The sequence below is a fragment of the Streptomyces sp. NPDC059740 genome (assembly GCF_042733155.1).
Taxonomy (GTDB): Bacteria; Actinomycetota; Actinomycetes; order Streptomycetales; family Streptomycetaceae; genus Streptomyces.
Window position 1 is genome coordinate 256313 of record NZ_JBHWGP010000003.1, and the last position, 56960, is coordinate 313272.

47 protein-coding genes, 1 pseudogene and 1 riboswitch (1 of these 49 cut by a window edge) are annotated in these 56960 nt (G+C 73.4%); of the genes and pseudogenes, 15 read left to right on the forward strand and 33 right to left on the reverse strand.

Translation table 11 applies throughout. From position 1 onward, the window contains the following. Positions 1-90: 90 nt before the first annotated feature. Positions 91-1704 (reverse strand): APC family permease, encoded by a 1614-nt coding sequence (locus tag ACFV3R_RS05835; protein ID WP_385576090.1) that lies wholly within the window; start codon positions 1702-1704, stop codon positions 91-93. 538 nt (positions 1705-2242) lie between these two features. Continuing rightward, positions 2243-3370 (reverse strand): tRNA 2-thiouridine(34) synthase MnmA, encoded by a 1128-nt coding sequence (gene mnmA / locus ACFV3R_RS05840; protein ID WP_385576093.1) that lies wholly within the window; start codon positions 3368-3370, stop codon positions 2243-2245. A 439-nt stretch (positions 3371-3809) separates the two neighbouring features. Here mnmA and ACFV3R_RS05845 point away from each other — a divergent pair, with 439 nt between their 5' ends. Continuing rightward, positions 3810-4457, forward strand: coding sequence for an N-acetylmuramoyl-L-alanine amidase (locus ACFV3R_RS05845; protein WP_385576458.1), 648 nt, complete (start codon positions 3810-3812; stop codon positions 4455-4457). 21 nt (positions 4458-4478) lie between these two features. On the opposite strand, the gene ACFV3R_RS05850 is transcribed toward ACFV3R_RS05845, so the two are convergent. Further along, positions 4479-5648 carry a cysteine desulfurase family protein gene (locus tag ACFV3R_RS05850; RefSeq protein WP_385576096.1) on the reverse strand — a complete coding sequence of 390 codons (1170 nt, stop codon included), beginning with the start codon at positions 5646-5648 and terminating at the stop codon, positions 4479-4481. Positions 5649-5766: 118 nt separating this feature from the next. On the opposite strand from ACFV3R_RS05850, the gene ACFV3R_RS05855 reads away from it, so the two are divergent. Beyond that, the gene (locus ACFV3R_RS05855; RefSeq protein ID WP_385576099.1) at positions 5767-6615 is read left to right on the forward strand and encodes an alpha/beta fold hydrolase; all 849 of its coding nucleotides are present in this window, start codon (positions 5767-5769) and stop codon (positions 6613-6615) included. A 92-nt stretch (positions 6616-6707) separates the two neighbouring features. On the opposite strand, the gene ACFV3R_RS05860 is transcribed toward ACFV3R_RS05855, so the two are convergent. From ACFV3R_RS05860 to ACFV3R_RS05895, 8 genes are all read right to left on the reverse strand, one after another. Next, positions 6708-7553 (reverse strand): thioesterase family protein, encoded by an 846-nt coding sequence (locus ACFV3R_RS05860; protein ID WP_385576102.1) that lies wholly within the window; start codon positions 7551-7553, stop codon positions 6708-6710. Positions 7554-7749: 196 nt separating this feature from the next. Further along, positions 7750-8955: an ABC transporter ATP-binding protein gene (locus ACFV3R_RS05865; RefSeq protein ID WP_385576105.1), complete on the reverse strand. Its 1206-nt coding sequence runs from the start codon at positions 8953-8955 to the stop codon at positions 7750-7752. Further along, complete coding sequence (locus tag ACFV3R_RS05870; RefSeq protein WP_385576461.1) at positions 8952-10064, reverse strand: ABC transporter ATP-binding protein; 1113 nt, start codon at positions 10062-10064, stop codon at positions 8952-8954. Before ACFV3R_RS05870 ends, ACFV3R_RS05865 begins: the two co-directional genes overlap by 4 nt. An 11-nt stretch (positions 10065-10075) precedes the next feature. Next, entirely contained in the window at positions 10076-11086 is a 1011-nt protein-coding gene (locus ACFV3R_RS05875; protein ID WP_385576108.1) for an ABC transporter permease, read from the reverse strand. A 99-nt stretch (positions 11087-11185) separates the two neighbouring features. Then, positions 11186-12928 (reverse strand): ABC transporter substrate-binding protein, encoded by a 1743-nt coding sequence (locus ACFV3R_RS05880; RefSeq protein WP_385576111.1) that lies wholly within the window; start codon positions 12926-12928, stop codon positions 11186-11188. An 83-nt stretch (positions 12929-13011) separates the two neighbouring features. Beyond that, on the reverse strand, positions 13012-14010 hold the full coding sequence (locus ACFV3R_RS05885; RefSeq protein ID WP_385576114.1) for an ABC transporter permease: 999 nt from the start codon (positions 14008-14010) through the stop codon (positions 13012-13014). Between the two features lie 441 nt (positions 14011-14451). After that, positions 14452-15225, reverse strand: coding sequence for an enhanced serine sensitivity protein SseB C-terminal domain-containing protein (locus tag ACFV3R_RS05890; protein ID WP_385576117.1), 774 nt, complete (start codon positions 15223-15225; stop codon positions 14452-14454). A gap of 202 nt (positions 15226-15427) precedes the next feature. Continuing rightward, the gene (locus ACFV3R_RS05895) at positions 15428-16204 is read right to left on the reverse strand and encodes an enhanced serine sensitivity protein SseB (RefSeq protein ID WP_385576120.1); all 777 of its coding nucleotides are present in this window, start codon (positions 16202-16204) and stop codon (positions 15428-15430) included. Positions 16205-16409: 205 nt separating this feature from the next. On the opposite strand from ACFV3R_RS05895, the gene ACFV3R_RS05900 reads away from it, so the two are divergent. Next, positions 16410-17309, forward strand: a complete 900-nt coding sequence (locus ACFV3R_RS05900; protein WP_385576123.1) for a hypothetical protein — start codon at positions 16410-16412, stop codon at positions 17307-17309. 108 nt (positions 17310-17417) lie between these two features. Here the strand turns inward: ACFV3R_RS05900 and ACFV3R_RS05905 are convergent, their stop codons facing one another. Continuing rightward, on the reverse strand, positions 17418-18125 hold the full coding sequence (locus ACFV3R_RS05905; protein ID WP_385576126.1) for an AAA family ATPase: 708 nt from the start codon (positions 18123-18125) through the stop codon (positions 17418-17420). 201 nt (positions 18126-18326) lie between these two features. Then, positions 18327-18423, forward strand: a riboswitch (glycine riboswitch). A 183-nt stretch (positions 18424-18606) separates the two neighbouring features. On the opposite strand from ACFV3R_RS05905, the gene gcvT reads away from it, so the two are divergent. From gcvT to ACFV3R_RS05940, 7 genes and pseudogenes are all read left to right on the forward strand, one after another. Beyond that, positions 18607-19737, forward strand: coding sequence for a glycine cleavage system aminomethyltransferase GcvT (gene gcvT / locus ACFV3R_RS05910; protein WP_385576129.1), 1131 nt, complete (start codon positions 18607-18609; stop codon positions 19735-19737). A 132-nt stretch (positions 19738-19869) separates the two neighbouring features. Then, a complete protein-coding gene (gene gcvH / locus ACFV3R_RS05915; RefSeq protein ID WP_385576132.1) occupies positions 19870-20247 on the forward strand; it encodes a glycine cleavage system protein GcvH in 378 nt (125 codons plus the stop codon). Positions 20248-20347: 100 nt separating this feature from the next. Continuing rightward, positions 20348-21607, forward strand: a complete 1260-nt coding sequence (gene glyA, locus ACFV3R_RS05920; protein ID WP_385576135.1) for a serine hydroxymethyltransferase — start codon at positions 20348-20350, stop codon at positions 21605-21607. 281 nt (positions 21608-21888) lie between these two features. Then, entirely contained in the window at positions 21889-23286 is a 1398-nt protein-coding gene (locus ACFV3R_RS05925) for an L-serine ammonia-lyase (protein WP_385576138.1), read from the forward strand. A gap of 253 nt (positions 23287-23539) precedes the next feature. Beyond that, positions 23540-23812, forward strand: coding sequence for a hypothetical protein (locus tag ACFV3R_RS05930; RefSeq protein ID WP_030809790.1), 273 nt, complete (start codon positions 23540-23542; stop codon positions 23810-23812). After that, positions 23809-24202, forward strand: a pseudogene (locus ACFV3R_RS05935) (type II toxin-antitoxin system VapC family toxin). The gene ACFV3R_RS05930 and the pseudogene ACFV3R_RS05935 overlap by 4 nt, the downstream one beginning before the upstream one ends. Beyond that, positions 24199-24543: a PIN domain-containing protein gene (locus ACFV3R_RS05940; protein WP_385576464.1), complete on the forward strand. Its 345-nt coding sequence runs from the start codon at positions 24199-24201 to the stop codon at positions 24541-24543. The pseudogene ACFV3R_RS05935 and the gene ACFV3R_RS05940 overlap by 4 nt, the downstream one beginning before the upstream one ends. A 67-nt stretch (positions 24544-24610) precedes the next feature. On the opposite strand, the gene ACFV3R_RS05945 is transcribed toward ACFV3R_RS05940, so the two are convergent. From ACFV3R_RS05945 to ACFV3R_RS05960, 4 genes are all read right to left on the reverse strand, one after another. Then, positions 24611-27247, reverse strand: coding sequence for a DUF6493 family protein (locus ACFV3R_RS05945; RefSeq protein ID WP_385576142.1), 2637 nt, complete (start codon positions 27245-27247; stop codon positions 24611-24613). Further along, positions 27244-28683, reverse strand: a complete 1440-nt coding sequence (locus ACFV3R_RS05950) for an SWIM zinc finger family protein (protein WP_385576145.1) — start codon at positions 28681-28683, stop codon at positions 27244-27246. The genes ACFV3R_RS05945 and ACFV3R_RS05950 overlap by 4 nt, the downstream gene beginning before the upstream one ends. Before the next feature lie 153 nt (positions 28684-28836). Next, entirely contained in the window at positions 28837-29100 is a 264-nt protein-coding gene (locus tag ACFV3R_RS05955) for a DUF397 domain-containing protein (RefSeq protein WP_385576148.1), read from the reverse strand. Beyond that, on the reverse strand, positions 29097-29987 hold the full coding sequence (locus tag ACFV3R_RS05960; RefSeq protein WP_385576151.1) for a helix-turn-helix domain-containing protein: 891 nt from the start codon (positions 29985-29987) through the stop codon (positions 29097-29099). The genes ACFV3R_RS05955 and ACFV3R_RS05960 overlap by 4 nt, the downstream gene beginning before the upstream one ends. Before the next feature lie 148 nt (positions 29988-30135). Between ACFV3R_RS05960 and ACFV3R_RS05965 the strand changes: the two genes are divergently transcribed. Continuing rightward, on the forward strand, positions 30136-30588 hold the full coding sequence (locus ACFV3R_RS05965) for an ATP-binding protein (RefSeq protein ID WP_385576154.1): 453 nt from the start codon (positions 30136-30138) through the stop codon (positions 30586-30588). A gap of 34 nt (positions 30589-30622) precedes the next feature. Here ACFV3R_RS05965 and ACFV3R_RS05970 read toward each other — a convergent pair whose 3' ends face one another. The 10 genes from ACFV3R_RS05970 to ACFV3R_RS06015 all read right to left on the reverse strand — a co-directional run bounded on the left by ACFV3R_RS05970 (position 30623) and on the right by ACFV3R_RS06015 (position 44782). Beyond that, positions 30623-31450 carry a MarR family transcriptional regulator gene (locus tag ACFV3R_RS05970; RefSeq protein WP_385576157.1) on the reverse strand — a complete coding sequence of 276 codons (828 nt, stop codon included), beginning with the start codon at positions 31448-31450 and terminating at the stop codon, positions 30623-30625. A gap of 54 nt (positions 31451-31504) precedes the next feature. Next, complete coding sequence (gene narI / locus ACFV3R_RS05975) at positions 31505-32242, reverse strand: respiratory nitrate reductase subunit gamma (RefSeq protein ID WP_385576160.1); 738 nt, start codon at positions 32240-32242, stop codon at positions 31505-31507. Further along, entirely contained in the window at positions 32239-32868 is a 630-nt protein-coding gene (gene narJ, locus ACFV3R_RS05980) for a nitrate reductase molybdenum cofactor assembly chaperone (protein WP_385576163.1), read from the reverse strand. Before narJ ends, narI begins: the two co-directional genes overlap by 4 nt. Next, complete coding sequence (gene narH / locus ACFV3R_RS05985) at positions 32865-34460, reverse strand: nitrate reductase subunit beta (protein WP_385576166.1); 1596 nt, start codon at positions 34458-34460, stop codon at positions 32865-32867. Before narH ends, narJ begins: the two co-directional genes overlap by 4 nt. Next, positions 34460-38053, reverse strand: a complete 3594-nt coding sequence (locus ACFV3R_RS05990; protein ID WP_385576467.1) for a nitrate reductase subunit alpha — start codon at positions 38051-38053, stop codon at positions 34460-34462. The genes narH and ACFV3R_RS05990 overlap by 1 nt, the downstream gene beginning before the upstream one ends. Positions 38054-38929: 876 nt before the next feature. Further along, positions 38930-39604, reverse strand: a complete 675-nt coding sequence (locus ACFV3R_RS05995) for a hypothetical protein (RefSeq protein ID WP_385576470.1) — start codon at positions 39602-39604, stop codon at positions 38930-38932. Between the two features lie 381 nt (positions 39605-39985). Beyond that, positions 39986-40570, reverse strand: coding sequence for a hypothetical protein (locus tag ACFV3R_RS06000; RefSeq protein WP_385576169.1), 585 nt, complete (start codon positions 40568-40570; stop codon positions 39986-39988). Positions 40571-40688: 118 nt separating this feature from the next. Continuing rightward, the gene (locus tag ACFV3R_RS06005; RefSeq protein ID WP_385576172.1) at positions 40689-42245 is read right to left on the reverse strand and encodes a hypothetical protein; all 1557 of its coding nucleotides are present in this window, start codon (positions 42243-42245) and stop codon (positions 40689-40691) included. Continuing rightward, the gene (locus ACFV3R_RS06010; protein ID WP_385576175.1) at positions 42239-43363 is read right to left on the reverse strand and encodes a hypothetical protein; all 1125 of its coding nucleotides are present in this window, start codon (positions 43361-43363) and stop codon (positions 42239-42241) included. The genes ACFV3R_RS06005 and ACFV3R_RS06010 overlap by 7 nt, the downstream gene beginning before the upstream one ends. A gap of 111 nt (positions 43364-43474) precedes the next feature. After that, positions 43475-44782, reverse strand: coding sequence for an MFS transporter (locus ACFV3R_RS06015; protein ID WP_385576178.1), 1308 nt, complete (start codon positions 44780-44782; stop codon positions 43475-43477). Positions 44783-44931: 149 nt separating this feature from the next. Between ACFV3R_RS06015 and ACFV3R_RS06020 the strand changes: the two genes are divergently transcribed. Next, on the forward strand, positions 44932-45612 hold the full coding sequence (locus tag ACFV3R_RS06020) for a GntR family transcriptional regulator (protein ID WP_385576181.1): 681 nt from the start codon (positions 44932-44934) through the stop codon (positions 45610-45612). A gap of 253 nt (positions 45613-45865) precedes the next feature. Here the strand turns inward: ACFV3R_RS06020 and ACFV3R_RS06025 are convergent, their stop codons facing one another. Beyond that, positions 45866-46132 (reverse strand): hypothetical protein, encoded by a 267-nt coding sequence (locus ACFV3R_RS06025; RefSeq protein ID WP_385576184.1) that lies wholly within the window; start codon positions 46130-46132, stop codon positions 45866-45868. A gap of 722 nt (positions 46133-46854) precedes the next feature. On the opposite strand from ACFV3R_RS06025, the gene ACFV3R_RS06030 reads away from it, so the two are divergent. Continuing rightward, entirely contained in the window at positions 46855-47406 is a 552-nt protein-coding gene (locus tag ACFV3R_RS06030) for a glycoside hydrolase family 25 protein (protein WP_385576187.1), read from the forward strand. A gap of 153 nt (positions 47407-47559) precedes the next feature. Here ACFV3R_RS06030 and ACFV3R_RS06035 read toward each other — a convergent pair whose 3' ends face one another. Both ACFV3R_RS06035 and ACFV3R_RS06040 read right to left on the reverse strand, forming a co-directional pair. Further along, on the reverse strand, positions 47560-47889 hold the full coding sequence (locus ACFV3R_RS06035) for a winged helix-turn-helix domain-containing protein (protein ID WP_385576190.1): 330 nt from the start codon (positions 47887-47889) through the stop codon (positions 47560-47562). After that, positions 47876-48421: a hypothetical protein gene (locus tag ACFV3R_RS06040; RefSeq protein ID WP_385576193.1), complete on the reverse strand. Its 546-nt coding sequence runs from the start codon at positions 48419-48421 to the stop codon at positions 47876-47878. The genes ACFV3R_RS06035 and ACFV3R_RS06040 overlap by 14 nt, the downstream gene beginning before the upstream one ends. Before the next feature lie 471 nt (positions 48422-48892). Between ACFV3R_RS06040 and ACFV3R_RS06045 the strand changes: the two genes are divergently transcribed. Beyond that, positions 48893-49255 carry a hypothetical protein gene (locus ACFV3R_RS06045; RefSeq protein WP_385576196.1) on the forward strand — a complete coding sequence of 121 codons (363 nt, stop codon included), beginning with the start codon at positions 48893-48895 and terminating at the stop codon, positions 49253-49255. 430 nt (positions 49256-49685) lie between these two features. On the opposite strand, the gene ACFV3R_RS06050 is transcribed toward ACFV3R_RS06045, so the two are convergent. The 4 genes from ACFV3R_RS06050 to ACFV3R_RS06065 form a co-directional block, all read right to left on the reverse strand. Then, positions 49686-50111, reverse strand: coding sequence for an ATP-binding protein (locus tag ACFV3R_RS06050; RefSeq protein ID WP_385576473.1), 426 nt, complete (start codon positions 50109-50111; stop codon positions 49686-49688). A 407-nt stretch (positions 50112-50518) separates the two neighbouring features. Then, a complete protein-coding gene (locus tag ACFV3R_RS06055; RefSeq protein WP_385576199.1) occupies positions 50519-51286 on the reverse strand; it encodes an enoyl-CoA hydratase/isomerase family protein in 768 nt (255 codons plus the stop codon). Between the two features lie 167 nt (positions 51287-51453). Further along, entirely contained in the window at positions 51454-52731 is a 1278-nt protein-coding gene (locus ACFV3R_RS06060; RefSeq protein WP_385576202.1) for an Ig-like domain-containing protein, read from the reverse strand. Between the two features lie 469 nt (positions 52732-53200). Beyond that, on the reverse strand, positions 53201-54373 hold the full coding sequence (locus ACFV3R_RS06065) for an Ig-like domain-containing protein (protein ID WP_385576205.1): 1173 nt from the start codon (positions 54371-54373) through the stop codon (positions 53201-53203). Positions 54374-54726: 353 nt separating this feature from the next. Between ACFV3R_RS06065 and glgX the strand changes: the two genes are divergently transcribed. After that, a protein-coding gene (glgX, locus tag ACFV3R_RS06070; RefSeq protein ID WP_385576208.1) for a glycogen debranching protein GlgX crosses the window boundary here: on the forward strand, positions 54727-56960 show its 5' portion. It continues 88 nt past the right edge of the window; the window shows 2234 of its 2322 coding nt (coding positions 1-2234); its start codon is at positions 54727-54729; the stop codon falls past the right edge of the window.

Here is a 56960-nt window from a genome sequence, read left to right on the forward strand (position 1 = left end):
GGGGTCGCGGGGGGTGTGGGTTGCTACTGCGGCGGGGTGGGGTGCTTACTGGCCCCCGCACCCGGCCGCGTGACTGCTGCGACGCGGGGGTCAGGCCACCGTGCCGCCCAGTTCGCGCTCCTCCACGGCGGCCTCCTCGCGGGCCTCCTCGATGTGGACGAGCACCTGGCTCTCGGGCAGTCGCACCCGCAGGGCGAGCAGGTAGACGACGGCCGCCAGGACGAGCTGGACGACGAAGCCCCAGCCGAGGCCGATCCAGCCCAGACCGCCGTCGTAGTCACCGATCCAGCTGGTGAAGGCGAGGCCCGCCAGCCAGGGCACCAGCCAGGTCGCGCCGGCCTTCCACTCCATCTTGGGGGCGCGGCCCTTGTCGAGCATCTGGAAGACCGCGAGCAGCACCAGGCCGAGGAGGATGGTGACGAACAGCTTCCAGTTGGTCTTCCAACCGGCCCAGTAGACGATGAGGTTGGCGGAGTACAGGGCGAGGAAGGGGATGATGTCGCCGCCCGGCACCCGGAAGACCCTGGGGTGGTTCGGGATCTGCCGGCGCATCGCGGCCAGCACCACCGGGCCGGCTCCGAAGGAGAGCACGGTTGCCGAGGTGATGAAGCCGACCAGCTGCTGCCAGCTGGGGAAGGGCAGGAAGACGATCAGGCCCATGACGAAGGTGACGATGAGGCTGACCAGGGGCGCACCGCGGCTGGTGGTCTTGGTCAGTCCCTCGGGGGCGTTGCGGTTGCGGCCCATGGCGTAGGAGATGCGGGCCGTGACCGTGGTGTAGATCAGTCCGGTGTCGGCGGGCGAGATGACCGCGTCCACGTACAGGGTGTAGGCGAGCCAGCTCATGCCGAGCGCGCCGGCGATGGCCGCCAGCGGGCCGAAGTCGTTGTCGAAGGCGAGGTTGAGCCAGCCGTGCGAGGAGGACAGGTCGTGGCCGGGGACGGCGCCGACGAAGGCGATCTCCAGGAGGATGTAGATGACGCCGGTCAGCAGCACCGAACCGATGATCGCGAACGGGACGTTGCGCTTGGGGTCACTGGTCTCGCCGGCGAGTTCCACGCCCTGGCGGAAGCCGAGGAAGGAGAAGGTGATGCCGGCGGTCGAGATGGCGGTGAAGATGCCCTTCGCACCGCCGGGGGCGAACCCGCCGAACTCCTTGGCGCTGAAGTTGCTGCCGTGGAAGGCGGTCACGGCGAACGCCACGATGACCACCAGGATCACCAGCAGCTTCCACCACACCAGCACGTTGTTGACGCGGGCGAACCAGCGGATGCCGTAGTAGTTCAGCGCCACGAAGAAGGCCATCGCCAGCACCGCGACGACGTATCCCAGACCGGTGAGGGTGTAGGCCGCGTTGGCCGGGTGGAAGTCGGTGAAGTGCGCCCACTTGGTGGCGTACTGGAGGGCGCCCTCCACCTCGATGGGCGCCACGGTCGCGGCGGCGATCCAGGTGATCCAGCCCATCGTGTAGCTGGCGAAGGAGCCGAAGGAGAGGTGGGGGAACCGCACCACGCCGCCCGACAGCGGGAACATGGTGCCCAGTTCGGCGAAGCAGAGCCCGATGAGCAGGATCATGACGGAGGCGAGCGCCCACGAGAAGATCGAGGAGGGGCCCGCGAGCCTGGCAGCGTTGAGTGCGCCGAAGAGCCATCCGGAGCCGATGATCGACCCCACCCCCGCGAACAGGAGGCTGATACGCCCCATGTCCCTTCGCAGCGTGGGTCGTTCAGGACTTCTTTCGTCCGGGGTAAGGGATATCTCGGTCATGCCATCGACCACCCGTTCGTCGCATAGGTGTGTGGACCTGCGTCGGTGTGCGCCTGGCGGGGTCGCCGCCAGGCGACGGCTCCGCGGACGGATCGGTGGCCCCGCGACCGGTGCCGGGTTCAGGCCCGGCGAGTCGCCCGGGCGGGCCGATCTGCCCGATGTCACACGCTGTGGCGTGCAATCTAGGGCGACGATCACACCGCAGGTAGCCGTGCGGCACACATGTGATCACCCCGTGACCTGCCGGCGTTCGGGCGGGGCGGGACGGTCACCGTGGGTCTTCACCCGACGACCGTGGGCGGGGGCGGCGGGACCGGGGCGGGAGGGGCGCGTGTGCGGGCAGTCACCGCCTGTGCCCGGGGCCGCGGACCGCGAGGGCGTCCGCGGCTGCTCGGGCGGCGCGCGCCTGCTGCCGCGCGGTCGGCGGCGTCCTGTGGGCTGAGCGCCGGCCGGCGCCCCCGGGGCCGGCCGGCGCTCAGACCCGGGCGGGCGCCCGCTCGGTGGTGGCGATGGTCGCCGAGCCGACCACGCGGGTGCCGTCGTAGAGCACGACGGCCTGGCCGGGCGCGACGCCGCGGACCGGCTCGCGGAAGGTGACGCGCACCTCGCCGTCGACCAGTTCCGCGGTGACCGGCGTCTCCTCACCGTGCGCGCGGAGCTGCGCGGTGTAGTCGGCGGGGCCCTGGCGGAGCCGGTCGGGGGCGGTACCGCACCAGCGCGGGCGGATGGCGGTGAGCGCCGTCACGTCCAGTGAGGTGGCGGGGCCGACGGTGACGGTGTTGTCGACGGGCGAGATGTCCAGCACGTAGCGGGGCTTGCCGTCGGGGGCGGGGGTGCCGATGCGCAGGCCCTTGCGCTGGCCGACGGTGAAGGCGTACGCGCCCTCGTGGGTGCCCAGGACGGTGCCGGACTCGTCGACGATGTCGCCCTCGGCGGTGCCCAGGCGCTGGGCCAGGAAGCCCTGGGTGTCGCCGTCGGCGATGAAGCAGATGTCGTGGCTGTCGGGCTTCTTGGCGACGAACAGGCCCCGGCGGGCCGCCTCCTCGCGGATCTCGGCCTTGGTGGTGGCGGTGTCACCGAGGGGGAACATGGCGTGGGCGAGCTGGCGGTCGTCCAGGACGCCGAGGACGTAGCTCTGGTCCTTGGCCATGTCGGTGGCCCGGTGCAGTTCCCGCCGGCCGTCCTCGGTGGTGACGACGGTGGCGTAGTGGCCGGTGCAGACCGCGTCGAACCCCAGGGCCAGCGCCTTGTCCAGCAGCGCCGCGAACTTGATCTTCTCGTTGCAGCGCAGGCACGGGTTTGGAGTGCGGCCGGCCTGGTACTCGGAGACGAAGTCCGCCACGACGTCCTCGCGGAACCGTTCGGCGAGGTCCCAGACGTAGAAGGGGATGCCGATGACGTCGGCGGCGCGGCGCGCGTCGTGGGAGTCCTCGATGGTGCAGCAGCCGCGGGCGCCGGTACGGAAGGACTTCGGGTTCTCGGACAGGGCGAGGTGGACACCGGTGACGTCGTGACCCGCTTCGGCGGCCCGGGCGGCGGCAACGGCGGAGTCGACCCCTCCGGACATGGCGGCGAGGACACGGAGGCGGGGTTCAGTCGTCATAACCCCTCAAGGGTAGACCGACGCCCCGACAGCCTCGCAGGAGTTCCGCCCCGCGCGCGCGACCGGCCCGGCGGGCCGCGGCCGCGCCCCCGAGAGGTGGGAGGACACCATCGACCCCATCGACCGCATCGACCCCATCGAGGCACCCGGCCCTGACGAGGAGGGACCGGTGCCGCCCCCGGACGCGGCGGCGGCGGACCGGCGAGCGGCGGAGGGCGGGCGGAGGGCGGAGACCGGCACCGGGGCGGCACCGTCCGGTGGCGTCCCGGGGGTGACCGCCGCGGACCGGACCGGCACGCCGGGGACACCCGCCGTGCGCAGGACACCCGGCGCCCCGGACGCACCCGGCGGCCCGGCGAGCCCCTCCGCGGACCCACCGGCCGACCGGGCCGCCGGCTCCTCGGGCGCCGGGGCGGGCGGCCCGCACCCCTCCGGATCCCTGCGCCGCGGACCGAGCCGCCGGGGCCTGCTGGCGGGAGCGGGCGCCACCGTGGCCGGTCTGGGCGTGGGCGCCTACGGACTGCGGCGAGGACTGACCGGAGCCGGGCAGCAGGACCCGGGCCGCCCGGTGAACCCGCAGGCCCGCCGGCCCGGTGCGGTGGACTACGCGGGTGCGCGGTGGGTGCCGGCCGCCCCGGCCAACTGGCGCCACGCTGCCCGGCCCGGCGACTTCCTCGTCGAACAGGTCGTCGTGCACGTGGTGCAGGGCACCCTGGAACTGGCGCTGGAGGTCTTCCAGGACCCGCGGCACGCGGCGGCAGCGCACTACGTGGTGGGGCGGGACGGCCGGATCGTGCAGACCGTGCTCGAGTCCGACGTGGCCTTCCACGCCGGGAACTCGCAGGTCAACGAGGGCAGCATCGGCATCGAGCACGAGGGCTGGGTGGGGCGGGCGAGCTCCTTCACCGACGCGATGTACCGTGCCTCCGCCCGTCTGACGGCGACCGTCTGCCGCCGCTACGGCATCCCCGTCGACCGCGACCACGTCATCGGGCACCTTGAGGTACCGGGCAGCGACCACACCGACCCGGGCCCGTTCTGGGACTGGGACCGCTACCTGGGCCTGGTGGGCACGGCCCGCACCTGAGGGCGCCGCGGGGCCCGCCGGTCAGCTCAGGCCGGCGCTGCGGGCGCGCGCCACCACCGGGCCGATGACCTCGGCGAGCGCCGCCACGTCGGACCTGGTGCTGGTGTGCCCCAGGGAGAAGCGGAGCGTGCCGCGGGCCAGGTCGGGGTCGTAGCCGGCGGCCAGCAGGACGTGGCTGGGCTGCGCCACCCCGGCCGTGCAGGCCGAGCCGGTGGAGCAGGCGATGCCGTGCGCGTCCAGCAGGAGCAGCAGGGAGTCGCCCTCGCAGCCGGGGAAGGAGAAGTGGGCGATGGCCGGAAGGTGGCCCGCGGGGTCGGGGTCGCCGCCGAGGACGGCGTCGGGGACGGCGGCGCGGACGGCCGCCACCAGCTCCGCACGGAGCGCGCCCACCTCCGCCGCGAAGTCCTTGCGGTGCCGGGCGGCGTGCCGGGCGGCGGTGGCGAAGGCCGCGACGGCGGGGGTGTCCAGCGTCCCGGAGCGGACCTGGCGCTCCTGGCCTCCGCCGTGCAGGACGGGGACGGGCGTGTACCCGCGGCCCAGGAGGAGGGCCCCGATGCCGTAGGGGCCGCCGATCTTGTGGGCGGAGACCGTTGCGGCGGCGAGGCCGGAGGCGGCGAAGTCGACCTCGGCCTGCCCGACGGCCTGCACCGCGTCCGCGTGCATCGGGACGTCGAACTCGGCGGCGACCTCGGCCAGTTCACGTACCGGCATGAGGGTGCCGATCTCGTTGTTGGCCCACATCACGGTGATCAGCGCGACGTCGGAGGGGTTCCGCTCCAGGGCGGCCCGCAGCGCCTCGGGGTGGACCCGGCCGTAGCCGTCCACCGGCAGCCACTCCACAGTTGCGCCCTCGTGCTCCGCGAGCCACTCCACGGCGTCGAGCACGGCGTGGTGCTCGACGGGGCTGGCCAGGACGCGGGTGCGGCGCGGGTCGGCGTCCCGGCGCGACCAGTACAGCCCCTTGACGGCGAGGTTGTCGGCTTCGGTGCCGCCGGAGGTGAAGACCACCTCGCTGGGCCGGGCGCCGAGCGCCGCGGCGAGGGCCTCACGGGACTCCTCGACGGTACGCCGGGCCCGCCGGCCGGCGGCGTGCAGGGATGAGGCGTTGCCGGTGGCGGTGAGCTGGGCGGTCATCGCCTGCACCGCCTCGGGGAGCATGGGCGTCGTGGCGGCGTGGTCGAGGTAAACCATGGTCCCTCGATTCTACGAGGCGCCGCGCCGGCGTCCGCCCGGGCCGTCGGCTACCGGCCACTGCCCGCGGTCGGTGGTCACCATGGACAGGCCGTAAGGAGTGACTTAGCTTACGGTCATGACGGACCTGACGTGGAAACCCTGCCTGGACCGCAGCTTCGCCGGCCGCACCGGGGAGGTGCGGTGGACGTCGCTGGGCCCGGCGGACGCGCCGCCGGTGGTCCTGCTCCACGGCACGCCGTTCTCCTCCTACGTGTGGCGGCGGATCGCCCCCGTGCTGGCCCGGGAGCACCGGGTGTACCTGTGGGACATGCCCGGCTACGGCACCTCGGCGATGCATGACGGCCAGGACGTCTCGCTGGCCGCGCAGGGGCGGGTGTTCGCCGACATCTGCGAGCACTGGGGGCTGACGGAACCGGCCGTGGTCGCCCATGACTTCGGCGGCTGCGTGGCCTTGCGCGCCCGGCTGCTGCACGGGATGCGCTACCGGCGGCTGGTGCTCGCCGACGCGGTGACCCTGGCGCCGTGGGGCACGGACACCTACCGGCACCTCGGTGAGCACGCCGCCGTCTTCGCGGGCCTGCCGCCGTACCTGCACCGGGCGCTGGTGGCGGCGTACGTCCCCTCGGCGAGCCACCCGGGCCTGGCCCCGGCCACGCTCGACGCCCTCTTGGACCCCTGGTGCACCCCGGCGGGGCAGGCCGCCTTCTACCGTCAGATCGCAGCCAACGACAGCCGCTTCACCGACGAGGTGCAGCACCGCTACGGCGAGGTGGACGAGCCGGTTCTGGTCTGCTGGGGCGCGGAGGACACCTGGCTCCCACCGGCCCGGGGCAGGGAGCTGGCCGCCCTGCTGCCCGACGCGCGGTTCCGGCTCCTGCCGGGGGCGGGCCATCTGGTGCAGGAGGACGCGCCGGAGCACCTGGCCGCCCTGCTCGACGCCTTCCTGCGGGGCCGACCGGTGTGAGCGGGACCGGCTGCCGCGACGGGCCGTGGGCCCGTCCGCCCCTGACCGGCGGACGGGCCCACGGCTGCGGACGGGCGCGGGGCCCGTCCCGTTCAGGCCAGCGGCACGCGGGCCAACTGGCGGGACTGGGCGACGAGTCGGTCTGCGCTGTCCCAGATCTCCACGTCCTCCTCCTGGAAGCCGCCGGCGAGGTTGCGGGTGGTGACGGCCACCCGCACCGGCCCCGGGGCGGGGTGGGCGCGGACGTGGGCGGTGAGCTCCACGGTGGGCACCCAGCCGCTGATGCCGAGGTCGAAGGTGGTGGGCGGGAAGGCGTCGACGGCGAGCAGCAGCGAGAGCGCGTCGTGCGGACGGCCGTCGGAGAGGCCGAGCCAGCCGCGCAGCTCCCCGCGGCCCGAGGGCTCACCCACCGCCCAGCCGGCCGTGGCCGGGTCCATGCGCATGTCCAGGCGGCCCGCCATGGCGACGTCCGGCAGCAGCGGCACCTCGGGGTCGGGGAGCTGCTCCCGGCCCGCGCAGTGCTCGTAGGGCGGCAGCTCGGGGGGCTTGGCGCTGGTGCGGACGTCGTCGGGGAGCGCGTCGAGGTCGCCGTAGGTGGCGAGGACCCGGAGCCGTTCGACCTCCTCGCCCGCCCCGTCCGTCTGGAACAGGCTCGCGGTGCCGGTGGAGAGGGTGCGGCCGGTGCGGACGGAGTCGGTGCGCACCGTGACCGGGCCGGCCTGGGTGGCGGCGAGGAAGTGGGTGGTGATGGTGAACGGGTGCGGGTGCGCGAGGCGGTCCCCGAGCGCGCGGGCCGCCATCGCCATGAGGTAACCGCCGTTGGCGGCATGGCCGATGAGCCATCCCTCGCCGACCCGCGCGTCGTAGACGCCCGGGGCGCGGCGGGTCACCCGGGTGTCGCGGTCGAACTCGCTGTCGCCGATGAGCGCCTGTGCCATGCGGGTACGGTACACGGAAAAGTTACTGGCGGGTAGAGCGGGCGGTGGGCCTGCCACCGGCCCCGCTGCCGGCCCGTCGACGAGGCCGGCAGCGGTCAGCGGGTGGGCGGGCGGCCCGTGCGGCAAGGGTGCGCTCGGGTCCCACCGCCCGGGACGGGTCCGGGCCCCGGTACAGGCGGTGGGGCACGCCCACCCGTCAGGAGTCCTGCCGCTCCGCGGTGCCGGCCGGCACCGCGTCCGGCGCCCCCTCCGGGTGGTGGCAGGCGACCTGGTGTCCCGCGGCCCGGTCCACCAGCGGCGGTTCGGTGGTCGCGCAGACCTCGGTCGCCTTCCAGCAGCGGGTGCGGAAGCGGCAGCCGGAGGGCGGGTTGATCGGTGAGGGCACGTCCCCCTTGAGCAGGATGCGGTCGCGCCGCGTCCGCCGGGCCGGGTCGGGCACCGGGACGGCGGAGAGCAGCGCCGTGGTGTAGGGGTGCATGGGCGAGGCGTACAGGGCGTCCCGGTCCGCCAGTTCGACGATCTTGCCCAGGTACATCACGGCGATGCGGTCGGAGACGTGCCGGATCACCGACAGGTCGTGCGCGATGATGACGTAGGTCAGCCCCAGCTCCTCCTGGAGGTCGTCCATCAGGTTGATGACCTGCGCCTGGATGGAGACGTCGAGCGCGGAGACCGGTTCGTCGGCGACGACGAGGCGGGGCTTGAGGGCCAGCGCGCGGGCGATTCCGATGCGCTGGCGCTGCCCGCCGGAGAACTCGTGCGGGTAGCGGTTGTAGTGCTCGGGGCTGAGGCCGACCAGCTCCAGCAGCCGCTGCACCTCCTTCTTCACCCCGCCGGGCGGCTGCACGCCCTGGAGGCGGAAGGGCGTGGCGACGATGGAGCCGATGGTGTGGCGCGGGTTGAGGGAGCCGTAGGGGTCCTGGAAGATCATCTGCACGTCGCGGCGCATGGGGCGCATGCGGGCCGTGGACAGGTGGCTGATGTCCGTCCCGTCGAACTCGATGGTGCCGCCGGTCGGTTCGTCGAGCCGGGTGATCAGGCGGCCGGTGGTCGACTTGCCGCAGCCCGACTCCCCCACCAGTCCGAGCGTCTCGCCCGGCCGGACCTCGAAGTCGATGCCGTCCACGGCCTGGACCGCCCCCACCTGGCGCTTGAACAGCCCCTTGGTGACGGGGAAGTGCCGGGTCAGGCCGCGTACCCGCAGCAACGGCGCGGCCTTTGGGTCGGCCCTGCGCTCCCGGTGCCCGGCCCGCGCCTGCTCCGCCTGTCCGGCCCGGTCCGCCTGCTTGCCGGCGCCCGGACCCGCGGGGGTGGTGTTCCGGTCGGCCGGCCGGGCCCCGTCGGTGCCCTGCTCGCCGGGCTCGCCGGCCTCGCCCGGTGTCTCGTCGACGATGTCACTCACAGCTTCGGCGCAATCTCTTCGGTCCAGATCCGCTCCCGTTCCCCGGCCGCCATGTGGCAGGCGCTGAGGTGGCCGGGGACGACCTGGCGCAGCTCCGGGCGGACGGTGCGGGTCACCCCGTCCTCGGGGACGTCGGCGTACGGGCAGCGCGGGTGGAAGGCGCAGCCGGACGGCACGTCGATGAGGCTGGGCGGGGAGCCCTTGACGGGCACGAGCCGGTCGGTCTGCTCCCGGTCGATGCGCGGCATCGAGCCCAGCAGGCCCCAGGTGTAGGGGTGGTGGGGCGAGGTGAAGACGCGGTCGGCGGGGCCGCGCTCCACGCAGCGTCCGGCGTACATCACCAGGAGTTCGTCGGCGAGTTCGGCGACCACGCCGAGGTCGTGGGTGATGAGCACGACGGCGGAGCCGAACTCCTTCTGCAGGTCGCGGATGAGGTCGAGGATCTGCGCCTGGACGGTGACGTCGAGCGCGGTGGTCGGCTCGTCGGCGATGAGCAGTTCGGGGTTGTTGACCAGTGCCATGGCGATCATCGCGCGCTGGCGCATGCCGCCGGAGAACTGGTGCGGGTGGTCGTCGACGCGCTTGTCCGGCTGCGGGATGCCGACGCGGTCGAGCATCTCCACCGCGCGCCGCCGGGCCACCGGCTTCTTGACGTCGTGGTGGACGCGGTAGGCCTCCACGATCTGGTCGCCCACGGTGTAGTACGGGTGGAGCGCGGAGAGCGGGTCCTGGAAGATCATCGCCATGCTCCGGCCGCGGAGCCGGCGCACCTCGTCGGGATGCGCACCGACCAGCTCCCGGCCGTCCAGCCAGATCTCGCCGGACATCCGCACCCGGTCCCGCTGGCGGCGCGAGGCGCGGTGCAGTCCCATGACGGCGAGCGAGGTCACGGACTTGCCGGAGCCGGACTCGCCGACGATGCCGAGGGTGCGGCCCTTCTCGACGCTGAAGGAGAGGCCGTCGACGGACTTCACCACGCCGTCGTCGGTCGGGAAGTGCACCCGCAGGTCGCGGACGTCCAGGAAGGGGCGGGGCGCGGCGGGCCCGGCGGGGGCCGCGGCCGGCTCGGGTGCCTGCGGCACCTCGGGGTCCGGGGCCTGCGTGGTCATCGGGTCGTCGGTCACGAGAGCCTCACCCGCGGGTCGACGGCGGCGTACAGCAGGTCCACCACCAGGTTGCACAGGACGATGAAGAAGGCGGCGAGCAGGGTGACCCCGAGGACCTTGGGGAGGTCGTTGTCGGTGATCGCCTGGACGGCGAAGGCGCCGATGCCCTGGAGGGAGAAGACCTGCTCGGTGATGAGCGCGCCGCCCAGCAGCAGGCCGAAGTCCATGCCGAAGACGGTGATCAGCGGAGTGAGCACGGCCCGCAGACCGTGCCGGACCACCACGGTGCGCTCCCCCAGGCCCTTGGCGCGGGCGGTGCGGATGAAGTCCTCGTTCAGCGTCTCCAGCATGCCTGCTCTGGTCAGGCGGGCGTAGAGCGCCGAGTAGAGGAAGGCCAGCGTGACCCACGGCAGGACCAGGGTGCGCGCCCACAGGAACGGGTTCTGGGTGAGCGGCACGTAGTCGCTGCGCTCGAAGATCGGCCACTGGTAGGTGAAGGCGGCCAGCGCCAGCGCGCCGGTGAAGAACATCGGCAGCGAGACGCCGGCGAGGGCGACGCCCATCGACAGCCGGTCGAAGATCGACCCGGGCCGCAGCGCCGAGACGACGCCGGTGGCGACGCCGCTGACCACCCACACCACGGCCGCGCCCAGGGCGAGCGAGGCGGTGACGGGGATGCGGGAGGCGATCTCGGGCCAGACCTCCACGTGGGTCTTGAAGGAGTACCCGAAGCACGGCCAGTGGCAGGTGACCGGTTCGGGCCCGAACCGGTACTGGACGTCGCCGAAGAGGCCCTTGAGGAAGTGCCAGTACTGCTCGTAGACCGGCTGGTCCAGGCCGAGGTTGCGCTTGACGGCGAGCAGGTCGGCCGCGCTGGGCGACTTGCCGACGTACTGGGCGGCGAGCTGGTCGGTGGTCTGGCCGGCGATCTTCGGCAGCAGGAAGAAGATGCCGAAGGTCACGGCGGAGACGACCAGCAGCAGGACGACCGCGCTGATCAGCTTGCGGATGAGGTACGTGAACACGGTTGTGCGGCGCCGGTGGTCCCGCGCACCGGGATGTGCGGGACCACCCTGCCTTCACCTGCCTTCCGGGCCTGCGACGCGGGCCTGCTGTGCGTCCGGCTACTTCTTGCCGAGGTTGAGGTAGTCGTACTGGCCGCTGTAGGCGGGGGTGGTCACCACGTTGGTCAGGTTCGGCGAGCGGTAGCTGAGGATCTTGAAGTACGTCAGCGGCACGTAGACGGCCTGGTCCATGGTGAGCTTGTCCGCCTGCTGGTACTTGGCGGTGCGGGCGGCCGGGTCGGACTCGCCGGTCGCGTCGTCCATCAGCTTGTTGATCTTCGGGTCGTTCAGCTCGGCCAGGTTGTTGTTGCCGGACTGGCTGATGGCGGCGCCGTTGACGATCTGGTTGAGGAAGCCGTAGCCGGTGGGGAAGTCCGAGCCCCACTGCATCATCATCAGGCCGACCTTGTGCTTCTTGTTGAACTCCGGCACGCCCGCGTAGTCGCTGAAGTACTTGCCGCTGGGGTACTGCTGGATGTGGGCGTCGATGCCGATCTTCTTGAGCGAGTCGACGATGGAGGTGGCGCCGTCGACCTCGTCCTGCCGGTCACCGCGGGCGGTGATGGTAGTGGAGACGTGGCCGGCCCCGCACTTGGCCCAGTGCTTCTTCGCCTCGGTCAGGTCGAGGTTCTTGCCGTCGTACTTCTGCGGGTACGGGTCGAACTTCTTGTAGTCGGGCAGGTCGACGGGCATCACGGTGGAGGCGAGGTCGCCGCGGACCGGGCCGCCCATCGCGGTCTGCGCCGCCTTCTTGTCGACGGCCAGCTCGACGGCCTTGCGGCACTCGACGTTGTCGAACGGTGCCACCTTGGTGTCCATCGCCATGTAGACCAGGCGGCTGCCGTAGACGTTGTCGGTGTGCGCCTTCTTCTGCGGGTCCGTCAGCAGCTGGGCCTGGGTCTGCGCGTCCACGCCCTTGGCCTGGAGGTCGACGTCGGCGGCCCCGCTCTGGAGGTCCTTGTCGATGGTGGACTGGGCGACCTTGAGCTTCACGACGATCTTGTCGGGGTACTGCTTGCGCAGCGGGTCGGAGGCGGCGGACCACTGCGGGTTGCGGACCAGGGTGACGGACTTGCCCTCCTGGTAGTCGCTGATCTTGTAGGAGCCGGTGGACTGCACGACCTTGCCGTACTCCGCGCCCTTGTCCTTGGCCTGCTGGACGGCGGCGGTCTGCGGCACCGTGGCGAGGTAGTCGAACTCGGAGAAGGGCTTCTTGAGGTGGAAGACGATGGTGCGGTCGTCCGGCGTCTCGATGGACTTCAGGCCCGCCTTGCTCTTGTCCTTGTAGGGGCCCTTGTACTTGCCGGGGTTGTCCGTCAGCAGCGTCTGGAAGTAGTTGGGGCCCAGCGAGAGCACGTCGCGGGCGAAGTTGCTGCGCTCCACGCCGTACTTGACGTCCGCCGAGGTGACGGGGGAGCCGTCCTGGAACTTCACGCCCTTGCGGATCCTGTAGGTCCAGGTCTTGCCGCCGTCGCTGGACTTGCCCAGGGACTCGGCCAGGTCCGGCACGAGCTTGGCCTTGTCGCCGGCGCCCGGGGAGAAGGTGGTCAGCGGCCGGGCGTAGAGGCGGCTGAAGTTCCACATGTAGGCGTAGTACATGTTGCCCGGGTCGAAGGACTCGGGGGCGTCGCTCATCTCGTAGGTGATCGTCCCGCCCTTGTGGGTGGAGGCGTTGACGACCCCCTTCACCGCGGCGTCGGCCGTGGTCCCGGCACTGTTGTCGGAGCCCTTGCCTCCGCTGCATCCGGCCAGGAGGGCCGCGCTCGATATGGCCGCCACGGCGACCGTTGCCAACCTTCGCATGGACTGGGGCTCCCCTTTGGTTCGTGCTGTCGGGTCGGAAGGACGGGATGGGGCTCGGGGGGTGCGCTGCACCCGGGCGGGCGTCATCGGCCGCGCGGGTCCAGGGCGTCCCGGAGGCCGTCACCGAGCAGGTTGAAGGCGAGCACGGTGACGAAGATGGCGAGGCCCGGCACGATCATGTACTGCGGGTCGACCGCGTAGAACTTGACGGCCTCGTTGAGCATCCCGCCCCAGGAGGCCTGCGGCGGCTGGATGCCGACACCGAGGAAGCTGAGCGCCGCCTCGAAGAGGATGTTGGACGGGATCAGCAGCGTCGAGTAGACGACGATCGGCCCGACCAGGTTGGGCAGCAGCTCCCGGAAGAGCACGAACGGGCCGCGCGCCCCCATGCCGCGGGCGGCGTCGACGAACTCCCGCTCGCGCAGCGACAGGGTCTGGGCCCGCACGATGCGGCCCATGTAGGGCCAGTTGAAGAACCCGATGACGAAGATCAGCACCGCCAGGTGGAGCGGCAGACCGCTCAGCCCGAAGGCCCCGCCCTGGAGGGAGGCGGAGATGGCGATGGCGAACAGCAGCAGCGGGAAGGCGAGGAAGACGTCCATCAGCCGGCTGACGAAGGCGTCCACGCGGCCCCGGTAGTAGCCGGAGACCACGCCCAGGACGGTGCCGATGGCCACCGAGAGCAGGGTGGAGCCGAACGCCACCACCAGCGAGACCCAGGAGCCCTCCAGTACGCGGGCGAACAGGTCACGGCCGAACTTCGGGTCCACACCCAGGAGATGCTCGCCGGACATGCCGCCCATCGGCCCCTTGGGCAGGGTGGTGCTCGGGTCGATGAGGTCCTGGTGGGGGGTGTCGGGGTCGAGCCCCAGCCACGACTGGATCGGGCGGGAGAGGACGGCGAGGAGGATCAGCAGGACGACGACCACGGCCCCGGCGAGCGCCACCCGGTCCCGGCGGAACCGCAGCCAGGCGATCTGCCCCAGTGAACGCCCTTGTATGCGACTGGCCTTGACGCCTTGGAGCACCGCTTCGGGCTGCGCCTCCGCGCTGGCCGCGCTGGTCTCGATCGGTGCGGTCACGGTGCCCTGGACCCCTCTCGGTCGAGACGACCTGCCCGGAGTGCGGCCGGCCGTCCTGCGGCGGCGCGCACTGCCGTTGTCTTCGCGGATGAACTGCTCTTGACGCCTGATGCGGTGGTGCAGAGGTTCGCTGCGAGGCCGGGCGCGGACAGCTCCTGCCGTCCGTACCGCTTCGCACCGGAGGATCTCCGCCCGTGGGGCGGCGGGGCGTTCGCACATTCCGGCGAAACCCTCTGGTCGGGGAGTCTTCATCTCCCCGGTGATCACTCACCAGCCCTGACGGGGAATGGATGCGCAACTGTGATCTGACCGCGGAACACCGGTGAGCGGACAGCGCTCGTCCGTCAGCGGAGCAGCGGAACCGGCGGCTCCGCTACCACCTGGGGGTTTGCCGACTCCGGTCGCTGCGGCGGGGGTTGGCGGTCGGGCGTCCGCCGGGTGTCAGTAGGGGCGCGGGTAACCGTAGCCGGTCGGCGCGCTCTGGAGGGCGCGCTCGAAGAAGGGGCGGGAGGTGGCGCGCAGCCACATCACCACCGGGTCCAGCTCGTCGTCCATCGCCACGGTGGAGACCGGCAGGCCCGCGGGCACCGCGCTCATCGTCTGCTGCATCATCATCCGGGCGGCCTCGGCGCCGGCCGGGCCGGGGTCGTAGAGGTCCAGTCCGACGGCAAGGTACGGCGCGCCGAGCGCCGGCTGCACCCAGGCGCGCCACAGTGCACGCACGACGGGGGTGCGGTGGGCGTTCTGGCCCAGCAGGGCGTAGAAGTGCGGGATCTCGATGACGGGTTCACTGATCCGCAACGGTCCGGCGGGCAGCCGGTCCAGGCCGCCGGCGATCCGCCGCAGGTCCAGCCAGGGCACACCCACGCCACCGCCGGCGGCGTGCGGGTTCAGCCACAGGCCCCAGCGCTCCGGGAAGAGGGTGGCGGCGATGTCCCGGCCGCCCACGACCTCGTAGGCACGGTTCCAGCCGCTTGCCGCCAGCTCGGCTGCGGAGGTGACGCAGGGGGCGTAGCCGAAGCCTTCGACGTCCATGTTGCCGTACTGGGCGTCCGGCGAGCCCGCGGCGCCCTGCCACAGCAGCATCCACACCTGGCCGTCGGCCAGGGCGTGCAGCAGCGTCTCGTACGTGTCGTAGCGGCCAGGGCCGACCTGACCGAGTGCGGACTCGATCGGTCCGCCCGCACCGGCCGGCTGGTACGCGCCCGCGCTCACGTGGTCCGTCCCTTCCCGGCGCGCGCCCGCCACGCCCGCCCGTCGTGACTTCAGCTTAGGGCCTTTCCCCGGCCCCGGGCCGGTTCGGGGGGTGCGTCCCCGGCGCGCGCCCGGGGCGGACGGCGACGCGGGCCCACCAGGGGCGGGACGGGGCGGGTCTGCCGCACCGGGCGGGACGGACCGGCGCGGGCTCGGCCCCGCCTCAGGGGTGCCGGGTGTAGAAGGGCCGGACCTGGTCGACCATCCAGTCGGCGACGGGGTCGTGGGCGATGTCGAGCATGACCAGCTGCACGGGCCACTGCACCGCGACGGCCCCCAGGGCCCGGCCCAGCGCGGCCAGGACCGCCTCCCGGTCCATCGGCTCGTTGGACTCCAGCTGCACGCCGACGAAGAGTGCGGGGGCGCCGGCCTCGACGCTGGCCAGGCAGCGGCGTGCGGTGCGCACCAGCGGCAGGGCGGAGAACTCCAGGCCGGCCGCGGCCAGGAAGTCCACCGGCTCCTCCTGCCAGTCCGGCTCGAAGAGGCGGGTGCGACCGCCGGTGGGCGCGCCCTCCCCCTCCATCCGGCCCAGGCGGCAGAGTTCGGCCACGGCGGGGGGCGGCAGCGGGACCCCGACCGTCCCGTCCGGGTTGACCGCGATGCCGATGAGCGGCGGCAGTCCCCGGGCGAATTCCACCGCCGGGGCGACGGCGTAGGACAGGTGCGTGCCCGCGACGCGGTGGAACTCCTGCTCGGAGCTGAAGACCGGGACGTAGGCGAGACCGCCGATCTCCACTGTGGGCAGGTCCAGGCCCTTGGCTCCCCATCCGGCGTCCTGCGGTCCGCCGCCCTCCGGGAGCGGCACCCAGATCCGGCTGCGCCCCAGGACCTCCACGATGCGACCGCCGGCGCCCGGGTGTCCGACGGAGGCGGCCAGCACCTCCTCCAGCTCGTTCGCCGGCCACGCCAGCTGCGGAATGCCCTGGTCCGGAAAGTTCATGCGCGCCCACCCGCTCGGTTCTGCTCCTGCCTGGCCGAAGACAGTAGTACGAAGCGGCGGTGACACGTTCGGCCGCATCCGCATGGCCACGGACGGCACACCTGTGGTTGCGGAGCGTGCCGAGCCGTCTGAGGGTGGCGCACAGGGCGACCCGCACCCGGTCTCCCTTGTTCCGCCTGCCGCTCCTCCCGAAAGGACGCTCCCCATGGTCACACCCCGGACCGCCCGCGCCCTCGCCACCTCCGCAGCCGCGGGCGCCCTGGCGCTGGGCGCACTCGGCGCCACCGCCTGGTCGGCTCCGATCGCGGCGGCGCCGCCCCACACCGAGCCGGTCGCCGACCATCCCGCCGGCCCGCAGGGGCGGCCGGCCCCGGAGCAGGCCGCCGTGGTGGCCGGACTCAACGAGCTCATGCGTTCCGTCAACGCGTTGACGGTGGCCGCCGCGCGGCACCAGGTCTCCGGGGACGTCGTCACGCGCGTGGAGCGGCAGGGCAACGTCGTGCGGGTCTGCGCCGAGCGGGCGGACGCCACGCGTCAGAAGGCGGCGCACCCGCAGGCGCACCGGCGGGTGAAGGGGGCGGCGGCACCCTCGGGGAGTGCCGCCGCCACGCCCGCCGCGCCCTCCGCGCAGCCCTCCCAGGCCCCTTCGGCCTCGCCCTCCGCCTCGGCCTCGCCCTCCGCCTCCCCGCAGGCGCTGACCTTCGAGCAGGCCCAGGCCGCCCTGCAGGCCCGGATCGACGACCTGACCAAGGTGGCCGTGAGCGGCAGCACCGACCTGAGCAAGCCGATGGACGGGGTGATGAAGGCCGTCAAGGACCTGCTGGGCTCCCTGAAGCTGGACACGCCCGTGGTCACCCTGCCGGCCATGACCGACGGGAGTGCCGACGACGCCGGAGCCACGCCTTCCGCCTCGGCCGCCGAGAGCCCGCAGACGCGCCCCTCGACGCTGCCGGCCAGCCCCGACCTGGCCAAGGCCGCGTCGGACACCGCCGCCCGCAGCGAGGCCGCCCCCGTCCGGGAACACCGGCCCCGGGAGCGGCAGACCTTCAGCGCCTGGCTGTCCTCGCTGCTCGCCCCGGTCGACGTCTTCGGCTGGTTCTCCTGAGCTGCCCGCCCGGCCCCGGGGTGCGCCTGACCCGGTGACCACGGCCCGCGCCGGCCCGGCCGGGCGGGCCGGACCCCGCGGCCAAGCCGGGGCGGCGCCGGCCGTGCGTCAGGTGAAGGTGACCGCGGGGAGGACGTCGGCCGCGGTGCGGTCCAGGAGGAGCACCCGGGCGCAGCCGGGCGGCGCCTCGCCCCGCTCGGCCGCCCCGACCAGGCGGTGGACGGCGCGGCGGTGGCGCCGGAAGGCGTAGGCCGACACCGTCCGGCCGCGCGCACGCTGGCCCGCCAGGGCCTCGGCGGCGCCCACGTCGAGCAGCAGCAGGTGGGTGCGGCGCCGGCGGCGGCCGGCCGCGGCGGCCACCCAGCGGCGGACCCACGGCTGGGCCCCGCAGTCGTGGACGACGAGGCTGTGGGCGCCGCGCAGCGCCCGGGCGAGCGCGCGGTAGTGGGCGAGTCGCACCAGCGGCCGGTACAGGGCGTAGGGGAGGCGGCCGCACGCGCCGCGGGCGAACCGCAGCCGCACCTCCTGCGAGTCCAGCCGCACCACCGGCCGGCCGCGGCTGTCGACGGCCGGGACGCAGCGGTGGATGAGGGTGCTCTTGCCGCTGCCGGGCAGTCCGGAGACCAGCAGCACGTCGCCGGCGGTCAGCCGCAGCGGTCCCGGGGCGGTGGCGCCGCGCAGGTCGACGACGCGTGCGCCCGGCCCCGGGCCCGCGCGGGCGGTGCGGGGCGGCGGCAGGTGCGGGCCCGGCCCTGCGGCGGGCGGGGCTCCGGGTGGCGCGGCAGCCCCCGGCGCGGTCTCCTGCGGTGCGGTCATGTCTTCTCCCCCGGACGACGCCCCACCGCCCCACCGTCCCACGGAAGGTAAAGAGACGGCAATGCGGGACGCCCGCGCCGGTCGGTGCGCGGCCCGGCGGGCGCCCGGGTGCCCTCCCGGCCACCCCCTCCCGCGTGCAATGATGTGCGCGCCGTGCGGCGTCCGCTGCGCCCACGTGCGTTCAACTGCATACCGGCCGTTCGAATCCGCGCGGGAGAGTCCCCGACCGTCTTCGGCGGGGCGCCGAAGGAGCAAGTCCTCCCTTGAATCTCTCAGGCCCCGATACCGCGCAGGACGAGGCAGATCTGAAAAGCGGGCCGGCCCGCCGCACCGCCCCCGGCGGTGAGCGGAGGCCGCGCCCCACCCAAGGTGCAAGCCGCACAGCCGAAGGGCTCACGGCGAACCTCTCAGGTTCCGATGACAGATGGGGAGAGAAGCCACCGCCGCCCTCCATCTCGCCACGTCCCGGGAGCCTGACACCATGACCGACGACGCCCCCCGCCGCACCGCGCTGGACGCCACGCACCGCGCTCTCGGCGCCGTGATGACCGACTTCGCCGGCTGGGACATGCCGCTGCGCTACGGCAGCGAGCGCGAGGAGCACCTCGCGGTGCGCACCCGCGCGGGCCTGTTCGACCTCTCCCACATGGGTGAGATCACCGTCAACGGCCGGCAGGCGGCCGACCTGCTGGACCACGCGCTGGTCGGGAACCTCGGGCGGCTGGCCGTGGGCCGCGCCCGCTACACCATGATCTGCCGCGAGGACGGCGGCATCCTCGACGACCTCATCGTCTACCGGCTCGCCGAGACCGAGTACCTGGTGGTCGCCAACGCCTCCAACGCCGCCACCGTCCTGGACGCCCTCGCCGACCGGGCCGAGGGCTTCGCCGCCTCGGTCCGCGACGACCGGGACGCCTACGCGCTGATCGCCGTGCAGGGTCCGCAGGCCGCCGGCATCCTGGGCGCCCTGACCGACGCGGACCTCGCGGGGCTGAAGTACTACGCGGGCCTCCCCGGCACCGTCGCCGGGCACCAGGCCCTGATCGCCCGCACCGGCTACACCGGGGAGGACGGCTTCGAGCTGTTCGTCCGCCCCGAGTCCGCGGTCGCGCTGTGGGAGGCGCTGACCGAGGCGGGGCGCGGGGCCGGCCTGGTGCCGTGCGGGCTGGCCTGCCGCGACACGCTGCGCCTGGAGGCCGGCATGCCGCTGTACGGGCACGAGCTGTCCACCGCCACCACCCCCTTCGACGCGGGCCTGGGCCGGGTGGTGAAGTTCGACAAGCCGGGCAACGACGGCGCCTTCGTGGGGCGCGAGGCGCTGGCGGAGGCCGCGCGCCGGGCCGAGCAGCAGCCGCCGCGCCGGCTCGTCGGCCTGGTCGCCGAGGGCCGCCGGGTGCCGCGCGCCGGGTACGCGGTGGTCGCGGCGGACGGCTCGGTGATCGGCGAGGTCACCTCGGGCGCGCCCTCCCCGACGCTCGGCCGCCCCATCGCCATGGCGTACGTCGACGCGACGCACGCCGCGGCGGGCACCGAGGGCGTCGCCGTCGACATCCGGGGCACGCACGAGCCGTACGGGGTCGTCGCGCTGCCCTTCTACAAGCGGGAGAAGTAGCCGCGACGGCGGCGGTCCGGCGGCGGGGAGCACCCCGCAGCGGGCCGCCGCCGCAGGTCATCCCGGTCCTCGCCGTCCCAGTGGGCGGACCCTTCGTCCCAGCAGTCCCTCGCGTACAGGAGAATTACGAACATGAGCAACCCCGAGCAGCTTCGCTACAGCAAGGAGCACGAGTGGCTGTCGGCCGCCGAGGACGGCGTGTCGACGGTCGGTATCACCGAGCACGCGGCGAGTGCCCTCGGCGACGTCGTCTTCGTGCAGCTCCCGGAGGTCGGTGACGCCGTCACCGCCGGTGAGAGCTGCGGCGAGCTGGAGTCGACCAAGTCGGTCAGCGACCTCTTCGCGCCGGTCGACGGTGAGATCACCGAGGTCAACCAGAGCGTGGTGGACGACCCCTCGCTGGTCAACTCCGAGCCGTTCGCCGGCGGCTGGCTGTTCAAGGTGAAGGTCACCGGCGAGCCGGAGGACCTGCTCTCGGCGGCCGAGTACACCGCCTTCACCGCCGGCTGAACCGGCGTACCGCCGGCGGCGGCCGTCCGTCCCCTCCGGGACCCGGCCGCCGCGCCGTCCCCACCGCGCCCCAGACCGCCCCCGTCGTACAGGAACCCTCATGTCGCTTCTGAACAGCTCCCTGCACGAGCTCGACCCCGACGTCGCCGCGGCCGTCGACGCCGAGCTCGACCGACAGCAGTCCACCCTCGAGATGATCGCCTCGGAGAACTTCGCGCCCGTCGCCGTGATGGAGGCGCAGGGCTCGGTCCTCACCAACAAGTACGCCGAGGGCTACCCGGGGCGGCGCTACTACGGCGGTTGCGAGCACGTCGACGTGGTCGAGCGGATCGCCATCGACCGCATCAAGGAGCTGTTCGGCGCCGAGGCCGCCAACGTGCAGCCGCACTCGGGCGCGCAGGCCAACGCCGCCGCGATGTTCGCGCTGCTCAACCCGGGCGACACCATCCTGGGCCTGAACCTGGCGCACGGTGGGCACCTCACCCACGGCATGAAGATCAACTTCTCCGGCAAGCTGTACGCCGTGGTGGCCTACCACGTCGACGAGGAGAGCAACCTCGTCGACATGGAGGAGGTCGAGCGCCTGGCCAAGGAGCACCGGCCGAAGCTGATCGTCGCCGGCTGGTCCGCCTACCCGCGCCAGCTCGACTTCGCCGCCTTCCGCCGGATCGCCGACGAGGTCGGCGCCTACCTGATGGTGGACATGGCGCACTTCGCCGGGCTGGTCGCGGCGGGCCTGCACCCCTCCCCCGTCCCGCACGCCCACGTGGTGACCACCACCACGCACAAGACGCTCGGCGGCCCCCGCGGCGGCGTGATCCTCTCCACCCAGGAGCTCGCCAAGAAGATCAACTCGGCGGTCTTCCCCGGCCAGCAGGGCGGCCCGCTGGAGCACGTCATCGCGGCGAAGGCGGTCTCCTTCAAGGTCGCGGCCTCCGAGGAGTTCAAGGAGCGTCAGCAGCGCACCCTGGAGGGCGCCCGCATCCTGGCCGAGCGGCTCACCCAGCCGGACGTGGCCGAGGCCGGCGTCTCGGTCCTCTCCGGCGGCACCGACGTGCACCTGGTCCTGGTGGACCTGCGCAACAGCGAGCTGGACGGCCAGCAGGCCGAGGACCGGCTGCACGAGGCGGGCATCACCGTCAACCGCAACGCCGTCCCGAACGACCCCCGGCCGCCGATGGTGACCTCGGGTCTGCGTATCGGCACCCCGGCGCTGGCCACCCGCGGCTTCCAGGCCGAGGACTTCCGCGAGGTCGCCGACGTGATCGCCGAGGCGCTCAAGCCGTCCTTCGACGCCAAGGCGCTGCGGGCCCGCGTGACCGCGCTGGCCGGCAAGCACCCGCTGTACCCCTCGCTGTGAGCTGAGCCCGGGGCACGCCACGCGAGGCGTGCCCCGGGGCCCGGCGCCCAGCCACGGGGCCGGTGGAGCGGCCCCGCGCCCGACCGGCGCCCCGCTCCCCGGCCCCTCGCCTTGCCCCACCCCGGTTTGTCCGGGTTACGCTCGTTGGTCGGCCCTCACACCGGGCCGACCGGCTTGCCGCCCCTGAGCGAGCACCCGCCGGGCACCCGCCAGGCCGCCACGCGCCCACCCCCGCGCCCCGTCCTCCGCCCCACCCACGAGCAGGCAAAGGAGTCCGCCCCGTGGCCATCTCCGTCTTCGACCTCTTCTCCATCGGCATCGGGCCGTCCAGTTCCCACACCGTCGGCCCGATGCGCGCCGCCCGCATGTTCGTCGGCCGGCTCAAGAAGGACGGCGCGCTGGCGCAGACGGTCTCGGTCCGCGCCGAGCTCTTCGGCTCCCTCGGTGCCACCGGCCACGGCCACGGCACCCCGAAGGCAGTGCTGCTCGGCCTGGAGGGCCACGCCCCCCGCACGGTCGACGTCGCCAGCGCCGACGCCGAGGTGGAGCGCATCCGCACCACCGGCCGGCTGCGCCTGCTGGGCGCCGAGGTCGGGGACGCCCACGAGATCGACTTCGACGAGGACTCCCAGCTCATCCTCCATCGCCGCCGCTCGCTGCCGTACCACGCGAACGGCATGACGCTCTTCGCCTACGACGAGGCGGGCGCCCCGCTGCTGGAGAAGACCTACTACTCGGTCGGCGGCGGCTTCGTGGTGGACGAGGACGCGGTCGGCGAGGACCGGATCAAGCTCGACGACACGGTGCTGAAGTACCCCTTCCGCACCGGTGAGGAGCTGCTGCGCCACTCCCGCGAGACGGGTCTGTCGATCTCCGCGCTGATGCTGGAGAACGAGCGGGCCTGGCGCACCGAGGAGGAGATCCGCGCCGGTCTGCTGGAGATCTGGGAGGTCATGCGGGCCTGCGTGGCCCGCGGCCTGGCCCAGGAGGGCATCCTCCCCGGCGGCCTGCGGGTCCGCCGCCGCGCCGCGAACGCCGCCCGCGCGCTGCGCTCCGAGGGCGACCCGGCGCCGCGGGCCATGGAGTGGGTCACCCTCTACGCCATGGCCGTCAACGAGGAGAACGCCGCCGGCGGCCGGGTGGTGACCGCCCCGACCAACGGCGCGGCGGGCATCATCCCCGCGGTGCTGCACTACTACATGACCTTCGTGGCCCAGGCGGACACCGAGGGGGAGCGCGAGGAGTCCGTGGTCCGCTTCCTGCTGGCCGCCGGCGCCATCGGCATGCTCTTCAAGGAGAACGCCTCCATCTCGGGCGCCGAGGTGGGCTGCCAGGGCGAGGTCGGCTCGGCGTGCTCGATGGCGGCGGGCGGCCTGGCCGAGGTGCTGGGCGGCTCCCCGGAGCAGGTGGAGAACGCCGCCGAGATCGGCATGGAGCACAACCTGGGCCTGACCTGCGACCCCGTCGGCGGCCTCGTCCAGATCCCGTGCATCGAGCGGAACGGCATGGCCGCGGTCAAGGCCGTCACCGCCGCCCGCATGGCCCTGCGCGGCGACGGCCGCCACCACGTGTCGCTGGACAAGGTCATCAAGACCATGCGCGACACGGGTGCCGACATGAGCGTGAAGTACAAGGAGACGGCCCGGGGCGGGCTGGCGGTGAACATCATCGAGTGTTAGGGATGTGGGCCCTGACCAGCACGTTTGCTTCTTTCAGTGCTGGTCAGGGCGCCTTCCCTGCTTACGCGACGGAAAGTCCCCGGAAACGCCCTGGGACAGACGCGAAAGCCCCTGCAAAGTCCCGGACGGATCCCTCGCCGACGAGCGCTTGACCTGGAAGTTCGCGACACCCGCGCAACGATGGATGTCCCTCCGACACACCCGCTCGGAGAATCACCCTCATCCAATAACAAGAGTTTTGTTAAACGCGCCCATGGCTACCTCCCAGGCGCCCGGCGAAGGACCCGTCCGGCCCGTATCGGTCTCCCTCCACGAAGGCACCATCGCTGCCCTCAAGGCACGTACGGGCAAACGAGGCATGTCCGCCTACGTCGAGACCCTCATCCAGCGCCAACTGGAGCGGGACCGGCTGCGCGAGCTCATCGAAGACGCGGAAACCGAACACGGCCCGGTCGATCAGGCGGCGGTCGACGCCAAACGCGCCATTCTCCGCGGCGACGCCGCGGGCTCGGCGGACGCCGCGTGAGCGGCACGCTCGTCCTGGACTGCGAAGGCCTGTCCGAACTGGTGCGACGCACGCCCGAGATCACCGAGTGGCTGGCCGCGGCCGAAACCGAAGACATCCGCGTCGTCACCAGCTCCGTCACCCTCGCCGAAGCACGCTGACCCCAGGGTCGACCAGGCCCGCTTCGACCACGCAGTCTCCCGCGTGAACATCATCCCGCCCACCGAAGCCATCGCCCGCCATGCGAGCAAGCTCCTGGCCGCGGCCGGACTGCACGGCCACAAGTACGCCCTCGACGCCATCGTGGCTGCCACCGCACTCACCTCGCCGGCCCCAGCGACCGTCCTGACATCGGACCCCGAAGACCTCCTGATGCTCTGCGGCCCCAGCATCGGCGTCATCAAGGTCTGACCGCGAGGCCGCGACTCGGCGCAGTCTGCGAACCCACCGAGTACGAGATGATCCACTCGGCCCGGGACACCGCCGAGGCAGCGCGCATCAGCACCTGGCTCCACGCCTTCGACTACCTGCGCAGTGACGACCGCACTTCCGCTCGCGCCCTGGGGGTCCAGCGCCACGCGCTCAACGCCGGCTTCCACCGGGCGCTGTCACTCCCCGACCTTCTCGTCGCCGCCGCGGCGGAGCTGAACCGGCTGACCGTACTCCACTACGACGGCGACTTCGACATGATCGCTGCCCTCACCGGGCAGCCCACCGAGTGGGTCGTGCCAGCCGGCGTCGCCGACCGCTGAACGGTGCTGCGACCGGCTCGCGGTGAACATCACCGAGTGCTCACCATGACGTGCCCCGCCGGTCGCCCTACCGGGAGGTCACGTCCCTGATCCGGCGGGCCTGCTTGACCAGTTGTGAGGAACCCGAGCGGGCGGCCAGTGCCTCGACGCCCGGTATCGGCCCACGGCCCCCGGTCCGCTCCGCGCACTCGGCCGCGAGGGTGAGCAGGGCGGTCAGACCGTGCGGCGCTTCGCCTGCCAGCAGCGGCGGCAGGACGGCGGAGAGCACAGCCCAGACGGTGGTGTCCGCGCCGGTGTTCGCCGCTTCCCGCAGCGCCGCCGCGTACCGCTGCGGCTTGAGCCGGCGCAGGCCGGTGAGTTCGGCGATGTCCTGGCCGAGCCGTGCCGCGTCGAGTTGCCCACGGGCGGCCAGGACCAGCACCGCGTCCACGGCGAACAGCTGCTCCTCGGGACGCCGGGCCCCCAGGCCGTAGGCGAGCAGCAGATGGGTCGCGGGCCCGGCCGGACCGCCCGACTCGGCCAGCGCGGGCAGCACGCGCACGGCCGCCTTGAGGTCGTCCAACTCGGCGAGGTCCGCGAAGGTCACCAGCATCCGCGCCGCGAGGACCTCCCGGTGCTGGGGCAGCAGGGCGAGCGCCTGCGGGGAGCACTGCCCCTGGCCGGAGCACTTGCAGGGGCTGCCGACGGGGTCGTGCGCACCGAGCAGGGAGCGGAACGGCTCGGGAAGGTCCTCGTGTCCGGGGAACGCCTCGGTGCGCACCAGGACTCCGGGGCGGGGAGAGCGCAGGCGCAGCGCTTCGGCGTCCCGGGAGACCACCGGGTCGGGCAGGCCGCCGGAGGTGAGCCGGGCGGCGAGCCGCCGTCCCGCCGGGGAGGTGAGCTCCGCGGCGGCCGTCAGCGCCTCGGGCGGTACCTCCCGGTCGAGGCGCAACAGGGCCTGTTCGAAGTCGGCCAGGCCCGGTTCGACGCCGCTGCGCTCGTACGCGGCGAGCCTGGCCACCAATTCCGCCGGGGCGATGGTCCCGGTCGACCAGGTGGGGGTGGCCAGCAGGAACGGCAGGGGTTCGCCGCTCTCCAGCCGCCACCCGATCTCCGCCGCACGAAGGAGGTGGACGGACCAGAGCGCCGTGTGGGGGCACTGGTACTCCTGGGCCCGGTAGGACAGGGCACGCCGGTCCTTGCTGGTGGCCGTGGACATGACGGCCGAGACGACGAACTCAAGTGCCTGCGCCACCACGCTGTCGCTCAGCCAGGAAGCGGGTTCCCGGTGCCTTGCCGCGACCGGTTCCAGGGCGGCTCGCAGGCCCGCCCGGTCGGTGTGGGCATGCACCACCAGGCTGTTCAGCACCCGCTCCTCCTGCGCCGGGGTGCCCCGGCCGCGCAGGAGCGCGCCGAGTTCCTCGGCGAGCTCCACCGGGGATTGCACCGGTCCGAGACGCTCGGGGCCGGGCACCGGCGGCAGGAGGTCGCCTTCCGCAACGGGCGGGGCGGGGCTGGTGGCAGCCTCCGCCGTCATCGCGTCGCCGAACGCCTCGGCTGCGCGTTGGCGCAGGTCGGGGGCGAGCTGCTGCGCGCTCGCCGCCACCTCGGCCAGGGCCGCGTCGCCCGCGTGCCGGCGGTGGCGGACGACCAGGGCGAGGGCGCGGTCCTGGAGGCTGTGCTCCTCGTGGCCGAAGGCCTCGGCGGCCACGGGGAGCAGCGTGTCCGTGTTCGCCCGGACACGCTTCATCGCCTTGTCCAGCATGGCCAACTGCGCCCGTACGATCTTCTTCTCCGGCCGGAAGAGGGCGGCTCGGGACGCCTCCACCAGGTGCTCGGTCTCCAGGCGGCCCGCCTCGTCGAGCCCGGCGAGCACTTCCTGGGCACGTGCCGCCGCGAGGGCGGGGGCGTCGGGCAGCATCCGCACCCAGCTCAGGGTGCGTGCCGCCCGCTCGTCCTCGGTGAGGTCCAGAGCGGTCAGCAGGACGAGGAAGCCCCTCACGATGCCGAGCCGGCCACCGCGCGTCAGCCGCGACAGGCAGCCGTCGATCAGCATCTCGCGGCTCAGGCGTCCCTCCGCCGCCAGACCCACCAGCGCCTCGGGCCACTCGCCCGGCCCGGTGTGCTGGAGGTCCCCGCCGGCTTCCGGCACTTCGAAGAGCCGGGGCACCATCGCCGTCAGGAACGGGTCGTCGCGGAGCCTGTCCCGCACCGTCCAGCCGTGGATGCGCATGCCGGCCTCCCAGCCGAGGACGAAGCCGTCCGTCAGGGGAGGTTCGCAGCCTGCGACGCGCAGCAGCTGTGCGATCAGCGGGTACTTGAGCATGGCGACGGACTCGCGTTGCGCCATGCGGTGCGCCACCTGCCCCAGCCACTCGGGGTCGCGGTCGCCCAGCGCCGTGAGGACGGCGGGCGGGTAGTCGAGGTCGAACCACCACAGTTCGCTGCTGCCGAGCCACTGGGCCGCGGCTGCCGCGCCGGTGCAACACCCCGCCCCTGCGGCCAGCAGCGCCTCACGCCGGGACTGCACTCCCTCGGCCCTGTCGTCCCGGTGGGCCTTGCGCCACGACTTGAGCACCGGCAGGCAGGTGCGCCGCTGGGGGTCGCCGAGGACGCCGACCAGCCGGGCGGCGTCCTCGGCGCTGCCCTCCCGTACGGCGCACAGCAGTGCACGCACGGGCGCCGGGACCTGGTCGGGGATGGCGTAGGCGGGGGACTCGTTCATCGGGTGGCTCCGGTCGGGTGGACGGTCGTGGGTGATGCGGCGGGGGCCGCGGCGGGTGCGGTCCCCTGACCGGACGTGGCGCGGCGCACGATGCGGACGGCAAGGGCGTGCCTGCACGGCCCCCGGCTGCCGCGGTGTTCGCTCCACCAGCGGCAGGTGCAGCTCAGGCGTCCGTCGGCGGACCTGACGCGGTGGACGTGGTCGTCGGCGGAGACGGTGGCCAGCTCGCCGTCCAGGCGCACCGCGCCGGCCTCGACCAGTGCGCGGGCGGCGCGCAACCGGGGGTTGTGGGTCTCGGCCCGCCCGGTGTCGTAGGGCAGTTCGCGGTGGAAGTAGGAGGCCTCCGCCACGTCGTAGCCGATGCGCCCGGAGGTGGAGAGGCGGGTGAGGGCGTCCCGCACGCGCGCCGGGGTCAGCCCGGACTGCGCCGACAGGTCGGCGATGTCGACGGCCGGGTCCCAGGCCAGGAGCACCGAGACCAGTTCGGCGTCCGCGGCCGAGTCCTGCCCGGCCAGGGCGTCCAGGACGCCGCCCTCGCCGGAGAATCCCCGTGCGGTGTCCGGGGAGAGGGTGAGGGTCAGGCGCATCCCCGGGAGTTGCACCTCCCAGGCGCTCGCGACGGGCCCGCTGCCCGCGGTGACGGCCGGCCCGTGGACGCGCAGGCCCGTCGCGTGGCGCAGCACCCGGGCCAGCGCGCCGAGCCGCTCGGGACCCGGCAGGCAGACGGCTCCGGGTACCGGCCGGGTGGCGGTGCGCAGCGAACCCCCGGCCGGGACGAACCACCGGGCTCCCCGGGAGGCACCGCGCGTGGCGCCGGGACGTGGCAGCGCCCGCAGGAAACGCACCGTCTCGGCCGCGGAGAGTTCGGCGCGCAGGTCGAACCCCGAGGCGACCACCTGTGTCTCGGCGAAGCCGCGCAGCCAGCGGTCGGGCAGCGGCACCTTCTTCTCCACCACCGGCCCGTCGAAGGTGGTGACGGTCAGTTCGTCCGGCCCGACCTCCAGGCGCAGCGGGTCGGAGGGCCCCACGCCGGTCAGGGCGTCGCGCAGCGGGACGTTGACGTCGACGTTGGTCGTACCGTGCCCGATCTCTCCTCCGTCGAGGGCGGCGTCCAGCATGTCCAGCCTCGCGTACACCCCGCAGCAGCCGGAGAACGACTCGAACCGCAGCCGGTCCCCGTTCCCCGTCACCACCGGGTCGAGCATCACGAAGCTCGTCGGCCGGTGGTAGCGGGCCGCGGCGACGTCCGCGACGCACAGCAGCCCCGCCGCTCCGACCTGCGGCGCGGTCAGGAACCCACGGAAGAACTGCGGATGGGCGCGCGGACCGGCCGGTGTGGCACCCCCGGAGGTCTGGAGGCTCAGGGTGCCCGCCCCCGTGGAGCGGTGCACGGCGGAGGGCCGGAGGTAGGCGTACGCCTGTACGGCTTGGGTCATGAGCGTGAGGCTAGACCTCACCACTGACAGGGCTGTTCGCGCCTGCGGAGCGGGGCCGGGGCAACGGCCGGCGCCGACACGCAGGAGCGCTGAACAGAGGAGGGCGCCGCCGGCTCATCGGCCGACGGCGCCCGGACAGGCATACGCTACGCGTTACCGGCGGGCAAACCCGAGGAAGGACGACCAGGCTTCGGGACCCACCGTCAGGCCGGGGCGGCTGACGTCCTTGGAGTCGCGGACGTGGACGGTGTGGGGGCAGGCGGCGATCTCGACACACTGGCCGCCTTGGTCGTTGCTGTAGCTGGACCTGTGCCACCCGAGGGCGACCTCTACGCAGTCGCCACCATTTCCTGCGCTGTAACTGCTCTTGCACCAGGTCAGTGCCTCATCCTCACGCCATGATTGCTTCACCCTCATGACTCTCCCAGCAACCTCTCGATCAGGGCCTGCGACTCCCGTGGAGTGAGAGCCTGCGCGCGCAGGGTCCCATACGCCGACTCCAGTTCGCGCACCCTGCCCCGCTCAGTATGGAGACGGCTATCGCCCTGCACCTCGGTATAGGCCATCCTCCGTCCGTCCTTCACTTCCATCAAGGTGAAGGGACCACCGAGGCCAGCATGCTCTTCCCGCTCCAGCGGCATGACCTGCACGTCGACGTTGCGCGCCTGACCAACCAGCATGACCTGCTCCAGCTGTCCACGCCAGACGGTCACACCGCCCAGGCGCCTGCGCAGTGCGGCTTCCTCGATGACGAAGCTCAAGTGTGGCTGTGGGTGTCTACTGAAGATCTCCTGTCTGGCCAACCGGGCTGCGACACGTTGCTCGATCAGTCCCTCGTCCAGCAATGGTCGCCACATACGGAACACGGCCCGCGCGTAATCCGCCGTCTGCATCAGCCCCTTCACCAGATGGGCGTCGTAGGAGTGCAGCTCCACCGCCTCCGCCTCCCACCGCGCCGCATCGCGGAAGAACGGCGGATACTGCGCTCTCGCGACCTCCTCCTTCATCTCCTTCAGGACCCCACCCGCGTCCAGCAGGTCGTCGGCCTGGTCAATGAAGCGTGGCGGCGGAACCCGGCGCCCCTGCTCGTACGCGGCGATGGTGGAGGCCGAGTAGCCCAACCGGGCGCCGAACACCGGGCGTTCCAGTCCGGCCCGCAACCGGAAGCGCTTGAGCTGGCGACCGAACACGCGCAGGATTTCGGAGTGCGAGCCGGCGTCAGCGCCGTAGGGCGCCCCGGTCCCGGTCTCGGTCCCCGCTTCGGAACCCGGCGTTCCGTCCGTCGGCTCCGTGGTCTGACTCATCTCCGGCATCACCTCCACCGGCCAACGCCGCACCGCGCCGACCGTCACGCCCCGCCCCGCCTACACGTGCGCCTGCGACGCCTACCGCTACCGGCCGTAGGCGCGCTGTTGCTCGTCAGCGTAGGGGCGGGACGGAAGCGTGTACCTCGTGAACAGCGAAAACTCCCCCGTTCCGGTCTTCCCGTCCACCGCGCTCGACTTCGCGATGCGCTTCACCTCCTCGCCCCGCGGTGCCCGCCTGGCTCGTCGGCTCGTCTCGCACCGGCTGGACACCTGGGGGCACCCGTACACCTCGACCGCCAACGAGACGCTGACGCTGGTCACGGCTGAGCTGACCGCCAACGCCGTGCGTCACGGCCACGTGGCGGGCCGCGACTTCCACCTGCGCCTGACCGGCACGGACGAGCTGCTGCGCGTCGAGGTCACCGACACCCGCACCGAGTGCCTGCCGCTGCTCTCCCACCACGAGCCGCCGGGCGACGCCGAGACGGGCCGGGGCCTGCTCGTCGTCGCCCGCCTCGCGTCCCGCTGGGGGCTGACGCCCCGTACCGGAGCGCCCGGGAAGACGGTCTGGGCGGAGCTGTGCGTTCCCCGCCACTGACCAGCGGGCCACTCCTGCCGTCAGTCGCCACGCCTCACTTCGACCCCGCCGCCACCACCTTCGCGGTGAGGGGTTCGAGTGCGGCGGCCAGCTCGTCGAGCTCGGCGGGGGAAAGGGCTTCGTAGGGCGGGACGGCGAGCTCGTCGGTGAGGTCTTCGATGTGCTGCTTGGTCTCGCGGCCGGCGTCGGTGAAGTGGCCGTCCGCGTCGACGAGTCCGCGCGTGCGCAGGCCGTCCATGACCGCGGCCAGCCGCTCCTTCGGCAGGTGGTGGATGCGCCCGAACGACTCGGGCGGGTGGATGCCCTTGTCCAGCGCGCTGAGCACGTGGGCCTCCGTGCCGCCGATGCGTGCGCCGACGAGCGCGGCGACGTGCCCGTCACCGCGGTGCTCGCGCAGCACGGTCGCGGAGTGCCAGAGCCGGGCGACCGGGTCGCTCGGCACCGGAAGGGTGCGCATCGCCGCGTACATCACCCGGCCTTCGGTGGGGGCGCCCGCCGCGGCCTTGGTGGTGAGGTCCGCGGCGCGTACCAGGCCCGGGGAGGCGGCCAGTTCCTCGCCGAGGATGCGCCGCAGGGCGGCTGCGCTGCCGCGCTCCCGCGCTGCGACGGACGCCTCGGGCGGGATCGTCTCCCAGACGCCCGGGATGTGCCGCGCCACCTCCCCGTCGGCGAAGCTGTAGAAGGCCGCGTGCACCACCTCCGCCGGCACCTTCCCCAGCGGCGCGGCGCGGCTGGCGAAGTAGCCGTCCCAGTAGGTGCGGTGGCCGAGCGCGGCCAGCTCCGCGTTGCTCTCCGCGGCGAAGTAGGTGACCAGGCAGATCGGCTCCAGAAGCCCGTGCATGCGGCGGGCGGTGTGGGTCATGGCCTCATCATGCCGTCGTGTCGCGCCCCGGCGCAGCGGTACGGTCCGGCCCCCTCAGCGCCGTGTCCCGTGCACCACCCGCGCCCGGGCCCGTCCCGCGGTGCTGCGCGGGTGGGCGGAGCGGGAGCGGTAGACGACGTAGGGGCGGGCCAGGTAGCCGAGCGGGGCGGTGAAGGCGTGGACGAGGCGACTGAAGGGCCAGAGGGTAAAGAGGGCCATGGCCAGCAGGGCGTGGACCTGGTAGGGCAGGGGGGCGTGGGCCATGGCGGGGACGTCGGGGTCGAGGGTGAACAGGGAGCGGAACCACAGGGACACCCCCTGTCGGTAGTCGTAGGAGTGGGGGGCGAGGGTGGTGGCGGTGGCGGCGAGGCCGGCGAGCAGGACGGTGACGAGGAGCGGGTAGAGGACCCGGTCGCTGCGGCTGGTGGCGGCGCGCACGGCGGGGACCCGCAGGCGCCGGTGGAGCAGGACGGCCAGGCCGGTGAGGGTGGCCAGCCCTGCGGCGCCCCCGACGAACAGGGCGTTGGCGTGGTACAGCGGTTCGCTGACGTGCAGGCGTTCGGTGAGTGACTCGGGGACCAGCAGGCCGACGACGTGGCCGGTGGCGACGAACAGCAGGCCGTAGTGGAAGAGGGGGCCCCCGATGCTCAGCAGCCGGTGTTCGTGCAGTTGGCTGGAGCGGGTGGTGAAGCCGAAGCGGTCGTAGTGGTAGCGCCAGGCCGTGCCGGCGACGAGGACGGCGCCGACGAGGTAGGGCAGCACGCCCCACAGGGCGATGTGCAGGTGGTTCATCGACGCATCTCCTGCGAGGACGCGGCCCGCGGGGGCACGGTGGGGAAGGGCAGCAGGCCGACGCTCTCGGCGGGCGGGCCGCTGCGGGCGAGGTGGAGGGCGGCGGCGCGGTCGGCCGGGGAGGGGCCGGGGAGGGTACGGCAGACGGCCGTGAGGACGTCGGCGTAGGGGCTGCGGTGGTCGGTCAGGGCCAGGCGCAGCAGTTCGAGGGCGGCGCGGTGGCCTTGCAGCGCCTGCCGGCCGGGGTCCGGGCAGCGGGCGGCGAACTCCAGCAGCAGGGGCAGGAAGTCGGGCAGTTCATCCCCCGGTGGCTCCCAGCCGTGGGCGCGGTACAGGTTCTGGCAGCGCAGCAGTGCCTCGCCGCGGCGCCGGGTGTCGCCGTCCGTGTAGTAGGTCAGGTGCAGGGTGCGGCGCCGGCTGCGGTCGAAGGTGGTGATGTAGCGGGCGGACAGCTGAAGTTGAGGGACCTCGGCGACGGCGGCGCAGAACCGCAGCAGCAGCGCCGCCTCCTCACCGGTGAGGTCGGCCAGGCCCTCGCGCACCAGGCCCAGTCGCCGGGGCCAGTCCTCGCCGGGGTGGGTGAGCAGCAGGGAGGCCGCCTGGTGGAGGGCGGCGGTACGGGTCATCCCTGCTCCCGGCGGGGGAAGAGGCCGGACGGTCGGCCCTCGCCGTTCCAGTTGAGGAGGTTGACGCGGCCCCGCAGGAGCGACCCGGCCGGTTCGGGTGCGGGGGGCTGGGCGGGCGGGGCATGGAAGGCGTCCATCTCGTACATGCCGGGCAGGCCCTCGCCGTCCAGGCTGCAACCGGCCTCGGGATCGGCGTGCGAGGTGGTGTAGCCGGTGGGGATGACGTAGCGGTCCTCGTACTTGGCCAGGGCCAGCAGCCGGTACATGGCCTCGATGCCGTCGGTGTCCATGCCGACGGCGCGGGCGATCGCGGGATCCTGCTCCTCGCCGAGGTTGACGCGGCGCATGTGGGCGCGCATGGCGGCCAGGCGGCACAGCGCCGCCTCCACGGGGGCCGGGTCGCCCGCCGTGAACAGCTCGGCCAGGTAGCCGACGGGGATGCGCAGGGCGTCGATCGAGGCGAAGAGCTTGGCCGGGTCCTCACCGTCGTGGCCGGTGGCGGTCAGGGTCTCCACGATGGGCGAGAGCGGCGGGATGTACCAGACCATCGGCATGGTGCGGTACTCCGGGTGCAGCGGCAGCGCCACCCGGTACTCGCTGATCAGCGCGCGGACCGGGGAGCGGCGGGCGGCGGTGATCCAGTCGTGCGGGATGCCCGCCTCCTCGGCGGCCCGCTCCACCTCGGGGTCGTCCGGGTCGAGGAAGCAGCCGAGCTGCGCGGGGTAGAGGTCCTTCTCGTCCGCGGTGGCGGCGGCCTCGCCCACCCGGTCGGCGTCGTAGAGGACGACACCCAGGTAGCGCAGCCGGCCGACGCAGGTCTCGGAGCAGACGGTGGGCTGGCCGGCCTCGATGCGCGGGTAGCACAGGGTGCACTTCTCGGCCTTGCCGGTGGTGTGGTTGAAGTAGACCTTCTTGTACGGGCAGCCGGTCACGCACATGCGCCAGCCGCGGCAGCGGTCCTGGTCGACGAGGACGATGCCGTCCTCGATCCGCTTGTACAGCGCCCCGGAAGGGCACACCGCCACGCAGGAGGGGTTGAGGCAGTGCTCGCAGATGCGCGGCAGGTAGAACATGAACGCCTGCTCGTACTCCAGACGCACCCGCTCGTTCATCTTCCTCAGCACCGGGTCGCCGGCGAGGTGCTCGGGGCCGCCACCCAGGTCGTCGTCCCAGTTCGGTCCCCAGGTCACCTGGGTGGGGCGGCCGTCGACCAGGGAGCGGGGGGCGGCGGTGGGCACGTCCTCGCCCAGCGGCGCGCTGATCAGGTTCTCGTAGTCGTAGGTCCAGGGCTCGTAGTAGTCCTCCAGGGCCGGGAGCCGCGGGTTGGCGAAGAGCTGGGCGAGGCGGCGGGCCCGGCCGCCGCTGCGCGGCACCAGGCGGCCGCGTTTGAGCCGCCAGCCGCCCTGCCACCTCTCCTGGTCCTCGTGGGAGCGGGGGTACCCCTGTCCGGGACGGGTCTCGACGTTGTTGAACCACGCGTACTCGGTGCCCGACCTGTTGGTCCAGGTCTGCTTGCAGGTGACCGAGCAGGTGTGGCAGCCGATGCACTTGTCGAGGTTCATGACCATCGCGACCTGCGCCATGACACGCATCAGTACGTGACCTCCTGGGAGCGGCGCCGGATGACGGTCACGGCGTCGCGCTGGTTTCCGGTGGGGCCGTAGTAGTTGGGCGCGAAGCTGAGCTGGGCGTGGCCGCCGATGAGGTGGGTGGGCTTGATCAGCAGCCGGGTCAGGGCGTTGTGGACCCCGCCGCGCCGCCCGGTCGCCTCGGACTTGGGCACGTTCACCAGGCGTTCCTGGACGTGGTACATGAACACCGTGCCGGGCGGCATGCGGTGGGAGACGACGGCCCGTGCGACGACGACACCGTTGGCGTTGACCGCCTCGATCCAGTCGTTGTCGGAGGCTCCGACGGCCGCGGCGTCCTCGGGGCTGAGCCAGATGGCGGGGCCGCCGCGGGCCAGGGTCTGCATCAGCAGGTTCTCCTGGTACTCGGAGTGGATCGACCACTTGGAGTGCGGGGTGAGGTAGCGCACGGTCACCGTGCGCTCGCCGGTGCCGCCGTCCCGGCGCGGCTGCTCACCGAGCGCGGCGAGGTCCAGGGGCGGTCGGTAGACGGGGAGTTGCTCCCCGTACTCGGCGATCCACTCGTGGTCGAGGTAGAAGTGCTGGCGGCCGGTGAGGGTGTGCCAGGGCTTGCGGTGCTCGGTGTTGATGGTGAACGGCGAGTAGCGGCGGTCGGGGGCCTCCTTGCCGGACCACTCGAAGCTGGCGCCGACCTGGACGGGCCGTGCCTGGGTGTCGGAGAAGACGATGCGCCGCTCGGCGGCCGAGGCGGCCAGCTCCGCCAGCCCGCTCTGCGGCCCGCAGCGCTGTTCCAGTTTCCGGAAGCCTTCCGCGGCCACTCGTCCGTTGGTGGTGCCGGAGAGGGCCAGGATGGCCTCGCACAGCTTCACGTCGGTGTCGAGCAGGGGGCGCCCGCGGGCTGCTCCGTCCCGGGCGGTGCCGCAGCGGCGGGCGAGCCAGCGGGTCTCCTCGGCGGTGTGCACGGTGACGCCGCGCACCTGCATGCCCTCGCTCTCGGGCAGCGGACCGAGTGCGGCCAGCCGGTCGGCGAGCGCGGTGTAGTCCCGGTGGACCAGCGTGTACTGGGGGCGGGTGGGGCCTGCGGCGGGCGCCTCGCCGGGAGTGTCGTGCTGCAGGGCCGTGGGCACCAGATCCCAGGCCTCCTCCAGGCGGCCCCGGGCGAGTTCGCTGATCTTCGCTGCGAGGCCGTGGAAGATGTCGAAGTCGGTGCGGGCCTGCCAGGGCGGGTTGATCGCCGGGGAGAAGGCGTGCACGTAGGGGTGCATGTCGGTGCTGGACAGGTCGTGCTTCTCGTACCAGGTCGCCGCGGGCAGGACCAGGTCGGCGAAGAGGGTGGTGGAGGTCATGCGGAAGTCGAGCGCCAGCAGCAGGTCGAGCTTCCCGCGGGGGCCCTCCTCCCGCCACTTCACCTCCCGGGGCCGGCTCCCGGGGGGTGCCTCGACGGCCGCGGCGTTGTCCTGCGCGCCCAGCAGGTGGCGCAGGAAGTACTCGTTGCCCTTCGCCGAGGACCCGATGAGGTTGGCGCGCCATACCGTCAGCACGCGCGGCCAGTTGGCGCTGTCGTCGGGGTCCTCGCAGGCGAACGTCAGCTTTCCCGCTTCCTGTTGCTGCGCCACCCACCGCGCCGGGTCCGCTCCGAAGGCGTGTGCCAACCGGCCCAGTTCCAGGGGGTTGGCCGAGAAGGTGGGGTAGGACGGCATCCAGCCCTGCCGGGCGGACCGGGCCACCAGGTCGGCGGTGTGCGCGCCGGCGAAGGTGCCGCGTGCCGTGGGTGAGGCGAGCGTGTCGGCGGTGAACCCCTCGTAGCGCCACTGGTCGGTGTGCAGGTACCAGTACGGGGTGCCCGCCATCTGCCGTGCGGGGCGCACCCAGTCGGAGGCGGTGGCCAGTTGCTGCCAGCCCGCGTACGGCCGCACCTTCTCCTGGCCGACGTAGTGGGCCCAGCCGCCGCCGTTGACGCCCTGGCAGCCGGTGAGCAGCAGCAGCGACAGGAACGAGCGGTAGATGGTGTCCGAGTGGAACCAGTGGTTGGTGCCGGCCCCCATCACGATCATGCAGCGGCCGCCGGTCTGCTCGGCGGTCCGCGCGAACTCCCGGGCCGCCCGCACCACCGCCCGGGCGGGCACCGAGGTGACGGCCTCCTGCCAGGCCGGGGTGCACAGGCCGTCGGCGTCCTCGTAGGACGTCGGCCAGAGGCCCTCCAGTCCTTCGCGGCCCACGCCGTACTGGGCGAGCATGAGGTCGAAGACGGTCGTCACCAGGCGTCCGCCCAGGCTGCGGACGGGGACGCCGCGGGTCAGCGTCGCCCCGGCCTCGTCGAAGCGGGGCAGGACGACCTGCACGCTGCGCCCGGCCGCTCCCTCGTACAGGCTCAGGCGCGGCTCGACGGCACCCAGCTCCAGGTTCCAGCGGCCTTCCCCCTCCTTGGACCAGCGGTCGCCCAGCGTCCCGTTCGGCACCACCGGTGTGTCGGTGGCGGCGTCCAGGAGGACGGGCATCCAGCGGCGCCCCTCCTCCTGGGCGTCTTGCGCCAGGCCCAGGTCGGCGGCGGTCACGAAGGCGCCCGGGACGTGGCTGCCCGGCTCGCGCTCCTGGAGTTCCACCAGGAACGGCAGGTCGGTGAAGCGCCGCACGTAGTCGGCGAAGTAGGGCACCTGGCGCTCGACGAAGCACTCCTTGAGGATGACGTGCCCCATCGCCATGGCCACGGCGCCGTCGGTGCCGGGGTGGGGGTGCAGCCACTCGTCGGCGAACTTGGTGGCGTCGGCGTAGTCCGGCGAGACCACCACGACCTTCTGCCCCCGGTAGCGGGCCTCGGCCATCCAGTGGGCGTCCGGGGTCCTGGTGACGGGGACGTTGGAGCCCCACAGCATCAGGTAGGCGGCGTCCCACCAGTCCCCGGACTCCGGGACGTCGGTCTGGTCGCCGAAGACCTGGGGCGAGGCGACCGGCAGGTCGGCGTACCAGTCGTAGAAGGAGAGCATCGGCGCGCCGAGCAGGGCGTGGAAGCGCGCCCCCACCGCGTGCGAGGCCATCGACATGGCCGGGATCGGGGAGAAGCCGGCGATCCGGTCGGGTCCGTGGGCGGAGAGGGTGTGGACGTGCGCGGCGGCGGCGATCTCCAGCGCCTCCTGCCAGCCGATGCGGACCAGGCCGCCCTTGCCGCGGGCCGCCTGGTACCGGCGGCGGCGCTCCGGGTCGGAGGTGATCTCGGCCCAGGCCGCCACGGGGTCGCCGTCCAGGCGCCGCTTCGCCTCCCGGAACATCTCGACCAGCACGCCGCGGGCGTGCGGGTAGCGCACCCGGGTGGGCGAGTAGGTGTACCAGGAGAAGGACGCTCCGCGCGGGCATCCCCGGGGCTCGTAGTCCGGTCGGTCCGGCCCCGTCGAGGGGTAGTCGGTCGCCTGGGTCTCCCAGGTGATGAGGCCGTCCTTGACGTAAACCTGCCAGGAGCAGGAGCCCGTGCAGTTGACCCCGTGCGTGGAGCGGACCACCTTGTCGTGGGCCCAGCGTTCCCGGTACGGGGCGTCGCTGACGGCCTGGTCCGTGCGGAACACCGCTCGGCCGTCGGGTGTCGCGGGTGCCCTGCTGAGCATCCGTCCGGCTTGCAGCAACCGGTCCGTGACGGCGTCCGCCGCGCGCTCCGTGGTAGCTCTGACTCTGTCCTGCTTCACCTGCTGGGCCCTTCTGGGGATGGCAGCCACAGCCGGCCCACAGCGCTCGGACCGGCCCACCGCACGAGGTGCGTCGCGTCCCAGACTGACCCCGGGTACCCGTTTCTCCGGCGTCTCTTTTCAAGAGTTGGACGTATTGGAGAGGTGTTTTGGCGCACCCTTGAGGAAATCAGGGCACGCTCTTCACCTCTTCATGCCGACTCCGCGCGCACAGGCGAATATTGCATATGCCGAAGTCAGTATGCGAAAGCAGAATGCCAATACTTTTTACACCGGCCGGTGATACCCGCGCGCCCCACCGGTCGCGCGCGACCCCTGCGCGCGGCGCGCGACCTCCTCGGAAGCCGCACCAGGCGGGTGATCCCGCGTCTGCGACGCGGTCCGCACGGAAAGCCCACTCGGTTGTCACGGGGAGAGCGGGAACCGGCCACCCGAATACACCGGAGGAACCTTTTTGCACCATCACGAAAAGGAATCCCACCCCTTTCCGGTCTGCGGCGGGGCCTTTCCTGTGAGCCCGTGAGCAGTGCTCTCCTGCTGGCCGACTCCCGACACCTCTTCAATCCACGCGGACCGGACCGGGCCGAGGGAAAGGTGCGGGCCGCCGGCCGCCGCTCCCCCGCCACGAGCCGCCCGGTGACGCCGGGAGGGGGCCGGGCCCGTGGCGCCGCCGCCCGCCCCGCAGGCCGGTGGCGGCGCTGCCGCGCACCGGCGCACCCGGGCCGGAGGAAGGTCCCGCGTGGCCGGGCAGCCTCGGCACCCGGCCGGAGCCGGCGGCCGAGGGGGCTGGCGCGCTCGTCAGACGATGACGGGGACGGTCTCGGAGCGGTCGGTGGACCAGTTGGTGACGATGGGCTTCTCGACGGTGGCGGTGTCGGGCAGCTTGAGCTCGGCCGGGTTGGGGTCGTCCTCGGTCGTGGCGATGATGACGTGGTCGAACTCCACGCCCCCGTTGCCCTTGGTGGTCTTGGGGCTGATGCCGGTGTAGGCGACGGCGGAGCCGCTGAGCTTGATGGGGTCCTCACCGCCCTGGCCGACCGGGGAGGCGACACCCTCGGCTCCGGAACCGAAGGACACGCTGGGGGTGTTGACGTCCAGGTAGCAGCTGATGCCGGACTTGGCCCTGGCGGCGACGAGGTAGTAGCCGCCGGCCTGGGTCTGCGAGGTGACGGTGAAGGTGAGGTCGTTGGTGCCGCAGGCCTGCCCGTAGCCGCTCTTCCCGCTCTGCTGGGAGGCGTTGTCGTCGGTGGAGCCGCCGGAGTGGGAGCCACCGGTGGCGGAGCTGGTCGAGGTGGTGCCGGCGGAGGGACTGTTGCCGGCGCCGCTGTCGGCGGGGGCGGGGGCGGAGGCCGTGGAGCTGCCGGCGTCCGCGAGGTCGTCGGAGTCGCAGGCGGTGGCGGTGGCGGCGAGGGCCGCCACGGCCGCAGCGGCCAGGACAAGACGGGCGGGGCGGGCGGCGAGACGCGAACGCATCATGATCTCCAGCGGCTGTCGGTTGCGGCGTTTCCTGCTGACACCGACGACAGTAGGGCCGAGTCGATCCTGAAATGATCCTGCTCATGTCCGGGTTCTGTCCCGGCTGCCCGCGCTGGGCGGAGGGGCGTTCGCCCGCCCCCACCACCGGCTCAGGGGTCCTTGCCATATGAGCGTCCGATGAGGTCGCGTGGTCTGGTGCCGTGCATCGCAAGGCGCCGGAGAGTCCTCGTAGCGGAGCTACTAGGGCTTTTCGGCAACGCCGCGAGGTGCGGTGCCAGACCACGCGGCCCGGGCGGGCATATGGCAAGGACCCCTCAGGCCGGGCCGGGGCCGAGCGGCAGCGCGCGTCCCGGTAGCGGTGAGCCGGGGCTGCGGTGTTCACGCCTGGTGCACGAAGGCGACCACGAAGACCGCCCCCGCAACCGCCAGCACCCCCACCGCGGGCACCACCCACCAGGCGCGGCGGGCGCCTCGCAGCGGGGCCGTCAGGCGTCGCTGGAGGGCCGCGAGCAGGTGCAGCAGCGCCACGTCAGCGGCACCGAACGGCAGTGAGACGGCGAAGTGCGTGAGCCAGGCCCCGGTTCGGGTGGGGCCGCCCCACGAGGTGTCGTACGGCCCCCGGTCGACCCACCCGTACAGCAGCCCGCGCGCCACCAGCAGCCCGAGCAACGCGGCCAGGACGAGCGCGAGGACGCCGAGCAGCCCGGCCAGGACCGCTTGCGCGGCCAACCGGACCCGTCCGGGCAGCGGTCGGCCGTCGGCGCCGGCCCGCAGCAGGCGGCAGGCGGCCCCCCGGCTGCCGAAGACGGTCGCGGCCAGGGCGGCCAGCGCGGAAGGCAGCAGGAGGACCGCCGCGCCCGCGGGACCGGCCAACCGCTGCCACCGGCCCCGGTGCGGTGGCTGCTGGAGTGTGGAACGGCCCTCGGCCGTCGGCGGCGCTTCATCGTGCGAGGCACTGGTCATTACCGGACCGTACGGTCGTGGTGCCCACCCGCGCGTCACCCCGTGGAGCCGTCTGTCCGCCCCTACCGGCGTAGGGGGCGTAGGGGGCGCAGCAGTCCCCGGCGGCCCTGCCGGGTGGTCACCGCCGCTGCGGGACGACGCACCCCCGCCCCTGCCTGAGGTCGGCCGGGGGCTCGCCCTCGGGCCAGGCCAGGCCCAGGAAGCGCGGATTCGCCGTGGCGGGGTCGAGGCGGACGACGGCGACGGCCTTGTCGTAGGGGTTGCCCGCGGCGTCCAGGCAGATCCAGCCGCCGGCACCTTCGACGGTGTACGGGCCCTGGAGGCGCGGCCAGCCGTGGGCGACGCGGGACAGTGAGGGCAGGTGGGTCCCGTGGGTGTGGACGCGGATGCCCTGGATCGCGGTGCGGGCGGAGTCGTAGACGGCGACGGTGCGGCTGTCGGCCAGGTCCACGGGGCCGATGGAGCGGGCCGCACCGGCCTGCCGGACCAGGCGGGTCAGGCCGCGCATGACGGCGGGGGTGCCGCCGGTGGCAGGTGCGTGCGGTGTCGTCCAGGCGTCGGGGTGGGAGATGGCGGTGTACTCCACGGTGATGCCGCCGCGGCCGGACACCTTGTCGGGGCGCATGTCCTTCCGGTCCAGCGCGGTGTCCAGGTAGAGGGTGGCGGCGTCCGAGCCGCTGATGACGGTGAACGAGTCCTGCGCGCAGGTGCGTTCGGTGGCCAGGGCGTTGACGAACTGCCGCAGGTGAAGCGGGCGCCCGGCGAAGTAGACGGTGTCGATCGGGGGTGTGGCCACGCACAGGGTGACGACCAGGTCGGCGAAGTCGCGGTCCAGGCCGCTGGGCGCGTCGATGCCCTCGGAGGTGAAGGGTTGCGGAGCGTGCGGGGAGCCGGCGAGTTTGCGGGCGAAGGCGGTCCGCAGCGCCGAGACGTAGGCGTCGTGCGGGCGTTCGTCCTCGACCAGGACGGCGCGTCGGGGGTCGCGGCCGTGGTCGAAGTGGACGAGTGCGTCGGCCTGTTCGGTGTTGGTCGGTACGACCCGGGCGAAGCCGTCGAAGCGTCGCGCGCCCGTCTCCGGGTTGGCCAGCGTGTCGGCGGTGAGGGGGCCGCCCACGGCGGGGAGGTGCTTGACGTTGGTGAGGTAGTCCAGGGCGTCGGCGGTCTGCGGGACGCTGCGGTCGAACCCGAAGACCGCGCGGAGGTTGTCGGGAGCGGCGGTCATCCCGGCCAGCCGGTCGGCCACCGGCCGCCAGTGGGTGCGGTCCCGGCCGGGGTTGGCCAGCACCAGCCTGATGTGCGGCGAGCCCTCCCGGTTGGCCTGGTGCTGGGCCAGGTAGGCGCCCTGGACCTCGTGCAGGATCTGCTCCCGGCCGGCGGCGGTGGCGGCGTCCATGGGGATCATCAGGGCGATGGTGGCGTGCTCCTGGCCGGCCACCGACCGGTTCTCGGCGGCGATGCGGCCCAGGACGCCGCGGAGGCGGCCGTTGAAGACGTAGCTGCCGTCGGTGACCGTGATGCACTCGCCGCCGAGCCGCTCCCCCCGGTCACCGCAGGACGCGGCGCGGCCCTGGAGGTAGCGGACCGTGAGGGTCGCGACGAGGGCGAGCACCAGCACGCCGGTCAGGAGGGTCAACGGCCCGACGTCACGGGCCGGGTTGCGGTGCCGGGTCAGCACGGGCGGCCTCCGTTCCGGCCGGTGCGGCTGGTCAGCGTCAGCAGCCACCGCTCCTGCGGGGTGCGTCCGGCTGCCGGCCACCACTCGCCCAGGTGGCCGGCGAGGTCCTCGACGTGCCGCTCGGGAGCGCTGACGCCGTCCGCCGCGCCCGGAAGGGGACGGTGGGTGGTGGAGACGGCCAGGACCACCGGGCGGGTGGGGCGGCGCCGGGAGGTCGGCTCGGCGTCGTAGGCCTGCACCAGGGCGGCGAGCAGACGGCGGCCGGCGGGGGCCTCCGCGTGCGGCAGCAGGATGAGGGGCGGGCGGTCCCGGTTCAGGCGCCGGTAGCAGTGGTAGTGGGCGTCGATGTCGGCGAGGAAGGCGAGGGTGAGCAGGGCCGGGGCGGTGCGGCCCCGCTTGTCGCAGTGGTTGCGGTGCACGTTGAACAGCTCCGCGACGACGGCTTCCCGCCGCGGCAGCAGGCTGCGCGCCGGCACCTGGAGGGTCCGCCCCCACCAGCGCAGCGAGGTCCGGTACGCGCGTCCCCGCAGCAGCAGGAGCCGCAGCAGGGCGAGACCGAAGGAGGTCACCGCGCCGGGCGTGCCGAGTCCGGCGACGGCCTTCTCCACGCGGTCCAGCCCTTCCACCGGTCCGGGTGGCTGGCGGTCCTCGCGTTCCCGGCGCAGTTCCCGCAGGAGCAGCCGTAGTTGTTCGTCGAGGTCGAGGTCGGTGGGCGCGGTGTTTCGACGGGTGGCGGCCCAGCGCTGGACCAGCAGCCCGGTGGACAGCCGCGGGAAGGCGAGGGGAGGGCGGTGGGCCAGTTCGCCGCCCAGCCCGCCGGCGCGGGTCGAGAGGTACCAGAGGCAGTCGGTGACGGCGCGTCCGGACGCCTGGGGTTCACCGGTCGGTACCGCGAGGTCGTTGACGGGTAACGCCCCGTTGTCGGCGTAGCGGTGCCGTAGCCGCCCGAGCAGCGCGGCTGCCGCGGCCGGGCGGGGCTCGACGATCTCCAGCAGGGGCGGCCCGCCACGGCGCCGCATGCGGCTGCCGGGGCTGACCCGGGCCAGCCGGTCTTCCATCAGCAACCCGGCAAGCACGCGGGTGAGCTGGTCTTCGTACTCGGGGGGCGGTGGGTGCACCGCGGCCTCCTTGGCGGTGAGGCGGACCGGAAGTGTGCCGGGTACGGCAGGGGGCGGGACGGTGCGGTGCGACGCGGCCGCTCGCCGGCGGTGGCCGCGCGCCGGCGCCGGTCAGCGGAGGATCTCGGTGCCGCGGGTCTCGGGCAGCCCGAGCAGGGCGAGGTAGGCGAGGGCGTACCCGACGGCGGCGAAGGCCAGGGCGCCACCGACGCCCCAGTTGCCTGCGAGGAGCCCGACGAGGGTGGGGAAGACCGCGCCGACGGCCCGTCCCGCGTTGTAGGTCAAGCCCTGCCCGGTGGCCCGGACCTCGGTGGGGTAGAGCTCGGCCAGGAACGAGCCGAACCCGGAGAAGATGGCGGACATGCAGAAGCCGAGCGGGAAGCCGAGCAGCAGGGACACCCCGTTCCAGCTTGCCGGGACCTGCGGGTAGAGCAGGACGCACAGGAAGGAGAGGACCGCGAAGGTCTGGATGGTGCGCCTGCGGCCGAGCCGGTCGGTCAGGTGGGCGCCGGTCACGTAGCCGGTGAACGCGCCGACGATCTGCACGACCAGGAAGCCGCCCACCCCGCCCACCGAGAGGCCGCGCTCGCCGAGGTAGGTGGGCAGCCACGTCGCCAGCGTGTAGTAGCCGCCCTGGACACCGGTGGACAGCAGTCCCGCGAGCACGGTGGTGCGGGTCAGGCCGCCGCGGAAGATCGCGGTGAACGACCCGGTGGGCCGGCCGCGGCCGGGCTGCCGGCCGGTTCCTGGCGCGTCCGTCACGCTGCGCCGCAGGTAGAGCACGAGGAGCGCGGGCAGGGCGCCGGTGAAGAAGAGCACCCGCCAGGCCAGGCGCTCGTCGACGAGGGAGAAGACCAGCGTGTAGAGGGCCACGGCGAGGGCCCAGCCCACCGCCCAGGCCGACTGGACCCAGCCCAGGGTGCGTCCCCGGTGGCGGGCGGAGGCGTACTCGGCCACCAGCACGGCGCCCACCGCCCACTCGCCGCCGAAGCCGAGCCCCTGGAGGGCGCGGAAGGCCAGGAGGGTCTCGAAGTCGGGCGCGAGGCCGCAGGCCACGGTGAAGAGGGCGTACAGGGCCACCGTCCAGACCAGGGCGCGGACCCGGCCGATCCGGTCGGCGAGGACGCCCGCCAGGGCGCCGCCCACGGCGGAGACGAGCAGGGTGACGGTGGCGAGCAGGCCGCTGCGGCCGTGGTCGAGGCCGAAGGTGGCGCCGATCGAGGCCATGCCCAGCGGCAGGACGTAGAAGTCGTAGGCGTCCAGGCCGTAGCCGCCGAACGCCCCGAAGAAGGCGCGCCGCCCGTCCGGGGAGAGGGCGCGGAACCAGGGGAAGGCGGCCCGGGCGCCGCGGCGGCGGGGCGGGTCGGCCGGGTGTGCGTCAGTGGTGACGTCCTCGTCGGAGGAAGAACTCGTACTCATGAGCCTGCACCCTTCAAGTGGCGTGGCAACACAGCGAGTTGAGGTATGTCACCGTAGAGGATCGTAGAACGATCCAACAAGAGGACGTGTCCTTGTTCTTGCGGGACGCCTGGCATACGGTCGCCCCCAGGAACTCAGAAGGGACGTCGATGGCCGGGATCGCTGACCACCTCGCCGGTGAGAAGGACCTGTTGGGGCGCACCAGCGTCGCCGAGCGGGTGGCGGACCTGCTGCGCACGCAGATCGGCGAAGGGCGGTTCACGGCGGGCACGAAGTTGTCCGAGGAGGACATCTGCAAGACTCTCGGCATCTCCCGCAACACCCTGCGGGAGGCGTTCCGCCTGCTGACGCACGAGCGGCTGCTGGTGCACGAGTTGAACCGGGGCGTCTTCGTCCGGCAGCCGACCGCCGCCGACGTGGCCGACATCTACCGGGTGCGGCGCATGGTCGAGTGCGCGGCGCTGCGCGCGCTCGGGGACCCGCCCTACGACCTCAGCGGCCTGGCCGCGGCCGTCACCGACGGGGAGCGGGCCGCCGCGGCGCAGGACTGGAACGCGCTGGGCGCCGCGAACTTCCACTTCCACCGCGAGATGGTCGCGCTGGCCGGCAGCCCCCGCACCGACCAGGCCATGCGCACCGTGCTGGCCGAGCTGCGGCTCGCCTTCCACGCCCTGCCGGACCTGAAGGCCCTGCACCACCCCTACCTCGCCCGCAACCGCGCCCTGATGGAGGCACTCGCCGCGGGAGACACCGCCGCGGCGGAACAGCTCCTGGTCGCCTACCTCGACGACTCCATCGCCCAGCTGACGGCGGCCGGCATATCGGCCTGAGATGCCGGCCGGGGTGGCGGGGGGTCGGTGATCAAGCCCGGTGGACCGGTGGGCGGGGCCGGTGAACGGTGGCCGGGGCCAGGTGGCGGGGCCGGTGGCCGGTGGTGGGGCCGGTGGCCGGAGCGTGGCCTTCCGCCGGCCTGCGGTCAGTGGCCCCGGCGGTGTGCGGTCAGGGACCGTCCCTCCGGCGACCGGTGGTCAGCGACCCCGGCTCTGCCCGCGGTCCAGGACCGCCCCTTTGGCGGCCGGTGGTTCAGAGGCCGACCTCCCAGGCCCGCGGCGGCAGCGCCCGGGCACGCACGTACACCTCGACGGCTCGGGCCACCGGGGCGAAGGGGTGCACCCGGCCCCCGTCGAGGCCGGCCAGGAGCCGCGCGGCGTGGTGCACGCACCCGGCCACCTCGTGCCCGAGGCGGTCCAGCACGGTCACCGTGTCGGCCGGGCCGTCGCAGGGGGTGGGGTCCTCGCGCTGGGCGGCGGCACAGCGGCCGGCGGCCCGCGCGTCCCGCCCGGCGCGCACGGAGGGCGGGAGCGGATGCGGGAGCTCGCCCGCGTCCCGCCCGGCACGCACGGAGGGCGGGACAGGATTCCGGAGCTCGCCCGCGACGATCACGGGGCGCGGGGCGGCTGCCGGGCGGCGACCCGTCCGCCCCTCGGACGCAGGCACCACAGCGGGTCCGGAGGAGTCCCGCGGGGCGGCGCGCCGCGAGCCACGGGCGACGGGACCGGGGGCGGGGGCGGGCTCGGCCGGGGCCAGGTCCGTGTCGGTGCGGTGGGGGGCGGGGGGTTCGTCGCGCTCGCTCACTCGGTTCTCCCTCGGGCCGTGCCGTCGTCCGGGCGACGCCCCCTGCGCCCTGCGGACGCCAACGTCGCCATCACGCAGCTGTGTTGCTCGCCGAACCGGCCAACCATGCGCGCATGGCGCAATGTTGGGAAATCTCTGGTGTGCGGCTGAACGTCACGGAGAGCCGCCGGCGGCCTGCCGCTGCGTCGGCACCGCGTCACCCACTGTGACCCGCTCCAGACCCCGCGGAATCTCTCGCCCCACCAGCCTCAAAGCCGCTTAGTGATCACGGCTTCCGGGGATCACCCACACAGCGCAACCAACTCTGCGTGCTGTTCGGCACCTCACCTTCCGTAGTGCCGGACCGCGCAGGGGGCGCGCCGTGGTGGGTACGGGCTTGGAGTACGGGCGCGTGTCGTCCGTTGCGCGCCCCATCCGACAACGGGAGGAAACCACCCATGATCCACGGCGTGGACGTCAGTGCTTACCAGTCTTCCTACTCCACCAAGGGAGTCGACTTCGTCATCGTCAAGGCGACCGAAGGCCGCTCCTACATCAGCCCCCACCAGTCCTCGCAGGCCGAGCAGGCCCGCAAGGCAGGGTGCGTGGTGGGCTTCTACCACTTCCTGTGGCCCGGTCACATCAAGGAACAGGCGGCCTACTTCGTGGAGAAGTGCGCCTCGGTCCACGGTGACCTGCTGGTGGCCGACTGGGAGCGCACCTCGGACGGCACGGCGGCCAGCAACTCCGAGAAGGACCAGTTCCTCAAGGAGGTCAAGCGCCTGCGCCCGGACCACCACAAGGTACTGCTCTACTGCAACCGGGACTTCTGGCTGAACCACGACACCACCTCCTACGCCGCCGACGGCCTCTGGATCGCCGACTACGTCACCGCCGGCAAGCCCCGGATCAAGGCGAAGTGGACCATCCACCAGTACACGAGCACCCCGCTGGACAAGAACGTCGCCAACTTCGCCAGCCGGGCCGCCATGAAGGAATGGGCCGACTGAAGCCGGCGGGCCACGCCGGCCGGGCCCCCGGGCAGCAGCGGACCCGCCGGACACCGTGAGTGCCGCCACCGGGACGCCTGCGGGCGGCGGGGGAGGCCGCCCCGGGCGGGCAGCCGAACTCGCAAGCCCGCCGGGACCGGGACCACGGCGGGGTCAGGTGCCCTCCCCCTCTCCCCGCCGGGCGGCCAGCCGCCGGGACTCCTCGACGACGCGCTGGAGCGCGGCCACATGCTCCTCCAGGGCGGTCCGCCCGGTCTCGCTCAGGGTGACCCAGGTGCGGGGGCGCTTGCCGACGTACCCCTTGCGCACCTCCACGTACCCCTGCGCCTCCAGGGTGCTGACCTGCTTGGAGAGGGCCGAGGCGGACAGGTCGGCCGATTCCCGCACCCACCCGAACTCGGCCCACTCCACGCCCGCCAGCAGGGAGACGATCGCCAGCCGCGTCCGGTCCAGGAGGACGGGGTCGAAGTCAGTGTGCGCCACCGCTGACACTTCCTCGCATCCCGCCCCGGTCGCCGTCGGTGCGCGTCGCCAGCGAGAGCAGCGCCCGCTGCCAGCGCCGTCCGAAGACGATCAGCGCGGAACCCAGCACCAGGCCCAGCACCGTCCGCCCGTAGGGCACGTGCAGCCCCCAGCCCGGCCGCAGGAACTGCAGCAGCACACCGGCGGCGACCACCACGAGCAGCGCGAGCAGCAGCCACCGGGTGACGCGGCCGGAGAGCTCCTGCCGGCGCACCCGGGTCGGGCGGCCGAGCAGGGCGGAGCCGCGGCGGGTACGGATCATGGCCACGTAACCGACGGCGAGCACCGCGAACGCCGGCGAGACCCAGTCGCTCACCCCTTCGCCGAAGAAGTCGGGAGCCGCGCAGAGCACGAAGATCGCGAGGCCGAACACGAGGTTCACCCACAGCGGGTCGGTGGCCGCGTCCCGCGCCTGACCGCGCCGGAGATCGACGTCCTGCAACGCGCGGGCCGCCTCGCTCGCCGAGAGGCCGTCGTCGGGGGTGGCTGCCATGGCTTCCTCCTGATGTTGCCTGATGCGAACTTGTTTCCTGTAAGGAAAGTACTTTCCTTCGGCTGGCGCGTCAACCCGCCGGAGGATCGCCGCACTGCCCGGAGCGGGGTGCGGAGGTACCCGCATCCGGGAGTGGGACGGAAGTGGGACGCCGTCCCCCGACCTCCCCCCGGCCCGGCGCACGCCAGGGACCACCGCGCCCCGCCGGCCTCCCGGGGGCGGTTGCGCGTCACCGCCGCCGCCTCGCACTCCGGCGGGGGCCCACCGCTGACGATCACGGGTCGAGTGGCGGACGGCGGACGACGGACCGCCGCGGCTCGCGGCCGGCCCCGGGGCGTCATCCGCCGGTAAGGGGAAGGTCGCCGAAGGTGGGGGGATTCGCCGTGCGGAACGGGCATGTATGAAGGCATGGGAAGCCGCGATGCGCGATCGGAAGATCAACTGTCAGTGGGGCCGCCTACGCTCCCAGACATGAGTGACGCAAGCCTGCGCGAACTCCAGACCGCCCTGAGCGCCGCCTCCGACCTCGCCGGCGCGATGGCCGCCGCGCCCAGCCGGCAGGACGCCGACCGTCTCGTGGCGACGCTCCGCCGCGCCCTCGACGTCGCCGGCACGCTGGACCGGACGTCGGCGCCCCCCGGCGGCGGGACGGGCTGCGCCCTGCACCCCAACGGCGCGGTGGACCCGCTCCACGGCGACCCCGACGACCCACTGCCGCCGGGCTACGGCCGGTGCCTGCTCTGCAACGACCGGCGCCGCCGGGCCGACGCACACCCCCGGCCGGGGTGGCGCAAGGAGGTGCCCACCCGGGCGGTCTGGCGGCGCACCGCGTAACCGCACCGCCGCGGGGAGACCACAGGTGCGGGCCGGCGGCGCGCACCCCGTGCCGGGCCGCCCCGCCACTCCCGCCCGCCCCGGGCCGCCCCGGACGCGGACGGGCCCCCAGGGGCCGGCACGCACCGCGCGGACCCTCGGGCGTTTCGACCCGTTCGCACCGGTTGGTGGTTTTGGCGCGCGGAGCGTGAGCTGCCATAGTCGGGACGACGACCCCCATTGACCCGGGCCTGGTCGTTCCCGCCGCCGCGGCACACCCCTTTTCGCCGCGGCCGGCGCCTCCGGGGCCCTCCCACAGCGCGTGGGAGGGCCCCGGCTCGTGCCCGCTCCCTGCGCGCGCCTCCCCCGCAGGCGGTCCCGGCCGCCGGCGGAGCGAGCGGAGGAGTCGCAGCGGGCGGAGGAGTCGCAGCGCCCCGGGTGTCAGGGGCGGTCAGCGTTCCATGACGCGCATCTCGAACCACGTGATCTTGCCGCGGTCGTGGAGGTCGACGCCCCACCGGTCGGAGAGCCGGTTCACCAGGAACAGGCCGCGTCCGCTGACGTCCATCTCCTGGACCGGCAACAGGCACGGCAGGCCGCGAGAGGGGTCCCGCAGCTCGACCCTCGCCCAGCCCCGGCGGCGCAGCATCCGCAGGCCGAAGGCACGGGCGCCGGTGTGCCGCACGGCGTTGCCGACGAGTTCGGAGACCAGCAGCACGCCGTTCTCCACCTGCTCCGTCGGCAGTGCCCAGTGCCGACGCAGGACCGATCCCGCCAACCGCCGTGCCAGCGCCGCCGACTCCGGGCGCGAGGGCAGGCAGACCTCCTCCAGCGAGGGCTCTCCGAGGCGGGCGAGAATCCGCGGCGGCCGGCCCAGGCCGTCCGGTTCGGCGGGCCGCTCGCCCCAGGCGTCCGGTCCGCCCGGGCACTGCTCCCCGAGGCGTGGCGCGGGGGCGGTGGGGAGGAGCCCCGGGGCGTCGACCGCTGCGTCCCGGGCGGCTGCCGGCCCCCGGCGCGGGGCGTGCGGGAGAGGGTCGGCGTCGAACCCGTCGGGCAGGGCGGACGGCGGCTCGGCGCCGGGGCCGCCGCGCGGGAGGCGGTCCGCCGCCCCCCGGGCCGGTCCGCCGCTCAGCAGACCGCCGCCGACGCCGCGCAGTCGTGCATCCGCACGCGGTCGTTCCGCTCCGTCGAGGCCCGCCATGCCCCCATCATGGCCGTTGTGGTGGCGCTGCGTGAACGGAACCCGCGAAACACGTGACACCTGGCCGGGATGCGACGGTCAGCTCAGCGGAACCTGGCCTTCCCCGGCCCGTCCTGCACGAAGCTGCGCATGCCGATCTCGCGGTCCTCGGTGGCGAACAGCGAGGCGAACCAGGCGCGTTCGACGGCGAGCCCGGTCTCCAGGTCGGTCTCCAGGCCGGTGTCGATCGCCTCCTTGGCGGCCCGCAGGGCGATGGCCGGTCCGGCCGCGAGCCGGGCGGCCCAGGCGTGGGCCGTGGCGTGGACCTCCTCGGCGGGCACCACCTGGTCGACCAGGCCGATGGCCAGCGCCTCGTCCGCCTTCACCTGGCGCCCGGTGAAGATGAGGTCCTTGGCCTTGGCGGGGCCGACGAGCCGGGCCAGCCGCTGGGTGCCGCCCGCGCCCGGGATGAGGCCGAGCAGGATCTCCGGCTGTCCCAGGCGGGCGTTGTCGCCGGCGATGCGCACGTCGGCGCAGAGGGCCAGTTCGCAACCGCCGCCGAGCGCGTAACCCGAGACGGCGGCCACGACCGGCTTGGGGATGCGGGCCACGGCGGTGAAGCACTCCTGGAGCGCGCCGGCCCGGCCGACCATGGCCGCGTGGTCCATGTCGCGCATCTCCTTGATGTCCGCCCCGGCGGCGAACACCTTCTCCCCGCCCCACAGGACGACGGCCCGCACGTCCTCCCGCCCGGCGGCCTCCCGAGCGAGGTCGCGGATCCGGTCCTGGGTGGCGACGTCGAGTGCGTTCATCGGCGGCCGGTCGAGCCGGAGGGTGCCCACGCCTTCGGAGACTTCCAAGGTCACAGTCATGGGGGCAGGGTAGCCGCCGTCCCGGGGCCTGGCGGTGGGGACCGTCACGGCCCTCCGCGGCGCCCGCGGGCAACGCCTCCCGCACAGGTCACCGCGTCACGCCCCGGGCGGAACCGGGGGCGTGACGCGGTGCGGCCCGCCGTGCGTACCGGGCGGTGTCCGGTGCCCTACTGCGGGGCCTTCCAGTCCGCCCAGCTCATGTTCCAGGCGTTGAGGCCGTTCTCCGGGGCGACCGTCTCGTCGTGGGAGTGGGACACCTCGACGACGTCGCCGAGCAGGGAGTTGGCGTAGAACCAGCCGGCCTGGCTGCCCGAGGACCCGCCCCGCAGGTCGCGCAGGCCGATGCAGCCGTGGCTGGCGTTGGCGTGCCCGAAGGTGTAGGGCGCCGCCCAGTAGTTGCCGTGGATGAAGGTGCCGGAGTCGCTCAACCGCATGGCGTGCGGGACGTCCTTGATGTCGTAGGACTTCCCCAGGCCGACCGTCTCGCTGTTCATGCGGGTGGTGCGCAGCTTCTCCGAGATGACCATCTTGCCGTTCCAGGTGTCGTGGCCCGGGCTGCCGGCGGTGACGGGGACGGTGCGCAGGGTCTTGCCGTCCCGGACCACCTTCATCTGGTGGGTCGAGGCGTTGACGTAGGAGATCTGGCTGCGGCCCACGGTGAAGGAGACCTTCTTGGCCTGGGTGCCGAAGACGTCGGGCCGGCCCTCCACCCCGTCCAGGGCGAGGGAGAGGGTGACCTTCGTGCCGGGCTTCCAGTAGTGCTCGGGCCGGAAGTCGAGCCGGTCGTTGCCGAACCAGTGGCCCGCGATGGGGACCGAGGGCTTCGCGGTGACCCGGATCGCCTTCTCGACGGCCTTCGGGTCGGTGATGCCGCGGGTGAAACGCAGCGAGACGGGCATGCCCACGCCCACCGTCTGGCCGTTCTCCGGCGTGAAGGTGCCCACGAAGGTGTGGGCGGGCTTGAGCGTGGTGAAGGTGGCGTGCTTGGTGGTGGGGCGGCCCTGGGAGTCCTCGGCGATGGCCGCCACGGCGTAACGGGTGTGCAGGGTGAGGTGCCCGGTGGGCTCCCAGAGGGTGCCGTGGCCGGATATCCGCCCGGCGACCTTCTTGCCCTTGGAGCTGGTGACCTTGACGGTCCGCAGTCTGCCGTGAGCGGCGGTGACCTTGAGGGCGCCGGTCGTGGCGACGCCGCCGGAGCCGTCCTTCGGCGAGACGGTGACCTCGGCCTGGGAGGCCGTCGGGGAGGCGGCGGCGCTCGAACTGCCGCCCTTGCCGTCACCCGGCTGTGTGGCGCCCGCGCCCTCGGCCGAGCAGGCGGTGACCGTCAGCAGCAGCCCGCCGCACAGCAGGGCGGCGAGTCTTCCGGCGCGGCCCCGGCCGGTACCGGAAGGCTCACGCACGCCTCGGCTCCGTTCCCGGCCCCTGGCTCCCCACCGCACGTCCATCAACGGCCCTTTCGCCTCGTCCCCGCCGTGTTCCGGGCACCTGCCCGCACGCATACCCAACTTCGACAACCCCCGCCCCTCACCGGCCGTCCCGGCCGGCGCGACCCCGCCCGCCTCGCGCCCGCGACGACGGCCGGGGCGCGGTCCGCCGCCCGCCGTGGTCGGTGACGACGGGCGGCAGGGCGGTCGGCGGGGCGCACGCTGCCGACAGGTAACCACACGTCCGGGGCGGGCCGCCCCACCGGCCAGGTCACCGTTGCATCCCAAGTGGAGGCGGTGGCCGCGTGCGGGGGTGGCGGAAGTACGGGAAGTGGTCACGGAGCACCGCAGTCCCGGCGAACCGCACCGCGCCACCCACTTCCGCCGCATCGGCGAGGGACGGCCGGAACGGGATGCTGACGGCAGGCGCCGCAGGGAGCGGTCCGCGCTGCGCGCCTCTGCCGGGTCCGCGTTGCGCGCCTCTGCCGGGTCAGCGCAGCGCGGACCCCGCACGCCACTGGGCCCACGGCATGTTCCAGCCGCCCAGGCCGTTGTCGGGCGCGACGACCCGGTCCGGCGAGCGCACCACCTCGACGGTGTCGCCGATGAGGCTGTGCTCGAAGAACCAGGCGGCGGGGGTGTCCGCCCGGCCGCTCTGCTCGTCGCGCAGCCCGACGCAGCCGTGGCTGGCGTTGGTGTGGCCGAAAGTGGCCCGTGGCGCCCAGTAGTTGCCGTGCAGGAAGGTCCCGGACCGGGTCAGCCGCAGGGCGTGCGGCACGTCGGGGATGTCGTACTCGCCGCCGAAGCCGACGGTGTCGCCGTCCATGCGCGTCACCCGGCGGCGTTCCAGGACGACCATCTTGCCGTTGTAGGTGGGGGTCGCCTCGCGTCCCGCGGTGATCGGCAGCTTCGCCAGTACGCGTCCGTCGCGGCGCACGACCATGGTGTGGGTGACGGCGTCAACGGTGCTGACCTGGTCCCTGCCGATGCGGAAGCGGACCGTCTTGTCCTGGGTGCCGTAGAAGCCGGGGGCGCCCTGCACGTCCCGCAGGTGGAGGCGGACGGCCACGTCGGTGCCGGGCCGCCAGCGCTCCCTGGGGCGGAAGTCCAGCCGCCGGTCGCCGAACCAGTGGGCGGCCACCGCGACCGGGGGCCGGGCGGTGACGGTGATGGCGCGTTCCACTTCGGCGCGGCGGGTGATGGGCTGGTTGAAGTCGAAGGAGACGATCATTCCGGTGCCCACGGTGGAGCCCTGCTCGGGCCGGAAGTACCCCACGAAGCGGTGGGCGGGGACGCGGGTGGCGAAGGTGGCGTGCCGGGCGGTGCGCCGGCCCTGCTCGTCGCGGGCGAGGGCGTCCACGACGTAGCGGCTGCCCAGCGGCAGCGGGCGGTCCTCGCGGGGGCGCCAGCTCCGGCCGTCCGCGGCGATGCCGCCGGCCACCGGCGTGCGCGCCGAGTCGGCGACCCGGGTCACGGTGACGCGTACCAGCCTGCCGGAGGAGACCTTGACCTCGATGCGGCGGTCGGTCGGCACGTTGCGGGAGCCGTCGCCGGGCACGACGGTGATGGTCTGGCCCCGGCCGGAGGAGTCGTTGCTCGCGCTCTCCCCGTGCCCGCAGGCCGTCAGTGCCGGGCCGGGCGCGGCGAGGAGAACCGCGAGCACCCATCCCGCCGTGCGGCGGCGTCCACCGCGCGAGCGCCCTCGCCGTTCGGGGCGGGCCGCTGCCCACCGGCCCGGTCGGTCCGCCGCCGGGCTGTCCGTTTCGCTGCTCATACCGCGCACCGCCCCATACTGCCCGAACTGGGCACATGGTAGGGGTTTGCCCCACCTTGAAAGGTCACGAACGGCCCAACGAGCAGCGAGCCCTCCGGGAAACGTGAGGCGGGCGCCGGTTGCGGGAAGAACAGACGAAAGGGCGGTGCCGTGCGCGGCGGGACGCGTGCGCGGTGGCCCACGCACCTGTGGTGCGCGGGGCGCGTGCCGCCCATGAGCCGAGAGCCACGGGAGGCTGCCACGTGTCGAGCGCACCCGAGCAGGGGGCGGCCTGGGGGCTGGACGGCAGTGACAGCCGGGGGGCGGGCGTGGTCCCGGTCGACCACGTCCGGCCCGCGGCGGCCGGGCCCGGGGAGGTCGCGCGGACGGAGCTCCGTACGGCCGGGTCCCCGGGCGGCTCCCGCCAGGCCCGGCCCGGCAGCCCCCAACCGCTCGGCGCCCGCTACCGGGTCGGCCCCGACGGCACCGCCGGCACCAACTTCGCCCTGTGGGCGGGCGGCGCGGAGGCCGTCGAGGTGTGCCTCTTCGACGACGCCGACCCGGGACGTGAGGAGCGCTGGTCGCTGACGGAGCTGACCCACGAGGTGTGGCACGGTTTCGTCCCCGGCGTCGGGCCCGGCCGCCGCTACGGCTTCCGCGTCCACGGCCGCTGGGACCCGTGGACGGGCGCCCGCTGGAACCCGAACAAGCTGCTCCTGGACCCCTGTGCCCGCGCCGTCGACGGCGAGTTCACCCTGCCGCCCCAGGTCTACGGACACGTGCGGGACTGGCCGCAGCAGGGCGTCGCCGACACCGTCCGCGACGAGCGGGACTCGGCGCCGTACGTACCCAAGGGCGTCGTGGTCCACGACGAGTACGACTGGGCCGACGACCACCGGCCCAAGACCCCCTGGCCGGACACCGTCCTGTACGAGCTGCACGTGCGCGGCTTCACCAAGCTCCACCCCGACGTCCCGCCGCACCTGCGGGGCACCTACGCGGGCCTGGCGCACCCCGCGGTGATCGAGCACCTGACCGGCCTGGGCGTCACCGCCGTGGAGCTGCTGCCGGTGCACCAGTTCGCGCACGAGGACCACCTGCTCCGCCGCGGGCTGCGCAACTACTGGGGGTACAACTCGGTGGGCTACTTCGCCCCGCACGCCGGCTACGCCGCCTCGGGCACCCGCGGGCAGCAGGTCGGCGAGTTCAAGGCCATGGTGCACGCGCTGCACGAGGCCGGCCTGGAGGTGATCCTCGACGTCGTCTACAACCACACGGCCGAGGGCGGCGAGCTGGGCCCCACCCTGTCCTTCCGCGGCATCGACAACCGCGCCTACTACCGCCTCCAGGGCGACGCCCGCCGCTACGCCGACTACACCGGGTGCGGCAACACCCTGCACGTCGTCCACCCCGGGGTGCTGCGGCTGATCACCGACTCGCTGCGCTACTGGGTGACGGAGATGGGGGTGGACGGCTTCCGCTTCGACCTGGCCGCCGCGCTGGCCCGCTCCATGCACGACGTCGACATGCTCTCGCCCTTCCTCGCCGTCATCGCGCAGGACCCGGTGCTGCGACGGGTGAAGCTGATCGCCGAGCCGTGGGACGTGGGGGCGGGCGGTTACCAGGTGGGGGCCTTCCCTCCGATGTGGACGGAGTGGAACGACCGCTACCGCGACGCGATGCGCGACTTCTGGCGGGGCGCGCTGCCCGACGTGCGGGAGATGGGCTACCGCCTCTCCGGCTCCAGCGACCTCTACGCCTGGGGTGGTCGCCGGCCGTACGCCTCGGTCAACTTCATCACCGCGCATGACGGTTTCACCCTGCGCGACCTGGTGTCCTACGACCACAAGCACAACGAGGCCAACGGCGAGGGCAACCGGGACGGCACCGACGACAACCGCTCCTGGAACTGCGGCGCGGAGGGCGAGAGCGACGACGTGGAGGTCTCGGCCCTGCGCCGCCGGCAGTTGCGCAACCTCCTCACCACGCTGCTGCTCTCCACCGGGGTGCCGATGCTGGTCGCGGGCGACGAGGGCGGCCGTACCCAGGGCGGCAACAACAACGCCTACTGCCAGGACTCCGAGACCAGCTGGGTCGACTGGTCGCTGCGCGAGGACCCCGGCTGGTCGCAGCTGACCGCGCTGGTCTCCCGGCTGATCGCGCTGCGGCGCGAGCATCCCGTACTGCGCGGCACCGCCTTCTTCTCCGGCCGTCCCCAGGGGCCCGACGGGCTGCGGGACCTGGCGTGGTTCACCCCGTACGGCTCGGAGATGACCGAGGCGGACTGGTACGCGCCGCGGGCCACGCTGGGCATGTACCTCTCCGGCCGCGACCTGCCGCGCCGCGACGAGCGGGGCCGCCCGCTCCACGACGACTCCTTCCTGGTCGTCCTGCACGCCGGGGCGGAGCCGGTCTCCTTCCTGCTCCCGGGGAGCCCGTGGGCGCGAGGCTACGAGGTGGTCGTCGACACCGGGCGCGAGGAGCAGACCACCGCCCC

Coding starts and splice junctions, on each gene's coding strand:
- ACFV3R_RS06015 (WP_385576178.1), bottom strand. CDS start 44,782: ATGAGTACGAGTTCTTCCTCCGACGAGGACGTCACCACTGACGCACAC.
- ACFV3R_RS05930 (WP_030809790.1), top strand. CDS start 23,540: ATGGCTACCTCCCAGGCGCCCGGCGAAGGACCCGTCCGGCCCGTATCG.
- ACFV3R_RS05870 (WP_385576461.1), bottom strand. CDS start 10,064: ATGACCACGCAGGCCCCGGACCCCGAGGTGCCGCAGGCACCCGAGCCG.
- narI (WP_385576160.1), bottom strand. CDS start 32,242: ATGAACCACCTGCACATCGCCCTGTGGGGCGTGCTGCCCTACCTCGTC.
- gcvH (WP_385576132.1), top strand. CDS start 19,870: ATGAGCAACCCCGAGCAGCTTCGCTACAGCAAGGAGCACGAGTGGCTG.
- mnmA (WP_385576093.1), bottom strand. CDS start 3,370: ATGACGACTGAACCCCGCCTCCGTGTCCTCGCCGCCATGTCCGGAGGG.
- ACFV3R_RS05945 (WP_385576142.1), bottom strand. CDS start 27,247: ATGAACGAGTCCCCCGCCTACGCCATCCCCGACCAGGTCCCGGCGCCC.
- ACFV3R_RS05850 (WP_385576096.1), bottom strand. CDS start 5,648: ATGGTTTACCTCGACCACGCCGCCACGACGCCCATGCTCCCCGAGGCG.
- ACFV3R_RS05880 (WP_385576111.1), bottom strand. CDS start 12,928: ATGCGAAGGTTGGCAACGGTCGCCGTGGCGGCCATATCGAGCGCGGCC.
- ACFV3R_RS06055 (WP_385576199.1), bottom strand. CDS start 51,286: ATGACTGTGACCTTGGAAGTCTCCGAAGGCGTGGGCACCCTCCGGCTC.
- ACFV3R_RS06045 (WP_385576196.1), top strand. CDS start 48,893: ATGAGTGACGCAAGCCTGCGCGAACTCCAGACCGCCCTGAGCGCCGCC.
- ACFV3R_RS06040 (WP_385576193.1), bottom strand. CDS start 48,421: ATGGCAGCCACCCCCGACGACGGCCTCTCGGCGAGCGAGGCGGCCCGC.
- ACFV3R_RS06020 (WP_385576181.1), top strand. CDS start 44,932: ATGGCCGGGATCGCTGACCACCTCGCCGGTGAGAAGGACCTGTTGGGG.
- ACFV3R_RS05860 (WP_385576102.1), bottom strand. CDS start 7,553: ATGGCACAGGCGCTCATCGGCGACAGCGAGTTCGACCGCGACACCCGG.
- ACFV3R_RS06000 (WP_385576169.1), bottom strand. CDS start 40,570: ATGACCAGTGCCTCGCACGATGAAGCGCCGCCGACGGCCGAGGGCCGT.
- ACFV3R_RS05955 (WP_385576148.1), bottom strand. CDS start 29,100: ATGAGGGTGAAGCAATCATGGCGTGAGGATGAGGCACTGACCTGGTGC.
- ACFV3R_RS05995 (WP_385576470.1), bottom strand. CDS start 39,604: ATGCGTTCGCGTCTCGCCGCCCGCCCCGCCCGTCTTGTCCTGGCCGCT.
- ACFV3R_RS05950 (WP_385576145.1), bottom strand. CDS start 28,683: ATGACCCAAGCCGTACAGGCGTACGCCTACCTCCGGCCCTCCGCCGTG.
- narH (WP_385576166.1), bottom strand. CDS start 34,460: ATGCGTGTCATGGCGCAGGTCGCGATGGTCATGAACCTCGACAAGTGC.
- narJ (WP_385576163.1), bottom strand. CDS start 32,868: ATGACCCGTACCGCCGCCCTCCACCAGGCGGCCTCCCTGCTGCTCACC.
- ACFV3R_RS05970 (WP_385576157.1), bottom strand. CDS start 31,450: ATGACCCACACCGCCCGCCGCATGCACGGGCTTCTGGAGCCGATCTGC.
- ACFV3R_RS05960 (WP_385576151.1), bottom strand. CDS start 29,987: ATGAGTCAGACCACGGAGCCGACGGACGGAACGCCGGGTTCCGAAGCG.
- ACFV3R_RS06060 (WP_385576202.1), bottom strand. CDS start 52,731: ATGGACGTGCGGTGGGGAGCCAGGGGCCGGGAACGGAGCCGAGGCGTG.
- ACFV3R_RS05990 (WP_385576467.1), bottom strand. CDS start 38,053: ATGCTCAGCAGGGCACCCGCGACACCCGACGGCCGAGCGGTGTTCCGC.
- ACFV3R_RS05835 (WP_385576090.1), bottom strand. CDS start 1,704: ATGGGGCGTATCAGCCTCCTGTTCGCGGGGGTGGGGTCGATCATCGGC.
- ACFV3R_RS05855 (WP_385576099.1), top strand. CDS start 5,767: ATGACGGACCTGACGTGGAAACCCTGCCTGGACCGCAGCTTCGCCGGC.
- ACFV3R_RS06030 (WP_385576187.1), top strand. CDS start 46,855: ATGATCCACGGCGTGGACGTCAGTGCTTACCAGTCTTCCTACTCCACC.
- glyA (WP_385576135.1), top strand. CDS start 20,348: ATGTCGCTTCTGAACAGCTCCCTGCACGAGCTCGACCCCGACGTCGCC.
- ACFV3R_RS05900 (WP_385576123.1), top strand. CDS start 16,410: ATGGTCACACCCCGGACCGCCCGCGCCCTCGCCACCTCCGCAGCCGCG.
- ACFV3R_RS05895 (WP_385576120.1), bottom strand. CDS start 16,204: ATGAACTTTCCGGACCAGGGCATTCCGCAGCTGGCGTGGCCGGCGAAC.
- ACFV3R_RS05905 (WP_385576126.1), bottom strand. CDS start 18,125: ATGACCGCACCGCAGGAGACCGCGCCGGGGGCTGCCGCGCCACCCGGA.
- gcvT (WP_385576129.1), top strand. CDS start 18,607: ATGACCGACGACGCCCCCCGCCGCACCGCGCTGGACGCCACGCACCGC.